General features: G+C 72.0%; 29 protein-coding genes and 2 pseudogenes (1 of these 31 running past the window's edge). 16 read left to right on the forward strand and 15 right to left on the reverse strand.

Translation table 11 applies throughout. From position 1 onward, the window contains the following. Window positions 1–975, reverse strand: a 975-nt coding sequence (gene groEL, locus VET29_RS08610; protein WP_324917183.1) for a chaperonin GroEL, incomplete at its 3' end; no start/stop codon positions are given. Between the two features lie 180 nt (window positions 976–1,155). Between groEL and VET29_RS08615 the strand changes: the two genes are divergently transcribed. Together VET29_RS08615 and VET29_RS08620 are read left to right on the forward strand one after the other, a co-directional pair. Then, on the forward strand, window positions 1,156–1,767 hold the full coding sequence (locus VET29_RS08615; protein WP_324917186.1) for a TetR/AcrR family transcriptional regulator: 612 nt from the start codon (window positions 1,156–1,158) through the stop codon (window positions 1,765–1,767). Between the two features lie 287 nt (window positions 1,768–2,054). Continuing rightward, the gene (locus VET29_RS08620) at window positions 2,055–2,930 is read left to right on the forward strand and encodes a DinB family protein (protein WP_324917189.1); all 876 of its coding nucleotides are present in this window, start codon (window positions 2,055–2,057) and stop codon (window positions 2,928–2,930) included. A 269-nt stretch (window positions 2,931–3,199) separates the two neighbouring features. On the opposite strand, the gene VET29_RS08625 is transcribed toward VET29_RS08620, so the two are convergent. Together VET29_RS08625 and VET29_RS08630 are read right to left on the reverse strand one after the other, a co-directional pair. Next, window positions 3,200–4,024: a transposase family protein gene (locus VET29_RS08625; protein ID WP_324917267.1), complete on the reverse strand. Its 825-nt coding sequence runs from the start codon at window positions 4,022–4,024 to the stop codon at window positions 3,200–3,202. Between the two features lie 690 nt (window positions 4,025–4,714). Further along, complete coding sequence (locus tag VET29_RS08630; RefSeq protein WP_324917192.1) at window positions 4,715–7,066, reverse strand: hypothetical protein; 2,352 nt, start codon at window positions 7,064–7,066, stop codon at window positions 4,715–4,717. A 165-nt stretch (window positions 7,067–7,231) separates the two neighbouring features. Here VET29_RS08630 and VET29_RS08635 point away from each other — a divergent pair, with 165 nt between their 5' ends. The 3 genes from VET29_RS08635 (at window position 7,232) to VET29_RS08645 (ending at window position 10,081) form a co-directional block, all read left to right on the forward strand. Beyond that, the gene (locus tag VET29_RS08635; protein ID WP_324917195.1) at window positions 7,232–8,434 is read left to right on the forward strand and encodes a hypothetical protein; all 1,203 of its coding nucleotides are present in this window, start codon (window positions 7,232–7,234) and stop codon (window positions 8,432–8,434) included. Between the two features lie 173 nt (window positions 8,435–8,607). Then, window positions 8,608–9,258, forward strand: a complete 651-nt coding sequence (lexA, locus tag VET29_RS08640; RefSeq protein WP_324917197.1) for a transcriptional repressor LexA — start codon at window positions 8,608–8,610, stop codon at window positions 9,256–9,258. A 61-nt stretch (window positions 9,259–9,319) separates the two neighbouring features. Beyond that, window positions 9,320–10,081, forward strand: coding sequence for an SDR family oxidoreductase (locus VET29_RS08645; protein ID WP_324917200.1), 762 nt, complete (start codon window positions 9,320–9,322; stop codon window positions 10,079–10,081). Between the two features lie 47 nt (window positions 10,082–10,128). Here the strand turns inward: VET29_RS08645 and VET29_RS08650 are convergent, their stop codons facing one another. Continuing rightward, complete coding sequence (locus VET29_RS08650; RefSeq protein WP_324917203.1) at window positions 10,129–10,338, reverse strand: DUF5988 family protein; 210 nt, start codon at window positions 10,336–10,338, stop codon at window positions 10,129–10,131. A gap of 72 nt (window positions 10,339–10,410) precedes the next feature. Then, window positions 10,411–11,355 (reverse strand): annotated as a pseudogene (locus tag VET29_RS08655) (polyketide synthase); the annotation flags it as partial. Window positions 11,356–11,970: 615 nt separating this feature from the next. Between VET29_RS08655 and VET29_RS08660 the strand changes: the two are divergent. Then, a complete protein-coding gene (locus tag VET29_RS08660) occupies window positions 11,971–15,081 on the forward strand; it encodes an AfsR/SARP family transcriptional regulator (protein ID WP_324917209.1) in 3,111 nt (1,036 codons plus the stop codon). 61 nt (window positions 15,082–15,142) lie between these two features. Here the strand turns inward: VET29_RS08660 and VET29_RS08665 are convergent, their stop codons facing one another. Continuing rightward, entirely contained in the window at window positions 15,143–15,355 is a 213-nt protein-coding gene (locus tag VET29_RS08665) for a hypothetical protein (RefSeq protein ID WP_324917212.1), read from the reverse strand. A 255-nt stretch (window positions 15,356–15,610) separates the two neighbouring features. Here VET29_RS08665 and VET29_RS08670 point away from each other — a divergent pair, with 255 nt between their 5' ends. The 3 genes from VET29_RS08670 to VET29_RS08680 are packed head-to-tail and all read left to right on the forward strand — an operon-like array spanning window position 15,611 to window position 20,079. After that, window positions 15,611–16,465, forward strand: coding sequence for a hypothetical protein (locus tag VET29_RS08670; RefSeq protein ID WP_324917216.1), 855 nt, complete (start codon window positions 15,611–15,613; stop codon window positions 16,463–16,465). 14 nt (window positions 16,466–16,479) lie between these two features. Then, complete coding sequence (locus VET29_RS08675; RefSeq protein WP_324917219.1) at window positions 16,480–17,349, forward strand: AfsR/SARP family transcriptional regulator; 870 nt, start codon at window positions 16,480–16,482, stop codon at window positions 17,347–17,349. A 33-nt stretch (window positions 17,350–17,382) separates the two neighbouring features. Further along, window positions 17,383–20,079 (forward strand): helix-turn-helix transcriptional regulator, encoded by a 2,697-nt coding sequence (locus VET29_RS08680; protein ID WP_324917222.1) that lies wholly within the window; start codon window positions 17,383–17,385, stop codon window positions 20,077–20,079. A gap of 5 nt (window positions 20,080–20,084) precedes the next feature. Here VET29_RS08680 and VET29_RS08685 read toward each other — a convergent pair whose 3' ends face one another. Both VET29_RS08685 and VET29_RS08690 read right to left on the reverse strand, forming a co-directional pair. Further along, on the reverse strand, window positions 20,085–20,831 hold the full coding sequence (locus VET29_RS08685) for a thioesterase II family protein (RefSeq protein ID WP_324917225.1): 747 nt from the start codon (window positions 20,829–20,831) through the stop codon (window positions 20,085–20,087). A gap of 93 nt (window positions 20,832–20,924) precedes the next feature. Then, the gene (locus tag VET29_RS08690) at window positions 20,925–23,579 is read right to left on the reverse strand and encodes an AMP-binding protein (RefSeq protein ID WP_324917228.1); all 2,655 of its coding nucleotides are present in this window, start codon (window positions 23,577–23,579) and stop codon (window positions 20,925–20,927) included. Between the two features lie 237 nt (window positions 23,580–23,816). Here VET29_RS08690 and dpgA point away from each other — a divergent pair, with 237 nt between their 5' ends. From dpgA to dpgD, 6 genes are read left to right on the forward strand one after another with little or no spacing between them, the layout of a single operon-like run. Next, on the forward strand, window positions 23,817–24,926 hold the full coding sequence (dpgA, locus tag VET29_RS08695; protein ID WP_324917270.1) for a 3,5-dihydroxyphenylacetyl-CoA synthase DpgA: 1,110 nt from the start codon (window positions 23,817–23,819) through the stop codon (window positions 24,924–24,926). Window positions 24,927–24,946: 20 nt separating this feature from the next. After that, window positions 24,947–25,657 (forward strand): enoyl-CoA-hydratase DpgB, encoded by a 711-nt coding sequence (gene dpgB / locus VET29_RS08700; protein WP_324917231.1) that lies wholly within the window; start codon window positions 24,947–24,949, stop codon window positions 25,655–25,657. Continuing rightward, entirely contained in the window at window positions 25,654–26,835 is a 1,182-nt protein-coding gene (gene dpgC / locus VET29_RS08705) for a (3,5-dihydroxyphenyl)acetyl-CoA 1,2-dioxygenase DpgC (RefSeq protein WP_324917234.1), read from the forward strand. The genes dpgB and dpgC overlap by 4 nt, the downstream gene beginning before the upstream one ends. Before the next feature lies 1 nt (window position 26,836). Continuing rightward, window positions 26,837–28,465, forward strand: a complete 1,629-nt coding sequence (locus VET29_RS08710) for a thiamine pyrophosphate-binding protein (RefSeq protein WP_324917237.1) — start codon at window positions 26,837–26,839, stop codon at window positions 28,463–28,465. Next, window positions 28,462–29,889: an aldehyde dehydrogenase family protein gene (locus VET29_RS08715; RefSeq protein WP_324917240.1), complete on the forward strand. Its 1,428-nt coding sequence runs from the start codon at window positions 28,462–28,464 to the stop codon at window positions 29,887–29,889. The genes VET29_RS08710 and VET29_RS08715 overlap by 4 nt, the downstream gene beginning before the upstream one ends. Further along, the gene (gene dpgD / locus VET29_RS08720) at window positions 29,883–30,671 is read left to right on the forward strand and encodes an enoyl-CoA-hydratase DpgD (protein WP_324917243.1); all 789 of its coding nucleotides are present in this window, start codon (window positions 29,883–29,885) and stop codon (window positions 30,669–30,671) included. Before VET29_RS08715 ends, dpgD begins: the two co-directional genes overlap by 7 nt. 255 nt (window positions 30,672–30,926) lie before the next feature. Here dpgD and VET29_RS08725 read toward each other — a convergent pair whose 3' ends face one another. Then, window positions 30,927–31,877 carry a zinc-binding alcohol dehydrogenase family protein gene (locus VET29_RS08725; protein WP_324917246.1) on the reverse strand — a complete coding sequence of 317 codons (951 nt, stop codon included), beginning with the start codon at window positions 31,875–31,877 and terminating at the stop codon, window positions 30,927–30,929. A 107-nt stretch (window positions 31,878–31,984) separates the two neighbouring features. Here VET29_RS08725 and VET29_RS08730 point away from each other — a divergent pair, with 107 nt between their 5' ends. Further along, entirely contained in the window at window positions 31,985–32,464 is a 480-nt protein-coding gene (locus tag VET29_RS08730; RefSeq protein WP_324917249.1) for a MarR family winged helix-turn-helix transcriptional regulator, read from the forward strand. 38 nt (window positions 32,465–32,502) lie between these two features. On the opposite strand, the gene VET29_RS08735 is transcribed toward VET29_RS08730, so the two are convergent. The 6 genes and pseudogenes from VET29_RS08735 to VET29_RS08760 form a co-directional block, all read right to left on the reverse strand. Continuing rightward, window positions 32,503–33,486 carry a quinone oxidoreductase gene (locus VET29_RS08735; protein ID WP_324917252.1) on the reverse strand — a complete coding sequence of 328 codons (984 nt, stop codon included), beginning with the start codon at window positions 33,484–33,486 and terminating at the stop codon, window positions 32,503–32,505. A 15-nt stretch (window positions 33,487–33,501) separates the two neighbouring features. Then, the gene (locus VET29_RS08740) at window positions 33,502–34,665 is read right to left on the reverse strand and encodes an FAD-dependent oxidoreductase (RefSeq protein ID WP_324917255.1); all 1,164 of its coding nucleotides are present in this window, start codon (window positions 34,663–34,665) and stop codon (window positions 33,502–33,504) included. After that, a complete protein-coding gene (locus tag VET29_RS08745) occupies window positions 34,662–39,650 on the reverse strand; it encodes a type I polyketide synthase (protein WP_324917258.1) in 4,989 nt (1,662 codons plus the stop codon). Before VET29_RS08745 ends, VET29_RS08740 begins: the two co-directional genes overlap by 4 nt. After that, window positions 39,647–44,713 (reverse strand): annotated as a pseudogene (locus VET29_RS08750) (SDR family NAD(P)-dependent oxidoreductase); the annotation flags it as partial. The pseudogene VET29_RS08750 and the gene VET29_RS08745, both read right to left, overlap by 4 nt. 15 nt (window positions 44,714–44,728) lie before the next feature. Continuing rightward, window positions 44,729–55,762, reverse strand: a complete 11,034-nt coding sequence (locus VET29_RS08755; protein WP_324917264.1) for an SDR family NAD(P)-dependent oxidoreductase — start codon at window positions 55,760–55,762, stop codon at window positions 44,729–44,731. Continuing rightward, a protein-coding gene (locus VET29_RS08760; protein ID WP_324917273.1) for a type I polyketide synthase crosses the window boundary here: on the reverse strand, window positions 55,759–57,671 show its end. 5,761 nt of this gene lie beyond the right edge of the window; only the last 1,913 of its 7,674 coding nucleotides appear in the window; the start codon falls outside the window, past its right edge; its stop codon occupies window positions 55,759–55,761. Before VET29_RS08760 ends, VET29_RS08755 begins: the two co-directional genes overlap by 4 nt.

The following is a 57,671-nucleotide window of genomic DNA, read 5'->3' on the forward strand; positions in this document are numbered from 1 at the left end:
CTTGGTCACCACGACCTTGCGGGCACGGCCCAGCAGCGAGATGTCGGCGTTGTCCAGCTTCAGACCCACGTCCTCGGACACGACGGTGCCGCCGGTCAGGATCGCGATGTCCTGCAGGATCGCCTTACGACGGTCACCGAAACCGGGCGCCTTCACGGCGACCGACTTGAACGTGCCCTTCAGCTTGTTCACGATCAGCGTGGCCAGCGCCTCGCCCTCGACGTCCTCGGCGATGACCACGAGCGGCTTGCCTGTCTCGATCACCTTCTCCAGCACCGGCAACAGCTCTTTGGCCGACGAGATCTTGGTGGTGGCGAACAGCAGGTACGGGTCCTCGAACACGGCCTCCATCCGCTCGGTGTCCGTGATGAAGTGCGGTGCGACGTAACCCTTGTCGAAACGCATGCCCTCGGTCAGCTCCAGCTCGAGGCCCATCGCGTTGGACTCCTCGACCGTGATCACCCCCTCGCGGCCGACCTTGTCCATTGCCTCGGCGATCAGCTCGCCGATCGTGGTGTCAGCGGCGGAGATGGACGCGGTCGCCGCGATCTGCTCCTTGGTCTCGACCTCACGCGACGCCTTGTGCAGCTGCTCGGTCACGGCCTCGACGGCCCGTTCGATGCCCCGTTTCAACGCGATCGGGTTCGCGCCGGCGGCGACGTTGCGCAGGCCCTCGCGCACGAGCGCCTGGGCGAGCACGGTCGCGGTGGTGGTGCCGTCACCCGCGACGTCGTCGGTCTTCTTGGCGACCTCCTTGACGAGCTCCGCCCCGATCTTCTCCCACGGGTCCTCGAGCTCGATCTCCTTGGCGATGGAGACACCATCGTTCGTGATGGTGGGCGCGCCCCACTTCTTCTCGAGCACGACGTTGCGGCCACGAGGTCCGAGCGTCACCTTCACCGCGTCCGCGAGCGTGTTCATGCCGCGTTCGAGCCCGCGACGCGCGTGCTCCTCGAACGCGATCAACTTGGCCATTGTCCTGTCCTCTCAGCGGTCCGTGGTCGAGATGGTCGGCACCGCGCCCGCGACGGCCGGATCGGAGTGATCCCCATCGGCGCCGACCACCTGGCACTTCGGGGTGCCGAGTGCCACGATACACAGAAGTTGCGGATACGCAAATTTGCGCTCCCGCACTTTTCTGATACAGTCCTCCCCATGGCGGACAACCAAGGGCTACGCGAACGCAAGAAGCTCGCCACCCGGGAGGCACTGAGCGCGGCCGCGCTCAGGCTCGCGCTGGAGCATGGCCTGGAGAACGTGCGCGTGGATGACATCGCCGAGGCGGCGGGGGTGTCACCACGCACGTACAACAACTACTTCGCCAGCAGGGAACAGGCGATCGTCGCGGCGGTCATGGCCGAGCGAGCGACCCGGGTGGCGGCGACCGTGCGCGCACGGCCACCCGAGGAGCCGTTGGCCGAGGCCGTGACCGCGGCGGTGATCGAGGCGTACACGAGTCAGCCGGCGGGTGACACGCTGACGCTGATCACGTCGTCCCCTCGATTACGCGTGGAGTTCGTCGAGGCGGTGTCGGCGGTGGGCCAGCCACTGGCGGCGGCGATCGCCGAGCGTATCGGCGGCGGCGACACGCTCGTTCCCGCGGCGCTGGCGGCGGCGGTCTCGGCGGCCGCCCGCGTGGCACTGGACCACTGGGTCCGGCCGGTGGGGTCCGGACTCGTTGTCGTCTATGGGAAGCGGCCGCTGCCCGATCTTCTGCGTGAGGCGCTGGACAGTGTGGCGCCAGCGCTGCGGGCCGCCGAGGGGTAGGAGGTGCCAGGGTGAACTGATGCCGGCCGGGGTAGGAGGTTGCCGGGTAGAAGGGTGCCGGGTAGGAGGTTCCCGGAGTAGGACAGGTTGAGCCGCAACGGGGTGGGTGGGCCGGTTGCGACACCGTTGGTTGCGACACCGTTGGTTGCGACACCGTTGGTGCCGTGACCGCTCTGGCCTCCCACGACGCCGTCGGCGTGGGAGGTGCCGTCGGCAGGCTCGCTGCCACCGGGCAAGGGGGTGTGGTGCCTCGATGCCCTGGGCTCGGCAGCGCCTACTGTCCAGGTGTGGACAGTCTCGACGCGACGCGGGTCAAACAGGACCTTCTTGACGCCGCCGACTTCGCCTTTCGGCGGCTCATGGACCGGCTCGACGGCCTCACCGATGACGAGTACCTCTGGGAACCCGCCCCCGGCTGCTGGTCCGTGCGGCCCGTCGGCGACGGCACCTTCAGGGCCGACGGGTCGCCGGTGCCGGTCGTGCCGGCGCCGTTGACCACCATCGCCTGGCGGATGTGTCATCTTGTCGACCTGCTTGCCGGTGAGCGGAACGCGACCTGGATCGGGGTCGAGCCCCTCGGGCGGCTCGACAGAGTTGGCGAGCCTGGGACGGCCGACGACGCCATCCAGCAGCTCGACCAGGCGTTCACGCTCTTCCGTACGCACGTCGCGGGCGCCGAGGCCGCTCAGTTGACCGTCGCCATGGGGGCTATTGCCGGGGCCTACGCCGCCAGTACTCGTGCCGCCTTTGTGCTTCACGAGCTCGACGAGCTGATCCATCACGGAGCGGAGGTCGCGACCATGCGGGATCTCTACCGCGCGACCCAACCTGTCGAACCCTTCCTCCAGGCATGTCTTGACGCCGACCGGGCGGCCGTCGAATCCATGCTGCCTGACGACCGGTATCCGACCCTCGTCGCCGACATGGCCGGTCGGCAGAACTGGGCGGCGGTTCGGCTGCTGGTCGACCTTGGCTTCGACGTCAACGCGGCGGGCGGTGTCACGGCGCTCCACTACGCCGCCGGCGCCGGGGAATTGGACATCGTGCGGTTGCTTGTCTTGCACGGGGCCGATAGGGGTGTGCGGGACAGCCAGTTCGATCTGCCGCCTGGTGGGTGGGCTCAGTACTTCGGTCAGCGGGAGGTCGCGGCGTACCTTCGGTAGCGGCGGTTCCCGAACGGTCAATGCGAACCGCGCACGAGCGGCCTGGGAAAGTGGGGAGTGCGCGGGTCGGGGACTCGACGGGCGGCTTCGGACCGTTCCCGACGCGACGGGTGAATCAGGTTCGGTCGAAATGGCGCGGCGCGAATACCTGCGGCACGCGCCGGTCGTGGCGGGCCGCCCCGTCAATCGTGCACGGCGGCGGTGACCCAAGGGGAAGAATTAACTGGAACAGTGAGCCTTTCCGGGTAACGGTTCGTCGCTGTGTGTGATCATGTGGTGCGGTCGTGCTCGATGTGGAGGATGACGAGCGCTGCGGCGACGATGGGGCCGATCCGCCAAGGGCAGAGGCTGATGTTGCGTAGCGCCTTGAAAGTGGTCTTCAGTAACGAGTTTCCGCGTTCGCCGATGGCTCGTTTGCCGTTGTGGATCTTGTTGTGAGACTTCTGTTCTTCGGTGAGTTCACCGCATGTGGGTTTCTTGAAAGCGATGGTGATGGTGTCGGCTTCGCCTTCGTAGCCGAGGTCGCCGAGCGTGGGGCGGTTCTCGGCGATCCAAGTGGTCAGGGCGGGCAGGATTTCGAGGTGTTCGCGGAGCGCGGTGGTGTCGTGCTCGCGGCCGGGACGTACGTCGGAGGTCCACAGCGGCCAGCCGTCGGGGGCGGTGATGACCTGGATGTTCCCGCCGTGACTGGCGTGTTTGCCCGACCACCACAGGTCCACGCCCTTTGTGGGGCCGGGGGTCCGGCACCGGTCGGTCTCGATCAGGGTGCCGTCAATGGAGATATGGCTGTGTCCGGCCATTTTCGCTGCCAGCAGCGCCGATTCGAGAGCGGGCGCCTCGGCTGCAAGAACCGCGATTCCCTCGTGAAGGTAGGCATACGCGGTGGACTTGCCGATCTCGTTGTCGACAGCCAACTGTTTCACGCGAGTGCCGTCAAGAAACCAACGCAGCAGCACGATCGCCTGCTTGAACGGCGTCAGGACACGGCTGCCCTTGCGGCTCCCGCGCCGTGCCCGTTCGGCGTGCAACAGGCTCGACACATACAGCACGGTCTGGTCCCGTACGGGCAACGTCGCGGTGTATGACACACTCATCAGGCGCGGAACCTCTATGAACTTGATCTGTGGAAGGACCAAATTCATACCGAGGTTCCGCGTCTTTACGTTGCACCGCAACAGCCTCGGCGTGTCGCCACCGCCAACACCAATCATACCCACAATCGTCACTCAGAGTCACAGGCGCTTACGCGGAAAGGCTCAGTGTCCGTGAGGCGGGATATCTGGCTCACGGACCTGCGATTGTGCTGCAGGGGGTCTTGTCACAAAGATCGGAGGGCGAATCTACGAGGAGAGGGTCACGCGGCCCTGTGTCGTGCCCGCGGCTTGGGCTTCTCGGCGGTCTCGGGGGACGCGAGTTCGTCGGCCAGGATCCGGTCGACACGACGGGATGCGTGTCGTAGCGCACGGAACATGAAGACCGCGGCGCAGGACACTAGAATTCCGGCGGCGATTCCCGCGACGAGCGCCTGCGGCCGGAGAACGAGGGTCGTGGCGGACCCCAGAAGACCAATGCAAAGCAGGGTTGTCCGGCTCGATATCGAGGGTTGAGTCATTGATACAGCCTTTTGAGATCAGCTTCCCAACAGCGGTCACTGTCAGTCACCAAGCTCGTCGTCTGGACATTGTCCATTGTTACTCAACGCGACGGGTTCTCGGACTTATCACCCGATTGAACTACACCGCCAACGTGGCGTTCGCGATATCACGTCGCCGGGCATCAGGCGGTCAGCGATGTGGGGACGCCGCCCTGTTGGCGCTGCCCTGGGGACCGTAGGCGTCGAGGAACTTGTCGCGGAACCGGTCCATGGGCCAGACCGGGGCGTCGGGGTTCGGGTTGACGCCCGGGGACCAGCCCCACGTCGACACTCGGTCCAGCACGGCGGGATCACGTGCGACGATCGAGATCGGGACGTCGCGGGTGTCCTCCTGGCTGGCGATGATCGGCTGGGGCTGGTGGTCGCCCAGGAACACCATCACCATGTTGTCGTCGCCGTAGGTCTCCATGTACGAGAACAGGCTTTTCAGGGAGTAGGCGATCGACGCCGTGTACGCGTCGCGGACCCTCGTCGGGTCGGGCCAGACGTCGCCCGGCTGGGTACCGGTCGTCGCCATCGGGCCGTAGACCGAACCGTCGCCGACGTCCTTCCAGTCGATCATCTTCGGCAGTGGGGCGTACGGGGTGTGGCTCGATACCAGGTCGATCTCGGCCATCACGGGGTCCTGTGACGGGGCGCGTTCGGTCTGTTCGAAGTGCTGCAACGTGTACTGGTCCGGCACCCTTGCATACGAGAACCGCGGGCCCTTGTAGCCGACGTTGCGTGAGTCGTAGATCTTGTCGAAGTGGTACATCCCGCCCTCCGGCCAGTCCTCGGAGTTCGCGGGCACCGCGCCGACCGTGCGCCAGCCGGCGCGGTTGAACGCGATCGAGAGCGTCATCCGGTCCATCGTGGTCAGGCTGTCGTACCGCTGCTGGTTGTCGACCCACAACCCGCTCTGCAGCGTGGCGTGCGCGAACCAGCTGCCACCGCCATAGGTCGGCGACGTCAGGAAGCCGCTCCGTGCGTCGAACCCCGCCGCGTGCAGCTGCTTCGTGGCGGAGTCCAGGATCGGGTCGATCACCGGGGCGCTCGTCGAGTCCTCGATGGCCACCCGGCCGTAGCTCTCGACGAACACGAACAGCACATCCTTGCCACGCAAGGATGTCAGCAGGTCCTCACCCGGCGTGTACCGGTAGTGGTCGACCCGGGCCTGTGCGGCGAACGCCTCGCCGTCGAACAGGCCCTGCTGCACCCGCCGGGCGTCGTCGTACACCTGGTCCGCGGCGCTGCGGGACGCGACCTCGCCGAACTGCGCCCCGGACAGCGCCGACACCAACCACAGCACGGCCAGCACGGCCAACGTGTTGGTCGCCGCCGTGCGGTGCCCGACCGCCAGGCTGGTGAGGCGCCGGACCGCCAGTGTCATCAACACCATGATCGCCAGTACCAGCAGGATCGCGCCGACCACCGCGAGGACCGCGCCGAGGCTGCCGAACGACGACGATACGAAGTCCACGGCGGGGCCGAGGAAGCTCCAGTCGAACACCGGGTGGAAGGGGCGGTCGAACACCTCGTAGAAGCCCATGTCCAGGAACTTGACGATCATCAGCAGCCCGAGCCCGGCGCCGATCACCGCGACCGCCACCCGGCGTGCCCGCGCACCCAGCACGAGGATCAGCGCCACCCCCATCAACCCCTCGACGGGGATGCGTGCGTACGCCTCGATCGTCAGCTGGCTCAACCGGTTCGGCCCGACGAGCGCCGCCAGCACGAGCAGGAACGCCAGCACCGTCGCGACGATCCGCCGCCGGCTGAACGCCGGCAGCCTGGCCGCGGGCGCGCCGTCGCGGTGCCGGCCCAGCCACTGGACGTCCTGCACGAACGACCCGGCCAGCGCCGCCAGCGACAGCGCCGTGAGCACGACCGCGACCGGCACCGGCAGCACCTCGACGCCGACGCCCGCCGCGACCACGGTGAGGACGATCCCCTGCGCCGTCCAGACAACCGTGCGAACCCGACTGGCCGGCAGCGTCCCACGCAACCACGGCAACGCCCAACCGGCGGCGACGAACACGTACCGCAGCACGCCGATCGCCAGTACCCAGACACCGAGCCGGGTGGCCACGAACGCGCTCAGCGCCAGGACGAGGAACGCGTCGACCTCCACGGCGAACCGTGTCTCGAACGCCGTGGACGGGCGGGCGAACCGCGCGCTGACCAACGACGACGCCACCGCGACGACGGCGACGCCCACGATCGCCTTGCCCGGATCCGGCTTGGGGTCGGTGGTCTCCACGACCAGCGCCGTCAACGCGCCGACCACCACCGCCCTGGCCAGGACGAACCGCCCGGCCGGCCCGAAGGAGGTCACGTCGAACCGGCGCAGCCCCTCGATGAGCACGGCCCAGCCGATCACCGCGAACGCGACCCCGGCGAGCCAGCCCGCCGGTCCGAGTCTGACGGTCACGGTCAGTAGCACCAGCACTACCACCAGCGCGTCCACGGCCGTGACCATCGCTCGTACCGGTCGTCCGGTCACGCGTCCTCCCTCGACTTCGGGTCCCGTACCCGATCTCGATACGAGCCGACGGGTGCGCCGGTTCTAATTTGTTGGGACGCGTGATGCCCTAAAGGGCCCGTTCAGAAGGCTGAATGTCCCGAATAGCCGCTTCTGGGCAGGTGCGGGACGAACCTGGAGATCGTGATGCCTCGTCTCGAGCAGTTGCGTAAGCGGGCCCGTGAGCTGCAGCGCGCGGTGCGGGCCGGCACTCCCGTGGCGGTGGCGCTGGTCGCCGAGCACGGCTGGCCGGGACTGGATGTGGAGTCGTTCACACTCGCCAACGCGCAGCACCTGCTCGCCAGGACGTACGGCTTGGCGGGCTGGGCACAGCTGGTCCGGCATGCCGAGTCACCGCCGCCCGTGGACGGCGTGCTGACCGTGGACAACCGCTACCGGGTTCGCCGTGGATGGGGCGCGGAGGACGACCTGACCCGCATCAACACCGCCGGTTGGGAACCGCTGTTCACCGCCGAGCACAACGGGGTGCGGGTCGTGGCGTTCCGGACGTCCCACGGACCGGTGTTCGCCGAGTTCACGCCCACCACCGTCACCGTGTCGCGGGTGGGTGGGGACGGGCTCACGTTCCACACCGCGCTCGGCACGCTCGCGGGGGTCGTGCCCGCTGGTACGACCAGTGTGGCGGTGGAGGGGCCCGCGGACCGGACGGCACGGGTGCCGGCGGTGGTGGCGGACGGCGTGTTCGCGGTACCCAACGCCTTCGTGATCGACGAGAACGGACTGGTGCTGCGGCTGAACGGCGCCGACAAGGGTGTGCTCGTGCCGCGGGACGCGCTCCCGGACCGGGCGGTCGGCATGGTCGACCGGCCGGCGCCGCCCGCCGAACGGGACTCCCCCGAGGGGCGGCGGCTGGGCGCGGCGCTCGCCATGGTGCCGGTCGTGGACGCGGAGCAGTGGGTGCCCGGCGTGTTCGCGGAGCTGGCCGATGGCGAGAGCATCCAGCTGGGCAGCTACCGGGGGTTGCTCCTGTGGCGGCTGGGTGGCGCCACTCCGCACGTGTTCGACTTCGGCCCGGTGTCCGGGCCGGTGCGGGACTTCGCCGTCGTCGGCAAGACCGTGGCGCTGACGAGGGTGTACCACGGCTTCGCGGACGGGAGCAGCGACCGGGTGGTGCTGGCGGGGGTGGTGGATCGCGGCCGTGCGGCGTCGGTGACGTTCCACCGGGCGGACGGCACGGCGCTGCCCGCGACGCTCGCCGGTGAGACACTGCTGGTGAGCGCACCGGACCTGACCGCGCCGCGGGAACGCGGGCGGGTGACCGACCGGGTCGTGGTGCGGGACGGGGCGGACGCGGTCGTGGAGGACCTGCCGTACCAGGAGAGGGCGTGATGGGCGATCCGGTGTGCTGGCTCGGGCGTGTCTGTCCCGAGTGCGGGTTGCTCGTCGAGGGTGAGCCGCCGACGACGTGTGAGCGCTGCGGCGCGACGGTTCCCCATCCGGAGGACGAGGACCAACCGTGTCGGTGACCTGGCCCGCCGGGCCGAGCCTCTACGATTCCGCGGGTGACCGGCTACCTTCCTGACGTGTTCGACGACGCCTCGTCCCTGCCGGAGCGCCAGCAGCGCATCCTGGCCACGATCCGGGACTGGGTGGTCCGGCACGGCTACGCGCCGAGCACGCGGGAGCTGGGTGAGGCGGTGGGCCTGCGGTCGGCGTCGTCGGTGTCGAAACACCTGGCGAACCTGGAGGAGAAGGGCTACCTGCGGCGCAGCGGCTCGGTGTCCCGGCCGATCGACGTGCGTGCGTTCCTGGGGGCCGCGCCACGCGAGCAGTCCGAGGACTCGGTGTCCGTGCCCGTGGTCGGCGACATCGCGGCGGGCGTGCCGATCGCGGCCGAGCAGCACGTCGACGACGTCCTGAACCTGCCCCGCGACCTGACCGGCCGCGGCAACGTCTTCGCCCTGCGCGTCCGCGGCGACTCGATGATCGAAGCCGCCATCTGCGACGGCGACATCGTCGTGGTCCGCCAGCAACAGGAGGCCCACTCCGGCCAGATCGTCGCGGCCATGATCGACGACGAGGCGACGGTGAAGGTGTACCGGCGGCGCGACGGGCACGTCTACCTGGAGCCACGCAACCCGGCGTACGACGTCATCGACGGGGACAACGCGGTCGTGCTGGGCGTGGTGGCCTCCGTCCTACGGAGCGTCTGATCCGTCGAGCGGGGCGCGCGGTACGGCCCTGCCACTGGGACCTGACGTAGAGTTACCCGCCATGAGGCTCGCCGTAGCCGGGGCCACCGGCAACATTGGCAGGCTCGTCACCGCCGGGCTGAAGCGGGACGGGCACGACGTCGTCGGCGTCAGCCGCGCGCTCGGCGTCGACCTGCTGACGGGTGCCGGGCTCGACGACGCGCTCACCGGTGTCGAGGCCGTCATCGACGTCACCAACGGGCCGGCGACGGCACGGGACGAGGCCGTCCGGTTCTTCGGCACCGCCACCGGAAACCTCCTCGCCGCCGGGCGGCAGGCCGGTGTGCGCCACCATGTGCTGCTGTCGATCGTCGGCATCCACGACGTGGAGGGGAACGCGCACTACGAGGGCAAGCGCGAGCAGGAACGCCTCGTCAGCGAGGGTCCGGTGCCCTGGACGATCGTGCCGGCCACCCAGTTCCACGACTTCGCCGAGATGGTCGTGGGCTGGACCGAACGGGACGGCGTCGCCACGATCGCGCCCCTGCTCGTGCAGCCGATCGCGCCGGCCGACGTGGCCGCCGTCCTCATCGAGGTCGCCACCGGGGAGCCGCAGGGCCGCTACCTCGACGTCGCCGGGCCGGAGACCCAGGACCTCGTCGACATGGCGCGCCGGACCCTCCACGCCCACGGCCGGGACGTCAGGCTCGTCCCCACCTGGAACGCCCTGTTCGGCCCCTCGATGGCCGGCAACGTCCTGCTTCCCGGCGAGAACGCCCGCATCGCCCCGACCACCTTCGACGAGTGGCTGGCCGCCGGCACGGGGTCCCCGTCAGCGCGGTGACGGTGCCGGCGGCCGCACCACGCAATTGGGAGCGCGACCATGAATCGTCACTCGGCGAACCTGGTTCGGTCGCACCAGTGGAACACCGGCAGTGTCGAGCCGTTGAGGTCACGGGACTCACCTGAGTACCGGAAGTGATCAGTGCCGTTTCCCCTTGGCACCTTGACTTTGTGTCCCAGGGTCGGCACCTCGTGGATGCGGTCCTCATCGGTCAGCAGCAGCGGGCCGCCGGTCAGCAGCACCCTGATTGTCGTCATTTCGTCCCCTTTCGAAAACTAGGCGGCGACCAGGACCGCACTGTGGGCGGTGGCCAACGGATACATGGTCTGCGCGGGTGCCTGTTCCAGGATCACGTGGGCGTTGGTGCCGCTGACGCCGAACGACGACACCGCGGCCCGGCGGGGGTGGTCGACCGCCGGCCAGTCCCGCGCCTCGGTCAGTGGCTCGACCGCGCCGGCCGGCCAGTCGCCCCGGGGCGAGGACGCGTCCACGTGCAGCGTCCTGGGCAGCACGCCGAGCCGGATCGCCTCCACCATCTTGATCACGCCGGCGATCCCGCACGCCGCCTGCGTGTGCCCGATGTTCGGCTTGATCGAGCTCAGCCACAGGGGTTCGCCGCCCGCGCGGCCCTGGCCGTAGGTCGCCAGCAGCGCCCGCACCTCGACCGGATCGCCGAGCCCCTCGGCCACGTCGATGTCCATCGTGGACAGACCGGCCGAGCCGAGTGCCTGCCGGATCACCCATTTCTGGGACGGTCCCCGGCTCGCCCCGTCCTGGTTCATCGCGGAGCTGCGGACCAGCGCCGTCACCGAGTGGCCGTTGCGGCGCGCGGCGGACAGGCGGGACAGCACCAGCACGCTGACTCCCGTGTCCGTGAGACCGCCGACCAGCGCGAGCGAGCAGTCGCCCCGGTGCAGCGCCTGGCCCGCGCGGTGGATGGCGACGAGCGACGAGGAACGCTCGACGTCCATGCCCGCCACCACGCCCGGCAGGTAGGAGTAGACGCTGCCGGCGTCGCGATCGACCGGCCGCGTCAGGCCGGAGAACATCCCGGTGCGGCCGCTCGTCAACACCGCGGGTGAGACGTTGGCCCGTGCCAGCGCCTCCATCGTCACGGCCCGCAGCAGGCGGCGCTGCCGGGGTCCCGGGGCCAGCACCTCGCCGAGAAATCCGCCGTTTCCGCCCCTACCGGACGACACGAAGTCCCACAGCTGCTCCGGCGAGGAGATGCCGCCCGGATATCGGCACGCCATGCCCACGATGGCGATCGGTTCGACCACTCCTGGCCGGTCGTGAAGGCCGCGAAGTTCGGGGTCGGCTCGTTCGACATAGCGCAGTGGTTCGACTTCGCCGTTCATTCGAGTCCTCCCGAATACAAACACGGAAATGGCGGCCGAAATGATCGATGGCCATTCCCACAACCCCGCCAGGGGAAGTTCGCCTGTTCGAACGCTACGTTTCGCAGGACGCGGACCCCAACCCCTACCGCCCCCACAAGGCCCCTCCCCGGACCCCGGCCGACGCGGCGAACAGGCCCGGCGGCATGCCGCCGAACGGACCCTCAGCCGTGGCACGATCGCACGACAGCACGCCTTACCGGCGACGGGAGGCCATCCGGCGGCCGGACGATCATGAACCGGTCCATCCGCACAAAACCCTCAGTGGATGCATACGTCCCATATCGGACCTTTGCTCCCATAGTGGCTCATATTCCCCATACCACCCGCGATCAACAATAGCTTCGGTAATGGTACCCACACTCTCCGTAGCCACAATTTCTTCATGTATTACCGATCCGTTAGAACACGACCATGTCCTGGTGAGACGGGGACCCGGGGCGCTAAACTGGGATCTCGGGCGGAACTACGGGCGCGTGCGGTGGGGGCCTCATGGTGCTAAAACTCCTTGGCCCCGTGGAGTTGATTTCCGGCAGGACGTCACTCTCCATCGGCGGGCCCAGGCAACGGGTCGTGTTGGCCATGCTGGGCCTCAACGCGAACCGGGTAACACCGGTAGACCATTTGGTGGAAGCGCTCTGGGACACCGAGCCGCCATCCACCGCACGTGGTCAGATCCAGACCTGCGTGTCCAGTTTGCGTAAGTTATTCGGGCCGGGGGGGCATCCTGGAGAGATCAGGACCCGTCCCCCCGGCTACCTGCTGGAAATCGCCGAGACCGACCTCGACACCGAGGAGTTCGGCGGGCTGACCGCCGCCGCGCGGGCGAAGGCCGACGAGGGCGACCTCGGCGAGGCCGCCTCGATGCTGCGGCAGGCGCTCGCCATCTGGCGCGGCCCCGCGCTGGCCGATGTGGACAGTGAGCTGGCCCGGCGCGCCGCGGCCCAGTTCGAGGACGCCCGCCTGGCCGCCATCGAGGAACGGATCCGGCTCGACCTCCTACTCGGCCGCCACCAGGCCCTCAGCGGCGAGCTGGCCTCGCTGGTCGAGGAGTACCCACTGCGGGAACGGCTGGCCGAGTTCCGCATGCTCGCGCTGTACCGGTCCGGCCGGCAGGCCGACGCGCTGGAGGTCGGCCGGCGCACCCGCCACACGCTGGTCGAGGAGCTGGGCGTCGAACCCGGCCACGACCTGCAGAAGCTGGAAGCGGCCATCCTCAACCGCGACCCGGCGCTGGACCTGCTGGCGACCCCGGCCGATCCGCAGCCCGTGCCCGTCCAGCAGCCACCGGAACCACCGCCGGAACCGCTGTCCTCGCCACGCCAGCTCCCGGCCAGCATCGCCGACTTCTCCGGCCGCGAGGACAACATCGAGGAGATCAAGCAGATCCTCGCCGGGGAGCAGACCGACGCCTACGCGGTGCGGATCGTCTCGATCTCCGGGAAGGGCGGGGTCGGCAAGTCGTCGCTCGCGATCCGGGTGGCGCACGAGATCGCCGGCAGCTTCCCCGACGGCGTGCTCTTCGGCAACCTGCAGAACCCCGGTGAGGGTGACCCGACCTCCGAGCTGCTCGCCCGGTTCCTGCGTGCCCTCGGCGTCGTCGGCCCCGCGATCCCGGAGGGCCTGTACGAGAGGTCCCAGCTGTACCGGAGCAAGGTGGCCGGCAAGCGGCTGCTCGTCGTGCTGGACGACATCGCCAACGAGGACCAGGCGACGCCGCTGGTCCCCGGCGACCCGAGCTGCGCGGTGATCACCACCAGCCGGATGCGGTTGAGCGGCCTGTCCGGCGCGCACTGGGTCGACGTCGACGAGTTCGACACCGACGGGGCGATGGAGCTCCTCGTCAAGATCATCGGTCCCGCGCGGGTGAGGGCGGAGGAAGAGGCGGCGGCCACGCTGGTGCGGCTCTGCGGTGGGCTGCCACTGGCACTGCGGATCGTCGGCGCCCGGCTCGCCTCCCGGCCGCACTGGCAGATCGCGTCGCTGGTCCGCAGGCTGCTCGACGAGGCGAAGGGCCTCGACGAGTACACCTACCGCGGCCTCGGCCTGCGGTTGAACATCGACCAGACCTACCGCGGCCTGGATCCCGAGGCACAGCGGCTCTTCCGGCTGTTCACCGTCGTCCGCGCGGCCGACTTCCCGGAGTGGACCGCCGCCGCGCTGCTCGACATGGACCCGCTCGACTCGGGCGAGGTGCTCGAAAGCCTAGTCGACGTCCGGCTGCTGGACACCATCGAGTACCCGGGCGAGCGGATCCGCTACCGGTTCCACAGTCTCATCCGTATCTATGCCAACGAGCAGTTGATGGAGGTCGAGTCGGAGGCCGAGCGGACGGCCGCGCTCACCAGGATGCTCGGCGGCTGGCTCGCCCTCGCCGAGGACACCCACCGCAAGGAGTACGGCGGGGACTACACCATCCTGCACGGCGACGCCCCGCGGTGGCGGCCACCCGGCGGCGGGTACGGGGGCGAACGCAACCCCATGGACTGGTGGGCCGCGGAGCGCGGCTCGCTCGTCGCCGCGGTCCGGCAGGCGGCGAGCGCCGGCATGGACGAGCTGTGCTGGGACCTCTCCCTCACGCTCGTCACGTTCTTCGAGGCCCGCGGCTACTTCGACGACTGGCGGGACAGCGCGCAGCTCGGGCTCGCGGTGTGCGAGAGCACCGGCAACCGCACCGGGATCGCGGCGATGCTGTACTCCCTCGGCACGATGCACATGTACCAGAAGCGGTTGCCCGAGGCCGAGCAGCAGTTCCAGATGGCGACCAAGATGTTCGAGGTCGACGGGAACACCCACGGGCTCGCCCTGGTGCAGCGCAACCTGGCACTCGTCGACGGCCTGGCCGGCCGGTCGCGGGCCATGCTGGCGAAGTACCAGGAGGCGCTGGAGCTGATGCGGGCCGTCGGGGACCGCATGGGCGAGGCGCACATCCTGCGCAGTGTCGCCATCTACTGGGCTCAGGAGGGCGACCTCGACACCGCGCGGACCATGCTCGAGGAGTCGCTGGCCATCTGCCAGGAGGTCGAGTGCCTGCGCGGCGAGGCACAGGTGCTGCACCGGATGGCCTACCTGCACCTGAAGACCGGCGAGGTCGAGCTCGCCAGCCTGGAGTTCAACCAGGTGCTGCTCATCGTCCGCGAGATCGGCGACCGGATCGGGCACGTCTACGGGCTCTACGGGCTCGGCGTGGTCCGGTGGCGGGAGGGCCAGCTGGACGGCGCGGAGTCGGCGTTCGAGCGGGCGCTCTCCTCGGCAAGGCAGATCCGGGAGCGGCTGATCGAGGCGCAGGCGCTGTGCGCGCTCGGTGGCATCAGCCTCGCCCGCGGTGACGCGACCGCCGGAATGGCACAGCTGAAAGAGGCGAGCCATCTCTTCGAGGAGCTGGGTTCATCTCTTCTTCACGCGAAAACACTCATTCTGCTTTCTCGTGTTCATTCAGAGAACGGTGACGAAACGGGCGCGGTGCAGATGCTCGAACACGCGCGCCGGCTCCTGTCCGGGCTCGACTCGGCGGAGGCGACCAGGCTGCTCACCCAGCTCGACGGCGTGGTCCCCCGGCTGCCCAACGGCGAGATAGCCACACTGTCCCTCGTGTACGACTGACCAAAAAAGAAACGGCGCCCGCCGAGTGGCGGGCGCCATGTTTCCTTTGTATGGCGGGAAATCACCAGTGCATGTCGTCCGGGGCGCCGGCGACGCACAGCTGCAGCGGGATCGACCAGTGCATGTCGGACGGGCAGGTGCCGTCGGCCACGACCGGCCAGTGCATGTCGTCCGCCGTCGCAGCCGCCGTCGCGGCCGCCCCACCCAGGACCGCCGCCGCGGCCGTCGCGATCATCGAGATCCGGACGATGTGAGTCTTGATGGTGTTGGTCATTCTGTCCACCCCTTCGGCGTGTTGCTGTTGTGGTGAACAGTTGAGCTGGACTATCTCTCGATTATCTCTTGAGCGACTCTCAAGCGATCAGTAGAACACTCTTTCGCCATTTCTCTCAAAACGCTCTCGAACCTTTGAGAGAACTGCTCTCGGGCGACCAATAGCGCACCAGGAGAGATCCGAGAGAACGGCTCAACAGAATCTCAGGCAGTCGTGTAGCAGAAGCGAGCGAAGTCGATCTCACGGAGGAGTCCAATGCTCCACCTCGGTGCCGACGAGCTGTCCAGTGCGTTGGAGGGCATCCAACCGCTCGACATGCTCGCCGAGGAACCAGCGGTCCGGGCCGCGCTGGGCACGCACACGTCGGAGGACGCCGACGGGCGGTTGTCCCCGTGGCCCGGTGGCGCCGCGGGCGACCCGGAACTGGTGCTGCTGGAGGACTATCGCTCGGGGGTCTTCTGTGTGCTCCCCGCGGCCGGCCTGCGCGGGTGCCGCGCGGCGGTGCTGACCAGGGTGGCCGTGCGGGAGCTGCTCAACCCGGGCGCTTCGCGTGCCGTCGTGCTGGGCTGCGGCTCGGCGGCGGACCTGCAGCTCGTCACGATCGCGCGGCACCTGCCGAGCATCCGCAACGTGACGGTGTGCCCGGCGGCCGGCCGGCACGGCTGCCCGATCGAACAGCGGGCGCTCGACGAGATCGACCTCGCCGGCGTGCGCCTGACCGTGACCGAGGACGCCGCGACGGCCGTGGCCGACGCGGACCTCGTCGTGGTCGCGTGCAGCGGGGCGACCTGGCCGGCCGACGCCCGCCCGCACACCGGCGCGGTCATCGTGAACGCGACCAACCGGGACCTGCCCGAGACGCTGGTGACCGCGACGGACGAGCTGTTCGTCGACGACGCCGGCCTGGCCGGCACCGACCGCGACGTCGCCGCGCGCGGTTTCACGGCCGACCTCAACCAGGTCGTGGCCAAGGACCACCCCGGCCGCACGAGCCCCGACGACGTCGTGCTGGTCGAACTGCTCAGCGCGGACCGGCTGGACGTGGTCCTCGCTCGCCTGCTCTACAAGTCCGCCATCGAACGGGGCCTGGGAAACCAGCGACTCGAATGAGAAAGAGAGCAACCATGAAGATCGAAGTGAGAGTCCTCGGGCCCCTGGAAGTCTCCGTCGACGGTGTCAGCGCGGTGCCGACCGCCAACAAGCCGAGCAAGGTTCTGGCGATGCTCGCGCTGAACGTCGGCCACGTCGTCACCGCGCCGACGCTGATCGAGGAGATATGGGACCAGCACCCGCCACGAACATGCTTATCCACCTTGCAGACCTACGTGCTGAAGGTGCGGAAGAAGCTCAACGACGCGGTGGTCGAGGCAGGCGCGGACCCGTCGAGCGAGATCGTGCTGACCCGGCGCAACGGGTACCTGCTGGACGCGGACCCCGGCGACGTCGACGTCACGCAGTACACGCAGCTGTCCAAGGCCGGCCGCCGCGCGGCGAACGCCGGTGACCACGTCAACGCGTCACGGCTGCTCGGCTCCGCGCTGACCCGCTGGCACGGCTCGGCGCTGGCCGACGTCGTGATGGGCCCGCACCTGTCCATCGAGGCGGCCCAGCTGGAGGAGAGCCGGCTCGGCGACCTGGAGCTGCGCATCGACGCGGACCTGCACCTCGACCGGCACCACGAGCTGCTCGGCGAGCTGGCCATGCTGTGCGCGCGGTACCCGATGCTGGAGAGCTTCCACGCGCAGTACATGCTCGCGCTGTACCGGTCCGGCCGCCAGTGGCGCGCCCTGCAGGCCTACCGCGAGTTCCGGAGCACGATTGCCGACCAGCTCGGCATCGAGCCGTCGCCGCGGCTCCAGCGGCTGCACCACGCCATCCTGCGCAGTGAGTCCGAAGTGGACGACCCGAACTTCGTCAGCAGCAGGTGGACGCCGGGCCGGGTCCACGCCGAGCATGCCCCGTCGGGCACGGACATCGCGGCTGCCCGGCGCTGACCCGGTCCACCCACGCATCGCCAGGGGACCGCCATGCCTCTCATCGAACGGAAATCCCAACTCGCCACACTGTCCTCGGCGCTCGGCCAGGCCAAGGCGGGCCGGCCGACGCTCGCCGTGGTGCGCGGGCCGGTCGCCTGCGGCCGGACCGCGCTGCTGCGGACGTTCCTCGACAACCTCGCCGAACCCACCGTCGTGTTGCGGGCCAACGCGAGGACGGCCGAGCGCGGGGTGGCGCTCGGCGTGCTCGGCCAACTGCTGCACACCACGGCGCTGGCCCCCGACCGCAGGGACGCGCTGCTGGCCGACCTCGCCGGGAGCGCCGGTCCGGCCGTCGACCCGGCGGTCGAGCTGCGCATCGCCGGCGCGGTGCTGGACCTGGCCGCCGACACCCCGGTGCTGATCGTCATCGACGACGCCAACCACACCGACGCGGCGTCCCTGCGTTACCTGCTGCACCTGAGCCGCCGGCTCGTCGGTGCCAGGGTGCTGATCGTGCTCGGCGAGTCCGGCCAGCCATGGCCGGCCATCGCCGCCGACTACACCACGTTCACCCGGCAGCTGAACTGCCACGTGGTCCACGTGGGCCCGCTGTCCGAGGCGGGCGTGGCCGAGCTGACCCCCGCCGCGGCGAGCTGGTTCGCCGCGACCGGCGGCAACCCCCTCCTGGTCAACGCACTGGCCTCGACGGCACCGACCGACGACAACCGCACGGCGCTCCGCGCGGCCATGACCGAGCTCCTGCACACCTGTGACGAGGACGTCAAGGCCGTCGCGCACGCGGTGGCCGTCCTCGGCAAGGAGTCGACCGTGCCACGGCTCGCCGACGTACTGGGTCTCCACCAGTCCGAGGTGGACACCCAGGTCCGGGCGCTGACCGCGGCCGGCCTGCTTGTCCGGGAACAGTTCCGCGAGCCCGCGCTGCGCGACGCCACGCTCGCCGACGTGCCGGACCCGACCGCGAGCCGGCTGCACGAGGCCGCGGCACGGCGACTGCACGCCGACGGCACGGCGCCCGAGGTGATCGGCGAGCACCTCTTCGCCGCCAGCCGGCCGGAAGGCAGGCTGGCGAACACCGCACCGTGGATGATCCAGGTGCTCGAGGCCGCCGCCGAACAGGCCTGGCTCGCCGGCGACCGGTCCACCGCGGTCACGATGCTCGAGCTGGCGCACGCCTGGTGCGCGGAACCGGCCGGCAAGGCGGCCCTGCTCGCCGCGCTGACCGGCGCCGCCTGGTTACAGAGCCCGGCGATGGCCGGCCGGCACCTGCCCGCGTTACGGGACGCGGCGCTGACCGACCAGCTGCCGGTCATGTTCCGGAGCACGCTGGTCAGCCAGCTGCTGTGGCACGGCCGGCAGGACGACGCCGTGGAGCTGATCAACCACTGGGAGCGCGAGCCCGGCGAGGACGGCGACGACCAGGCCGCGCGGCTGGTGCGGCTGAAGGTGTCCGCGACCCATCCCCCGCTGCTGGCCCGGCTCGCTCCTGGCGGACCGCCGGCGCCGGCGGTGTCCGTCGGCGCGGTCCCGGTCGACACCCGATTACAGGCCGCGACCGTCCTGTCAGCGGTGCTGGCCAGGGGCGCGTCGCCGGCGACCGTCACGCAGGCCGAGCAGGTGCTGCAACGGGTCCGGCTGCGTGAGCACGAGCCGTCCGCGCTCGAGTCGGCGCTCGACGCGCTGCTCGCCTTGCTGTACGGGGAAAGGCTGGACCTCGCCGAGCCCGCGTGCGACCGGTTGCTCGCCGAGCCGGACGAGCGGGTGGCGCCCACCTGGCGGGCGCAGCTGCTGTCCGTGCGGGCCGAGCTGTCGCTGCGCAGGGGCGCGCTCAAGCAGGCGGCCGAGCAGGCACGGGCGGCGTTCGACCTGCTGCCGGCGGCCGGCTGGGGCACCGCGGTCGGCTTCCCGATGTCCACCCTGATCATCGCGAACACCAGGATGGGCCGGCACGAGGAGGCGGCCGCGGCGCTGCGGACGCGGGTGCCGGACGCGCTGATGAGGTCCCGCTACGGGCTGCACTACCTGCACGCGCGTGGCATCCACCAGCTGGCCACCGACCAGGTGTTCGCCGCGCTCGCGGACTTCATGTCCTGCGGTGAGCTGATGCGGTCGTGGGGCGTCGACCTGCCGACGCTGGTGCCGTGGCGGGCGAGTGCCGCCTCGGCGTGGCTGCGGCTGGGCAACGGCGACGCGGCACGCAAGCTGGTCAGCGAGCAGCTGGCCCGCCACGGCGGCGACCGGGGTCGCGCGCTCGGCATCGTGCTGCGCCAGCTGGCCGCGGTCAGCGAACCGCCGCAGCGGGTCTCGATCCTGACCGAGGCGATGGAGATCCTGGACGCGGCGGGCGACCGCTACGAGCTCGCCGCGACCCTGGCCGACCTCGGCAAGGCGCAGCAGGTGCTCGGCGCGTTCAGCCGGGCACGGATGGCCGCCCGCCGGGCCTGGCACGCGGCACTCGACTGCGACGCCATTCCCCTGTCCAACACCGTCCGGCCCGCACTGGCCGGCGAGGACGTGGACGACGCCGACCTGACCGGCGTCGCCGCACTGAGCGAGGCGGAACGGCGCGTCGCCGCGCTGGCCGCCCAGGGTTACACCAACCGGGAGATCTCGTCGAAGCTGTTCATCACCATCAGCACCGTCGAACAGCACCTGACCAGGTCCTACCGCAAGCTCGGGGTGCGCCAGCGCACCGAGCTGCCCGCGAGCCTGTACGCGGAGGTGGTATGACCGGATCAGGCGACAGCCCGGCCGCTCGCCGCGTCGGCCGCGGCCCGCACCGTCGCGGCGACCGCCTGCCGGTTCCCGTTGTCCTGCAGGTAGAAGTGACCACCGGGGAACACCTTCAGCTCGAAGTCGCTCGTGGTGTGCGCCGACCAGGCGGCGGCGTCGGCGATGCTGGTCTTGGGGTCGTCGTCACCGGTCAGCGCGATGATCGGGCAGGAGACCGTGACGTCCGGCGCGCAGTGGTAGGTCTCGACGGCACGGTAGTCGGCACGGATCGCCGGCAGGATCATCGACAGCAGCTCGACGTCCTCCAGCAGCACCCCCGACGTGCCGTTGAGCTTGCCCAGCTCGGCGACCACACCCGCGTCCGGCAGCCGGTGCACGCCGTGGTCGACGTTGCGTGCCGGCGCGGTGCGCGCGGAGACGAGCACCGCGGCCGGTGGACGGCCGGCCGCGGTCAGGCGTCTGGCCAGCTCGAAGCCGACCGTCGCGCCCATGCTGTGTCCGAAGAGGACGAGTGGCCGGTCGTCCCGTTCCTCGCTCAACGCGACGAAGATCGCGTCGGCGAGCAGGGGGATGCTGTCGATGCAGGGCTCGGCGCGGCGGTCCTGCCGGCCGGGGTACTGCACCGCGCGCACGTCGACCCAGGGCGAGAGCGCGTCGGACATCGGGTAGAAGTAGCTCGCGGAACCACCCGCGTGCGGCAGGCACAACACGACCGCCGCACTCTCGTCGGCCGCGTGAAAGCTCCGCACCCAAGCTTCCCGACTGCTGTTCACAGGCATACGGAAAAGGTACGTCCGCGTTTTCGAGTTTCGCCCCCTCTTCACCCCGGGACGCCACCCCTGTTAGCCCCTGTGTTCCGGGGCCCGCATCGCGATCAGCCGAGGCGTGCCGGCACGCAGCGCCGCGTCGAACATGGCCATGGTTTCCTGAACAGAGATACCGGTGTCCAGTCCGACGGTCAGCGCCAACGCCTGCTGGCCGGTCAGGTGCCGCGTACCGGCGACGGCCCCCAGGCAGGCGTCCACCGCCGCCTCCGCGTGACCGGGCACCTGCCCGGCCGCGGACACCATGACGAACACCGGAAGGTCCAGCCCGGCGGTCAGTTCGTGCAGGTACACGGCCGGGGTGATCCTGCGGTGCAGCGCCACGGCCGGTTCCTCGGCGACCGCGGCGGAGAGCAGGCCGCCCGAGTCCAGCCCGGCGGCGTGCACGACCGCGGTCAGCGGGGCGTCCTTCGGGATCCCGGCGAGCAGCCCCGCCAGCGCGGCGCGGTCGGCATGATCGACCGCAACTGTGCGCACGGTTACCTCCGGCCGGGTCAGACTGTCCACTGTGTACCGCTCGGGACGGCTGCCGGCCGGCACGGTCAGCACCAGGCTGCGTGCGCCGTGCGCGGTCACCAGATGCTTGGCGAACTCGCGGCCCAGGCCAGAGGCCCCGCCGGTGACCAGCACGGTTCCCGGCTGGCGCAGGCGGATACCGCCGTTCTGCCCGGTGCCCACCCGCGCCAGCTCCGGCACGAGCGGCACCCCACCCCGCACCGCGAGCCGTGGCCGCCCGATCCCGCCGAGCTCGGCGATGGCCCGATGCTCCAGCGGAACATCACTGTCGATCACCAACAGACTGTCGGTGTCCCGCTGCGCGGCGGTGGCGAGGCCCCACAGCACGGGCCCGCCGAGACCGGTGACGCGCTCGCCCGGGTACGCCGCGACCGCGGCGGTGGTCACCACGACCAGGCGGGTGCCGGCCGGCCACGGGTAGGCGAGCCAGGTGCCGACCTGCTCCGCGATGGTCAGCGCGCCGGCCGTCCCCAGGTCGACCGGTGCGCGCAGCACCACCAGGTCCGGCGCGCCGCCCTGCGCCACGGCCTCCTCGAACTCGACCACCCGCAGGCCGGCGGGCCCGGCACCGCGATCCAGCAACGGGGTCCAGTCCAGCCGGTAGAGCATCTCGTAGTGGGTGCCGCCGACCGCGCGCAGCTTGGCCGGCAACGTGTGCAACCGGTGCCTGGCGACCTTCCCCGACCGCGACCGGGGCACGGCGTCGATCTCGAACACCTCGGCCGGCACCTTGGCCCTCGGCAACGCCCTGGAGCACGCGGCGAGCACCCGGTCCTGGTCGAACCCGGCCGGCCCGGGTGCCACGAACGCGACGGGGACCTCGCCGAGCACCTCGTGCGGCCGGCCGACGACGGCCGCGTCGGCCACGCCGGGCACCGCACGCAGCACGGCCTCGATCTCCTCCGGGTGGGTGCGCTCGCCGCCGGTCGTGATCAGCTCGGCGAGCCGGCCGTTGATCCGCAGGTGCCCGTTGACGTCGAGCGTGGCCAGGTCCCCGGTGCGGTACCAGCCGTCCCGCACCGCGGCGTCCGAGTCACGTGGGCGGTCGTGGTAGCCGAGCATCAGGTTCGGGCCCCGCACCAGCACCTCACCCTCGGCGCCGGGCGCGGTGTCGTCGCCGGTCGACGGGTCGACCACACGCACGGCGAGACCGGGCACCGGCAGCCCTGCCGACCCGCCGGGGGTGCCGCCGTCGGTCCAGCTCACCGTGATCGGGCCGGAGGTCTCGGTGGCGCCGTAGCTGTTCAGCAGCGGCACGCCGAACGTCTCGGCGAACTCGGCGGACAGCGCGGGCGCGGCGATCGCCCCGGTGGACAGGCAGACGCGCAGCCGGGACATGGCCGCCCGCACCGGCCGGTCGGCGCGGCGCAGCAGGTCGGCGTAGAACGCGGGGGCGCCGACGAGGAACGTGTGCCGCCCCGTGCGCAACGCGTCGAGCACGACGTCGGCGGTGATCCCGTCGGCGAGCGTGGCCGCGGCGCCGGTGGCGACCGTGCCGACCACGCCGAGCACCTGCGCGAGGCTGTGGTGCAGCGGCAGCGGGCAGAGCAGGTGGTCGTCGGCGGACAGGCCGAGGATCGGCGCGTAGCAGGCGGCGACCGACCACAGGCAGTTGCGCTGGCTGGTCAGCACGCCCTTGGGCGGCCCCGTGGTCCCGGACGTGTACATCAGCCAGGCGGGCTCGCTCAACCCCAGATCGTCGCGCGGCGCCGGCGCTTCCGTGGTAAGAAGCCGCCGGACCGACCGCCGCTCCGGTGCGTCGTCCCCGACGACGAGCACGGCCCAGCGGCCGGCAAGCCCCTCGACCACCGGCAGTCCGGCCGTGTCGGTGATGACCAGCCCGGCCCCGGAGTCCTCGAGCAGGAACCCCAGCTCCTCGGCCGGGGCACGGGGATCCACCGGCACGCAGATCCCGCCGGCCCGGGTGATCGCGAGACAGCATTCGACCATGTCCACGCCGCCCGGCAGGTGTACCGCCGCCCGTCCGCCGGGGCGCAGCCCGTGCTCGGCGAGATGCCCGGCCAGACGGGCCGTGGTGTTCGCCAGCTGGGCGTGTGTCACCGCGCGGCCGGCGTCGGCGAACGCGACCCGATCACCCACTCGCGCGGCATTGACCTTCATCAGCTCCGGCAGCGGCCGGATCAGCTCGGTGCGCACGGCGTCTCCTTTCCCGCGCTCACCACCGTCGCAGCCCACCTGTGGCGCCAGACACCCCAACCGACCCCCTTGCTCCCCCTAAGAAATGCGCGACCACCATTTCCCCGCGCGCTGTACCCACCCACTGTGCAATCCGCCCGGCTACCTTCACAACAGCCAGTCCAATCACTTCCAAGCCCACCAGAGAAAGGGGATGAAGTGACCGGACAACTGTCCACGATCGCCGTCTCGCCTCGTGTGGAGCCGGCGTACTCACCTGGGTTGACCGGACCGGGGCCGGCCTCGAAGATCCTCGGTATCGCGACCGCGACGCCACCGAACTCATATGCGCAGTCGGAACTGGTCGACATTTTCGGCGTGACCGACGAGCGTATCCGTTCGGTATTCATGAACAGCGCGATCGAGCGCCGGTTCCTGACACTGCCGGAACGCCTCCCGGACGGCACGATGCCCCAGGAGACCCAGGGCCAGTTGCTGCGCAAGCACCGCGGCACGGCGATCGACATGGGCTCGCGGGCGATCGCGGCGGTGCTCGACCGGACCGGGTACACGATGGACGACATCGGCTACCTGACCTGCGTCACCACCACGGGGTTCCTCACGCCCGGCCTGTCCGCGCGGATCATCGCCGAGATGGGGCTCTCGGTGCACACGAGCCGGCTGGACGTGGTCGGGATGGGTTGCAACGCCGGCCTGAACGGGCTGAACGCGGTCGCGGGCTGGGCCCGCGCGCACCCCGGCCGGATCGCGATCATGCTGTGCGTCGAGGCCTGCTCGGCCGCGTACGTGTTCGACGGGACGATGCGCACGTCGGTGGTGAACAGCCTCTTCGGCGACGGCGCCGCGGCGGTCGCGATGCGTGCCGAGCCCTACGACGGCCCGGGGGCCGGCGAGAACGGCGGCAGTGGGCCGGAGGTGCTGAAGTTCTCCAGCTGTCTCATCCCGGACGCAATCGACGCGATGCGCTACGACTGGGACGACGAGGCCGGCAAGTTCAGTTTCTACCTCGACCGGGACGTGCCCTACGTCGTCGGCGCCCACGCCGAGCTGATCATCAACCGGCTCCTGACCGGGACCGGGGTGCGGCGCAGCGACATCGCGCACTGGATCGTGCACTCCGGCGGCAAGAAGGTCATCGACTCCGTGGCCGTCAACCTCGGCCTGACCAGGCACGACGTCCGGCACACGATCAGTGTCCTGCGGGACTACGGGAACCTCTCGTCCGGCTCGTTCCTGTTCTCCCTGTCCCGGCTGCTCGACGAGGGCGTCGTCGTGCCGGGTGACCTCGGCGTGCTCATGACCATGGGCCCGGGTTCGACCATCGAAACGGCTCTGGTCCGCTACTGAAAATCTCCAGGGAGAACACCATGACCGTCAGCGACGTCGTCATCAACCGATCCTCCAACAAGGACGCGCGCCTGCCCGTCGACACGTCGCGCGGGCTGTCCAGCACGCTCATCGCCGGCATCGAGGCACTCTGCGAACACGCGGAGGACGCCATGGACATCGGCAACGAGATCACCGTCGTGGTCGAGCTCGCCGACGCCTCGGGCGGAGCCGGGCACTGGCCGGGCGACGACGTGAGCGTGGCGGTGGTCAACAAGTGGGAGCGGGTGTTACGCCGGCTGGAACGGGTGCCCGCCACGGTTATCGCCACCGCGCACGGCCCCTGCTCCGGACCCGCGCTGGAGCTGCTGCTCGTCGCCGACCACCGGATCGCCGCCGCCGACCTGCGGCTGAACCCGCCGACCTACCACGGCCAGCCCTGGCCGGGCATGGCCGTGCACCGCCTCGCCAACCAGCTCGGCGTCGCGAAGGCCCGCAGGCTGGTGCTGTTCGGCACCGCGCTCGACGCGGCCAACGCGGCCAGGATGGGCATCGTCGACGAGGTCGTCGACGGCACCAACGAGCTGCCCGAGGCGGTCGGTTACGCCGCGACGCTGCTGTCCGGCCTGTCCGGCGCCGAGCTCGCGATCCGCCGCCGGCTGCTCCTGGACGCGACCACCACGAGCTTCGAGGAGTCGCTCGGCGCCCACCTGGCCGCCTGCGACCGCGCCTTACGGCAGGCCCGCGCATGATCTTCGACTCATCCGTCTCGGACGAGACGAGGAACAGGCGGACCGCGTTCATGCGGGACAACGCCCGCACGGTCTACGAGGAGCTGACCCTCGGGTACACCAGGCGGTTGCGTCACGACGAGCTGGTGGCCACCGCGGCCGAGCAGTACCCCGGCCTCGTCCCGTCCGCCGACGAGATGGCGGCCGAGGACGCCCTGCCACAGCGGGAAAAGCTCGGTCGCGAGATCGACCAGGGCATCTTCCTGCACCACGTGCTGTCCGACGAGGTGGCCGGCACGCACCTGCTCGAGTCGATGCTGGCGCCGACGCCACGCGCGCTGCGGCTGCTCCCCCGGTTCGAGGACACCGGGTACGCCGACCTCGGCGCGGTGCGGATGCGCCGGGAGGGCGACGTCGCGCACCTGACCGTCCACAACGAACACTGTCTCAACGCGGAGACCAACGAGCACGTCGAGGACATGGAGACCGCGGTCGACATCGCGCTCCTGGACCCGGCGGTCCGCGTCTGCGTGCTGCGTGGCGCGGTGATGACGCACCCGAAGTACGCCGGGCGCCGGGTGTTCAGCGCGGGCATCAACCTGCGGGAGCTGCACGCCGGGCGGATCTCCTACCTCCGCTTCCTGATGCGCCGCGAGATCGGTTACCTGAGCAAGATCTACCGCGGCGTGCTGATCGAGGGCGAGTGGCGCACGAAGGTCCTGGAGAAGCCGTGGGTGGCGGCGGTCGACACGTTCGCCATCGGCGGTGGCATGCAGCTGTTGCTGCTGTTCGACTACGTCATCGCGGAGCACGGCGCGTTCGTCAGCCTGCCGGCCGCGCAGGAGGGCATCGTGCCCGGCGCGGGGAACCTCCGCCTGGCCCGCCTGGTCGGCGGCCGGGTGACCAGGCAGGTCATCCTGTCCGGTCGCCGGCTGTACGCGGGGGAACCCGGCTCGGAGGGCATGTTCGACGAGGTGGTCGAACCGTCCACGATGGACAGGGCGGTGGCCGACGCGGCCTCGCGGCTGGCGGCGCCCGCCGTGGCACCCAACCGGCACATGCTGCACACGTCCGAGGAGTCCATGTCGCACTTCCGGGAGTACATGGCCGAGTTCGCGCTGCAGCAGGCGCTGCGCCTGTACGGCGCGGACGTGCTGGACAAGGTGGACAACGGCTGGCGTGCCAAGGACGTGGCCTGACATGCGTCCCATCGACGCCATGCTCGCGATCCTGCGCGACGAAGGTGTGACGACGATCTTCGGCAACCCGGGCACCAGCGAGCTGCCGTTCACCGACGCGCTGTCCGAGGTGGACGACCTCGAGTACGTCCTCGGCGTGCACGAGGGTCCGCTCGTGGCGATGGCCGCCGGGTACGCCCGCGCGACCCGCCGCCCCGCGTTCGTCAGCCTGCACATCGCGGCCGGGCTGGCGAACGGGCTCGTCGGCCTGCTGAACGCGAGCCGGTCACGCACGCCGCTCGTGGTCACCGCCGGCCAGCAGGACCGGCGGCACCTGGCGAGCGACCCGATGCTCTCGGGCGACCTGGTCGGGCTCGCCAGGGCGGCGGTGAAGCAGACGTTCGACGTGCAACACGCGTACGACCTGCCGATCATGCTGCGCCGCGCGTTCGCCGCGGCCGCGGCGCCACCGGCGGGTCCGGTGTTCCTGTCCATCCCGATGGACCTGCTCACCGAGGACACCGACGTCGCCGTGCCGCGAAGGTCCACCGTGGCCGGGCTGCCGCCCGCGGCCGGGCTGCCGGAGGCGGCGGACATCCTGTGTGCTGCGCACCGGCCGGCGATCGTGGCCGGCGACGGCGTCGGCCGGGACGGCGCGGTGGCCGACCTGGTGGCGGTGGCCGAGGCGATCGGCGCGACCGTCTACCACCAGCCGATGCACGACGAGGTGGACTTCCCGGCCGGCCATCCGCTGCACGCCGGGATCCTGCCGCCGACCAACGCCGGCATCCGGGAGCGGCTGGCCGGCCACGACGTGGTGTTCATCGTCGGCACGCATGCCTTCATGGCACACCACTACACGCCGGGGCCGGCCATCCCGCCGACCGCCGAGGTCGTGCAGCTGGACACCGATCCCGCCGAGCTGGGGCGGAACTTCCCGGTACGGCTGGGGTTGCAGGGCGCGCTGGGTCCGAGCCTGCGTGAGCTGGCACATCTGATCGGCGACTTCTCGCCCGCCAGTACCAGGGTCGCGTTGGCACGCAGGGAAAGTCTGGCACGCGCGGTCGAGGTGGACCGGCGGGTCCGAGCCGCCGCGGGCGCCGCGCCGCTGGACCCCTACGGTGCCGTCGGCGCGATCGCCGCCGGGTTGCCGGCCGACGCCGTGGTCATCGAGGAGGCCATCACGACCGGGGTGCTGCTGCGTGAGGTGCTTCGGCTCGACCGGCCCGGTTCGCTCGTCCACACGGTCGGCGGTGGGCTCGGCAACGGCATCGGCATGGCCGTCGGCCACCGGATGGGGGCGCCGGAACACCCGACGATCGCCGTGCTGGGCGACGGGTGCGCGATGTTCGGCCTGCAGGGACTGTGGACGGCCGCGCGGTACCGGGTGCCGGTGACGTTCCTGGTGATGAACAACGGGGAGTACCGGACGCTGAAGCAGACCCTGGACTCGTGGGGCAGTACCGGGCGCTATGTGGGCCTGGACATCGGCCACCTGGACTTCACGCATGCCGCCGAGTTCTTCGGCATCGACACGGTGCGGGTGACCGACACCGACCACCTGCGCGAGGTGGTGGCGAAGTCCGCCATCGCCGACGGCCCGCTGTTGGTCGACGTTCCGATCACCGGGCACGAGGGGAGGACCGCATGACTCTCGTCAACCTCGACACCGTTCCGGCCACCGCCGGCGGCAGGCTCCGGGTGACCAACCCGGCCACCGGTGAGCATCTCGCGACCGTCGGGCTCGCCGACGCCGACGACATGAAGCAGGCGATCGCGGCGGCCACGGCCGCCGCCCCGGCCTGGGCGGCGACGCCGGCGCACGGCCGTGCGGAGATCATGCGCAATGCCGCGCAGGTGCTGACCGTGCACCGCGAGGAGGTCGTCGGCTGGCTGGTCCGCGAGGGCGGTGCGGTGCGCGGGAAGGCCGAGTACGAGGTCGGCGCGAGCATCGACGAGCTGTGGACGGCCGCGGCGGTCGCGACCCAGCCGCCCGGGCACGTGCTGGCGGCCGGGCCGGGCGAGCGGAGCCTGGCGACGCGGGTGCCGCACGGGGTGGTCGGCGTGATCAGCCCGTGGAACGTGCCGCTGCTGCTGGCGATGCGGGCACTGGCGCCGGCGGTGGCACTGGGCAACGCGGTGGTGCTGAAGCCGGACGTGCACACGCCGGTGTGCGGTGGGCACGTGATCGCCCGCGTGTTCGCGGAGGCCGGTCTGCCGGCGGGTGTGCTGCACGTGCTGCCCGGGGACGCCACCCCGGGCGAGACGCTGGTGAGTCACCCGGACGTCGCGATGATCGCGTTCACGGGCTCGAGCGCGGTGGGGCGGCGGATCGGCGAGACGGCCGGCCGCCTGCTCAAGCGTGTCTCGTTGGAGCTGGGCGGAAACAACCCGTTCCTGGTTCTGGACGACGCGGACGTGGACGCGGCCGCGGCGGCCGGCGCGTGGGGGTCGTTCTTCCACTCCGGGCAGATCTGCATGCAGGCGGGCCGCCACATCGTGCATCGTGCGGTGGCGGAGGAGTACCTGATCAAGCTCACCGCGAAGGCACACGCGTTGCGGGTCGGCGACCCGTCGACGGATGTCGACCTCGGTCCGCTGATCAACGCGGCCCAACTGTCCAGAGTGGACTCGATCGTCGCGGCCACGGTGGGCGCCGGCGCGAAGCTGCTGGCGGGCGGCAGGGCGGCCGGCCCGTGCTACCTGCCGACGGTGCTGTCGGGCGTGACCCCGGGCATGCCGGCGTTCGGCGAGGAGATTTTCGGCCCGGTCGCCCCGGTCACCGTGGTGGACAGTGACGACGAGGCGGTGGCGCTGGCGAACGACACCGAGTACGGCCTGTGCGCGGCCATCCACACCGCCGACCTGTCCCGAGGCGAGGCGATCGCGGACCGGCTGCGCGTGGGCATGGTGCACGTCAACGACCAGACGATCAACGACGCGGCACATGTGCCACACGGCGGCATGGGCGCGTCCGGCAACGGCGCCCGGCACGGCGCGGAGCAGAGCTGGGACGAGTTCACCCGCTGGCAGTGGCGCACGACCAACAGGTCCCCGGTCCGGTACCCATGGTGATCAAGTACGAGAAGTCCGGCCACGTCGCCAGGATCACGCTCAACCGTCCGGAAGTGCTGAACGCCATGAACCTGGCGATGCACGAGGAGCTCCGGTCGGCGTGGGACGACATCGAGGCCGACGACGACATCTGGGTGGCGCTGCTGACCGGGGCCGGCGACCGGGCGTTCTCGGTGGGCCAGGACCTGAAGGAACTCGTCCGCCGGATCGAGGCGGGCACGTCGGCGTCCACGTTCGGCAGCCGGGACAAGCCAGGCTGGCCAAGGCTGACGGAGCGTTTCGGTTTCGCCAAGCCGGTGGTGGCGGCCGTCAACGGTCTGGCACTGGGCGGGGGTTTCGAACTGGCACTGGCGGCGGACATCATCGTCGCGGTCGACACGGCCGAGTTCGCCCTCCCGGAGGCGAGACTGGGCCTGATCGCCGGCGCGGGCGGGGTTTTCCGCCTGACGCAACAGCTTCCGTACCGTACCGCGTTGGGCTACCTGATGACCGGCAGGCGTCTGACGGCGGCCCGGGCCCTGTCCTTGGGTCTGGTCAACGACGTGGTCCCGGCCGCGGAGCTGGAGTCGTGTGTGGAGGGGTGGCTCGAGGATCTGTTGCGTGCCGCTCCCCTGTCCGTCCGCGCGGTGAAGGAGGCGGCCGGCCGGGCACTGACCATGCCCGTGGAACAGGCCTTCGCCACCCGGTTCGTCTGGGAGGAGAAGAGAACGGCCAGCGCGGACGCCGAAGAGGGCCCGCGGTCGTTCGTGGAGAAGCGTACCCCCCGTTGGCGTGGTTGCTGACGAGCCACGGAAGCCGCGATCGAGCGGCGGCCTGGTGATACGACAATCCCGGGCAAACCACAGCTCGGTATGCACGAACGCGGGACTCGCCATGCCTCAACGCGGGACTCGCTATGCGCGAATGCGGGACTCGCGAAGTTCGAAACAACCCCGCGAGTCCCGCGTTCGAACGTACCGAGTCCCGTGTTGGTGCGGACTGTGAGAAAAGCCGACCGGCTTGGGGCCGGTCGGCTTTTGTGTGTGCGTGGGTGGGGGTTAGGGGATGATTACTACGCGTTTTCCGTTTTTGTCGCCGGTTTCCCAGGCTGTGGCGATTTCTGAGAGGTGGGTGGGGGCGGTGTCGACTTTGAGGGTGCCGGCGGCTGCGTACTCCATCGCCTTGGCGAAGGTGTCGAGGAAGAGTTGGAAGGGGGGCATGCCGGTGCCGACGATGGTCAGGCCGGCCGACCGTAGTGCTGCTGCCGGGAGGGTGATGGTCGGGCCGGCGCCCTCGCCGATCTGGACGATCTTGGTGGCGAACGAGTCGGCGTCGAAGTCCGGGCGGGTGAGCGCCGCCAGCAGGGCCTCGGTCGGCTTGCCCCACACGAAATCCAGCACCGTGTGGAAACCCGGCTCCTGGCTGAACGCCTTCACCAGCTGGTCATGCGGCTGGTCCAGCTGAATCGTCGCGTCCGCCCCCAGTGACGGCAGCGTGGACAGGATCTCCTCGTTGCGGCCCGCGGCCACGACGCGGCCCGCCCCCAGCAGCTTGGCGATCTGAATGGCCAGCTTCCCCGCGGTACCGGTGGCACCCAGCACGAGGACGGTCTGGCCGGGCTCCACCTTCGCCTGGTGCACCATCGGCAGCCAGGAGGACAGGGCGGGGTTCGGGATGGCGGCGGCGGTCACGTCGTCGACGGCGTCGGGGATCGGCCAGCAGCGGGCCTGGTGCGCGACGGCCTTCTGCGCGAACGTGCCGAACGGGGCGCGCGGGCCGCCGAAGAACACGCGCTTCCCGTCCTCCAGCACGCCAACGCCGTCCAGGCCCACGACGAACGGGACCTGCTTCTGGCTCGCGTAGTGCGCGCCCGAGGCGGTGGCCTTCGTCGACGGGTTCAGTGCCGCGGCCTTGACCGTGATCAGCACCTCACCCTCGCCCGGCACCGGCTCGTCGAACTGGCCGAACTCGGGTGCCCTGCCCAGTTCACGAACCACTGCTGCGTCCATTGCGGACCCTCCATCTCTCCCGTGCATGATGCACGGAAATCGTAGCACGGTACCCGTGCATCATGCACGGGGTTTCTTCGGCGGACTTTCCGTCTATGATGCACGGAATGAGTGACCTGCAGGCGGCGCTGACCGAGGCCATGGAGCTGATGAACAAGCCCCGGTTCCACTCGACCCTCATCGAGCGGGCCGGCGTCGACCTGGACCGTGCGCTGTTCCCCCTGCTGACGCGGATCGGCGCCGTGGCACGGATCGGCGTCGTCGAGCTGGCCGCGCAGGCGAACCTGAACCACTCCACCATCAGCAGGCAACTCGCGAAGCTGGAGGAACGCGGCCTGATCACCCGCGCCAGGAGCCCGTCCGACCAGCGGGTCATGGAGGCGTCCGTGACCAGGGCCGGCCGCAGGATGCTCGCCGTGCTCGGCGAGACCCGTGGCCGGGGCCTCGCCGAGATCACGGCCGACTGGAGCGAACGGGACATAGCCACCCTGACCCGGCTCCTGACCAAGTTGACCACCTCCATCCGCGCTTACACAGAAGCTAACGCCTGGGCGCGCTCAGGCGTCAGAGGTGATCGGGCGCAATAGGGGCTGGTAGGGGCGGACACCGGGTTGGATACCGGACATCAGGGCACTAGTAGGACCCGCCCCGCCGATTCCCTTGACTCCACTGCCTTGTGGGCCGCCGCCGCGTCCGCGAGCGGGTAACGGCCGTCGATCCGGACGACGATCTCACCGGTGCGCATCTGCTCGAACAGCTCGGCCAGGAACTCCTTCGGCGGCCACTCGTCGAAGTAGTGCGGCAGGCAGAACCGGGTGACGAACAGCGAGCCCTTGTCGTTGAGCCGCATCAGGTCGAACGGCGGGACGAACCCGCTCGCCTGCCCGTAGACGATCAGGTACCCGCGTGGCGCCAGACTGTCCAGGTTGGTGTCGAAGGTGTCCCTGCCGGCGCCGTCGTAGACGACCGCGACGCCCTTTCCGGTGATCCGCTTGACATCGGCGACCACGTCACCGGTGGACAGGACGACCTCGTCGGCGCCCGCCTCCTTCGCCACGGCCACCTTGTGCTCGCTGGACACCACGCCGATCACCCGCGCACCACGCCGCTTCGCGTACTGCGTGATCAGCGAGCCGACGCCGCCGGCGGCCGCCTGCACCATGACCCAGTCGCCCGGCTCCAGCGGGTGCGCCTCGTGGGTGATCTTGTAGGCCAGCAGGCCCTGGATGAGCACCCCGGCCGCCTCGCCGAGGTCGACGCCCTCGGGCACCGGCACCACGACCGCCGCCGGCGCGACCACGTGCGTCGCGTAGGCGCCGTCGGCCATGGCCCACGCCACCCGGTCGCCGACCTGGAAGTCGGTCACGCCGGGGCCGACCTCCTCGACGTGACCGGCGCCCTGGTAGCCGGGTGAGAGCGGGAGCAGCGCGTCCTGCTCGTAGTACTCCTGCTCGGACAGCTGCCCGCGCCGGTTCATGATGTCGAAGAAGGTGACCGCGGCCGCCTCGGTGCGCAGCAGCACCTCGCCCTCTTCGAGCGGCGGCAGGGTCAGGTCCTCGAGTCGCAGGACCTCCGGGCCGCCGAAGGCATGCTGCCTGATGATCTTCATGTCGTACGAGCTCCTTCAGCGGTTGAGGTAGTTGCTGAACGCCTTGATCTGGAAGGCCTGGAAACCGGTCAGGGACACGCCGTCCCTGCTGCGGAACAGGCCGGGCATCGACTGCCCCTGCTTGCCGGTCAGCGCGGCGTAGGCGAAGAGCATCCGGACGCGGCGCCGGCGCTTGCGCTCGTAGGCACGCAGCAGGGACGCGGGGTCACCGGGCCGGCTCAGCTCGTTGCGCAGCATCCAGGCGTCCTCCAACGCCTGGTTGGCGCCCATGCCGGTGCGGGGCGGGACGGCGTGCACGGCGTCACCCGCCAGGGTCACCCGGCCCCGGCCCCACCAGCGCGGCACCTTGTGCAGGATGTGTGGGAACACGCTGACGTCGGCGTCGGTGATGGAGTCGAGCAGCTCCGGCAGCGGCGAGGCGTAACCGGCGAACCGGGACTTGAGGTTGGCCACCGGCGAGTCCGTCCGCTCGGTGCCGGGCGCGGGCGGCGGGGCGACGTCGCCGTTGGCCCACGGGGTCTCGAACGCCCAGTACAGCATGCTCTCGCCCAGCGGGTGCATGACGCACAGCCCGTTCTTGCCGGCCAGCGTCTGCACGCGGTGGCTGTTGGTGAGCGGGACGTCCAGCCGGGTGGTGCCGTGCCAGGTGGCCCAGCCGGTGTAGCTGGCCACGCTCTCGCCGAACAGGTGGGTGCGCAGCACCGACCGGTGCCCGTCCGCGCCGATGAGGACGTCGGCCTCCAGCACGGTGCCGTCGGCCAGCTTGACCTGGATCGGGTCGTTCGAGCCGACGGGCTCGGCGAACTTCGAGGCGAGCGCGTTGAACCGCAGCGTGCCGGGTGGCAGCTCGGCGGCGATGTGCTCGACCAGCACGCTGCGCCGGATGACGATGTTGGGGCTGTCGAACTTCTCCGCGATGCGGTCCAGCTCCACCCGCACCAGCGGGTCACCGAACTCGGACTGGATGTCCACCCGGTCCAGCAGGTGGCCGGGCAGCTTCTGGTGCGGGATGCCGAGGTCGCCGAGGATGCCCGTGGCGTTGGGCCACAGGATCACCCCGTAGCCGCCCTTGCGCAGCTCGCCCGCCTGCTCCAGGACGGTCACCTCGTGCCCGTCCTTGCTGAGGGCGTACGCGGAGGCGACCCCTGCGAGGCCGGCCCCGATGATGATGATTTTCACCGGTTTTCTCCTTGTGTCGAGCCGGCCGGGGTCAGCCGGGGTAACTCGGTGTCTATGCCGGTCTCTGCCAGCCAGTCGGCGAGGGTCGCCGCGCAGGCGGTGGAGTGTTCCTCCAGGATGCTGAAGTGGTTGCCCGGCGACGTGCGTGCATCGTGTGGCAGTGCCCAGAATGCTTGCCATTCAAGGGTTTCCGCGATGCTGTCGGCCCACGCGTCGCCCGCCTTGATCAGCAGGGTCGGCGTGGTGATCGGCGCGGGGTCCCAGCCACCGAAGATCCGGTGGTAGGCACCCATGGCGGCCAGCCGGGCGTCGTTGGCCATCGCGAACTTGCTCTCCCGCGACAGCATCGCCTCGGCCATGGACGGTTCGAGCGACGGCAGCTGGTCGTAGTCCGGCGCGTACGTGTCGATCAGCGTCAACGCGGCCGGGGCGCTGCCCAGCTCCTCGAGGCGCTGGGTCACGACGTGTGCGACCCAGCCGCCCGCCGACCGGCCGATGAGGACGTACGGGCGGTCGCCGACGGCCTGGCGGATCGAGTACGCGTGCCAGTCGGCCAGTGCCGCCAGCGAGGACGGCACCTTCTGGCCGGCCAGGAAACCCGGCTCCGGGAACACGAGCACGTCCCGCCGATCGCGGAAGAACGTCGCGAACCGCGCGTACTCGTGCGGGCCGGACACCGGGCTGAACGAGGGCAGGCAGATCAGCAGCGGGCCGCCGGCGCCGGCGGCGAGCCGGTCGGGCTCGACCGGCTCGGGCTCGGTGAAGGAAGGCTGGAGCTTCGAGGCGACCTTCAGCAGGTCCAGTCCGTCCTGCGACTGTGCGCGCAGGCAGGCCTGCCAGTACAGGGTCGCGAGCGGGCCGTCGAACTCCTCCCGCCGCGTCGTCGGGGCCGTGCCGCCGATCTGGGTGTGCAGGTAGTCCGCCAGCGCCTCCGGCGACGGGTGGTCGAAGATCATGTTGGTCGGCAGCTTCAGGCCGGTGGCCGCGGTCAGCCTGTTGCGGAGCTCCAGCGCGGTGAGCGAGTCGAAGCCCAGCTCCAGGAACTTGCGGTTGGTCTCGACCGCGTCCGTGCCGGCGTGTCCCAGGATGGCGGCGGCCCTGCTGACGACCAGGTCGAGCAGGATCTCCTTGGCCTCGTGGGTGGACAGTCCGGCCAGCCGGTCCACGATGTTCTGCTCGGTCTGCTCGACCGCCACCGGCTTGACCAGCGACCGCAGCAGCGGCTGGATCTCACCACCCGCCTGGGGCGCCAGGTCCAGCTTCGCGGTGACCAGCGCGGCCGGGCCCGCGACCCGCGCCGCGTCCATCAGCGCCATGCCCTCCACTGTGGACAGTGCGGCGACGCCGCCGCGGCTCATGCGTTCCCGGTCGGCCTCGGCCAGGTGCGCGGTCATGCCGGAGCGCTCTGCCCACAGGCCCCACGCCATCGCGACGCCGGGGAGGCCGACGGCCCTGCGGTGTGCGGCAAGCGCGTCGAGGAACGCGTTGGCCACGCCGTAGGCGCCCTGGCCGGCGCTGCCGAACGTGGCGGCGGCGGAGGAGAACAGGACGAACTCGCTGATCGGGTGACCGGCGGTCAGCTCGTGCAGGTTGACCGCCGCGTCGACCTTCGGCGCGAGCACGGTGTCCAGCGACTCCCCGGTGATCGAGGTGAGCAGTCCGTCGGAGATCACGCCGGCGGTGTGGAAGACGGCGGTCAGCTCGACGCCCGACAGCAATGCCGCGAGCGCGGTCCGGTCGGCGGCGTCGCAGGCCTCGAGGCGGACCGTGGCGCCTGCAGCGGTCAACTCGGCGACCAGCTCGGCGGCACCGGCCGCGGCCGGGCCGGAACGGCTGATCAGCAGCAGGTCCCGGACGCCCGACGCGACCAGGTGACGGGCCAGTGCCGCGCCGAGGGTGCCGGTCGCGCCGGTGACCAGGACGGTCCCGGCCGGGGTGGCCGGCGCGGTGGTGGCGAGCGCCCTCGTCAGCCGGGGCACGAGGATCTCGCCGTCCCGGACGGCGATGATCGGCTCGGCGACGGTGAGTGCCTGGCCTAGCTCGTCGTCCGTGACGGTCTCGGGGGCGTCGACGAGGGCGAACCGGCCGGGGTGCTCGGCGGCCGCGGCCCTGACGAGGCCGGCGACCGGCGCGAGGCGCAGGTCCGGGGACGTGGGGTCGAGGGCGCCGGCGGTACGCAGGACCAGCCGGCCGTCCTCGTCGGCGGCGAGCCAGTCCCGCAGGCGGGCCAGCACCGTGGTGGCGACCTCGCGGACGGCGGTGGGCAGGTCGCCTGCCCGCGGGTGATCCACGTCGACCACCGTGTTCTGGGAGGCCTGGCCACCCGTGGCCGGCGTCCACTCCAGGGCGAAGAGGTTCGGCGTGTGTTCCGGCGCCGGGCCCGCCAGCCAGAACCGCTGGTGCTGGAAGGGGTAGGTGGGCAGCTCGACCTGGCTCGCGCCGGCGGCGAGGTGGTCGACGTCCACGTGGACGCCACGCACGTGCAGGGCGGTCACCGACCGCAGGAAGTCGACGAGGTCACCCTGGTCGCGGCGGAGCGTGCCGGCCGCCACCGTCTTCGCCTCGCCGGTGTCGGCGGTGTCCTGGATGGCCATCGTGAGCACCGGGTGCGGGCTGGCCTCGACGAAGGCGGCGAAGCCCTCGTCGACCAGCGCGCGGACGCCGGCCTCGAAGTGCACCGTCGAGCGCAGGTTGCGGTACCAGTACTCGGCGTCCGCCGGCACGTCCAGCCAGCGGGAGTCCACCGTGGAGTAGAACGGGATCTCGGGCTCCTGGGGAGTGATCCCGCTCAACGCCGCCAGGATGTCGGCGTGGATGCGTTCCACGTGCGCGCAGTGGGACGCGTAGTCGACCGGGATCTGCTTGGCCCGCACGCCTTCCTCGGTGAGCGCGGCCACCAGGTCGGTGATGCCGGTGACGTCGCCGGAGACGACCGTCGCCGCCGGGCCGTTGACCGCGGCGACCGACACGCCGTCGGGCAGCCTGCCGGCCACCTCGCCGGCCGGCAACGCGATCGACGCCATGCCGCCGATGCCGGTGATCGCCCTGATCGCCCTGCTGCGCAACGCGACCACCGTCGCCGCGTCCGCCAGGGACAACGCACCAGAGACGGCCGCCGCGGCGATCTCACCCTGCGAGTGGCCGATGACCGCGGCCGGGCGCAGGCCGTAGGACTCCCACAGCGCGGCGAGCGACACGTACACCGCCCACAACGCGGGCTGCACCACGTCGACGCGCTTCAGTGCCTCGGCGTCGCCGAGCACGTCCAGCAGGGACCAGTCCACGACCGCCGACAACGCCGCCGCGCACTCGTCGAGCCGGGCCGCGAACACCGCCGACTCCCGCGCCAGCGCCAGTCCCATGCCGGCCCACTGCGCGCCCTGGCCGGGGAAGACCAGGACCGGGCGGCCGGTGACGTCGGCGTAGCCGGTGATCGGATCGTTCAGCGCGGCGAGGAAACCCTGCACGTCGGTGGCGACCGCGCCGGCCCGGTGCGGGAAGGTGGCACGGCCACGCAGCGAGCGGGCGACGTTCGCCGTGCCGAGCAGCGGGTTGGTCCGGACGTGGTTGCGCAGGCGGGTGACGGCGTCCAGTGCCGCCTGCTCGGTGCGGCCGGAGACCAGCCACACCGCCGTGCCGTCCACGCGGTTCTCGTCGAGCGCCTCGCCGCCCTCGATGATCACGTGCGCGTTCGTGCCGGAGATGCCGAACGAGGAGATGCCGGCCCGGCGGGGCCGCTCGCCCGCCGGCCAGGTCCTGCCGTCGGTGAGCAGCTCGATCGCGCCTGCGGTCCAGTCGACGTGCGACGACGGCTCGTTCACGTGCAGCGTCGCCGGCAGCTTCTCGTGCCGCAGAGCCATGATCATCTTGATGACGGCGGCCACGCCGGCGGCGGACTGGGTGTGTCCGATGTTGGACTTCACCGAGCCCAGCAGCAGCGGCGTCGCGCGGTCCTGGCCGTAGGTGGCCAGCAGTGCCTGCGCCTCGATCGGGTCGCCGAGCTTCGTGCCGGTGCCGTGCGCCTCGACCACGTCGACATCCGAAGTGCACAGACCGGCGTCGGCCAGCGCGGCGGTGATCACCCGCTCCTGCGACGGGCCGTTCGGCGCCGTCAGGCCGTTCGACGCGCCATCCTGGTTCACCGCGGAGCCCCTGACGACCGCCAGGATCCGGTGGCCGTTGCGCCGGGCGTCGGACAGCCGCTCGACCAGCAGCATGCCGGCGCCCTCGGAGAAGCCGGTGCCGTCCGCCGCGTCGGCGAACGCCTTGCACCGGCCGTCCGGCGCGAGGCCGCCCTGGCGGCTGAACTCGACGAACAGGGCCGGGGTCGCGAGCACCGCCACTCCTCCGGCCAGCGCCAGGTCGCAGTCGCCGGCCCGCAGCGAGCGCACCGCGAGGTGCAGTGCCACGAGCGACGACGAGCACGCGGTGTCCACGGTGATCGCCGGGCCCTCCAGGCCGAGGGTGTAGGCGATCCGGCCGGACGCGACGCTGCCCGCGCCGCCGTTGCCGAGGAACGGCACGACCTCCTCGGGAACCTCGCCGCCCCGGGTGGTGTAGTCGTGGTACATCAGGCCCGCGAACACGCCGGTCTTGCTGCGCCGCAGGGAATGCGGGTCGATGCCGGCCTGCTCGACGGCCTCCCACGACGTCTCCAGCAGCAGGCGCTGCTGCGGGTCCATGGCCAGCGCCTCACGCGGCGAGATCCCGAAGAAGCCGGGGTCGAAGTCGGCCGCGTCGGCGAGGAACCCGCCCGTGCCGGCGCCGACCCAGCCGCGGTCGGCCGGGAAGTTGCCGATCGCGTCGCCGCCGTCGGCGAGCAGCGCCCAGAACTCGTCGGGGGTGGTGATCCCGCCGGGCAGCCGGCAGGACATGCCGACGATCGCCACCGGCTCGGTGTGCCGGTCGACCTCCGCCCGCAGCCGCTCGTTGTCCTTCATCGAGGCGCGTAACGCGCTGACGATGCGTTCGGTTTGGTCGCTCATAGCGCACCCTCCAGGCCGAGAGCCAGGTTGACGAGGTCGTCCACGCCCAGGTCGTCGATCGCGGACGTGGTCGCCTCGGCCTCGACCGGCTGCTCCGGCACCAGGTCGACGGCGAGGCGTTCGGCCAGGTCGGCCGGGGTCGGGTAGTCGAACACCAGGGTGGCCGGCAGCCGCAGGCCGGTAACGGCGTGCAGGCGGTTGCGCAGCTCGACCGCGGTGACCGAGTCGAAGCCGAGCTCCCGGAACGCCCGGCCGGCCTCGACGGCGTCGGCCGTGGTGTGCCCCAGCACGCCGGCGACCTGTGTGCGGACCAGGTCCAGCAGCAGGTTCTTCTTGTCCGCCACGGTGGACAGCCTGCCCAGCCGGTCGGCCAGTCCCTGTGTGTCCTGCTGGGTGGTCACGGCCTTGCGGGCCGCGCGGACGATGCCCCGCAGCAGCGGCGGGATCGTGCCGCCGGCACGGACCGCGGCCAGGTCGAGCCGGGCCGGCACGACGTGGGCGCCGGTGGTGGCCAGTGCCGCGTCGAACAGGGCCAGACCGTCCTCTTCGGACAGTGCGACCACGCCGGCCGTGCGCAGCCGGTCCAGCTCGACGTCGGTGAGGTGCCCGGTCATCCCGCTCGGCGCGGCCCACAGGCCCCAGCCGAACGACCGGGTGTTCGGCCGGGTCGCGGCGAGTGCGTCGAGGTAGGCGTTGGCCGCGGCGTAGTTGCCCTGGCCGGGACTGGGGAACGTGGCGGCGGCCGAGGAGAAGAGGACCAGCTCGACGCCGGCGTCGAGCAGCGCGACCAGGTTGGCCGCGGCGTCCACCTTGGGGCGCAGCACGTTCGCAACCTGCTCGGCGGTCATCGTGTCGATCAGCGCGTCGTCGAGCACGCCGGCCGCGTGGACGACGGTGCGGACCGGGTGCTCGGCGAGCACCGCGGACAGCGCGTCCCGGTCGGCCGCGTCACAGGCCACGATGGACACTCGCGCGCCCAGCTCGGTCAGCTCCGCGACCAGGTCGGGTGCCTGGCCGGTGCGGCTGGTCAGCACCAGGTCGGTGACGCCGTGCTCGGTGACAAGGTGGCGGGCCAGTGCGCTGCCGATGGTGCCGGTGCCGCCGGTGATGAGCACGGGGCCGGTGACCGGTCGCCGCGGGTCCGGCACGCGCCGGGACAGCCGGGGCACGAACAGCTTGTCGCCGCGGATCGCCACCTCGGGCTCACCCGTCGCCAGCGCGGCCGGGATGAGGGCGTCGTTGTCGCTGTCGACGAGGACGAACCGGTCGCCCTGTTCGGCCTGGGCGGACCGCACCATGCCCCACACGGGAGAGGCGTCCACCGCGCTCGCGTCCGGGCCGGCCGCGCCGCGGGTGACGAACACCAGCCGGCCGGCCTGGCGCCAGTCGCGGGTGGCCGCCAGCGCGGCCATCGCCGACTCGTACGGCGTGCCGGCCGGGACCTCGAAGATCTCCGTGTCGGCCGCCTCGGCCGTGGTGTCGACGGGGACCGGCGTCCAGTCGACCGCGAACAGCGAGTCGCGGGTGTGGCCGGCCCGCAGGGCCTCCTCGCTGATGGGCCGGACCACCAGGCCGTCGACCGTGGCCACCGGGGCGCCGGTCATGTCGGCGACCGCGATGGCGACCGAGTCCGGGCCGAGGCGGGTCAGGCTGACCCGGACCGCGGTCGCGCCGGCGGCGTGCACGGTGGTGCCGGTGAAGGCGAACGGCAGGCCCGCGGTGTCCAGCAGGCCGAGGCCGAGCGGGTGCAGGCAGGCGTCCAGCAGCGCCGGGTGCAGGCAGTAGTCGGCCGCGTCGGTGCGCAGCGTGGCCGGCTCGGCCGGCAACGCCACCTCGGCGTAGATGGTCTCGCCGGCGCGCCATGCCCTGCGCAGGCCCCGGAAGGCCGGCCCGTACTCGAACCCGCCGTCGGCCAGGGCCGAGTAGAGGTCGGTGAGGTCCGCCTCGGTCGAGCCGGGCGGCGGCCACGCGCCGCCGAGGTCGACCGGGGTGCCGGCGACGCTCGACAGGAGGCCGCTGGCGTGCCTGGTCCACGGCTCGTCGAACGCGGCACCGTTCGGTCGCGAGTGGACGGTCACCCCGCGGCGGCCGCGGTCGTCCGGCGCGCCGACGGCGACCTGGATGGCCACGTCGCCGCGGTGGGGCAGGACCAGCGGCGCCTCGATGGTCAGATCCTCGACCACCGGGGTGCCGACCTCCTCGCCGGCCCGCAGCGCCAGCTCGACGAACCCCGTGCCGGGCAACAGCACCGTGCCGGACACCGCGTGGCCGGCCAGCCACAGCTGGGCGCCCCGGGTGAGCGAACCGGTCAGCACCAGGCCGTCGGCGTCGGCGAGCGGAACGGCGGCGGCCAGCAGCGGGTGACCGGTGGCGCCGATGCCCGCGGCCGTGACGTCCCCGGCGCCCGACGGGAGGTCAAGCCAGTACCGGTCGCGCTGGAAGGCGTAGGTCGGCAGGTCGACCACCTGGCCACGCAGGCCGAAGTCGACGTCGACGCCACGCACGGACAGCTCGGCGGCGTTGCGCAGGAACCGGCGCAGGCCACCGTCACCCCGGCGCAGCGAGCCGACCAGCACGGCCGGCGTCGACGCGGTGTCGACCAGGTCGGCGACGGCCGGGGCGAGCACCGGGTGCGGGCTGGACTCGACGAACACCCGGAACCCGTTGTCCAGCAACGCACGGACACCGGCCTCGAAGTGCACGGTCGAGCGCAGGTTGCGGTACCAGTACTCGGCGTCCGCCGGCACGTCGAGCCAGCGGGAGTCCACCGTGGAGTAGAAGGGAATGCTCGGGGTCCGCGGTGTGATCCCGGCCAACGCGGCCAGGATGTCGGCGTGGATGCGCTCCACGTGCGCCGAGTGGGACGCGTAGTCCACCGGGACCCGCTTGGTCCGGACGCCACGGGCGTCCAGGCCGGCGAGCAGCTCGTCGAGCGCGCCGGCGTCGCCGGCCACGACCACGGAGTGCGGCCCGTTGATCGCGGCCACGGACACGCCGGCCGGCAGCAGCGGGGTCACCTCGTCGACCGGCAGGCCGATCGACCCCATGCCCCCGATCCCGGTGATCGCCCTGATCGTCCTGCTGCGCAACGCGACGACCGTCGCGGCGTCCTCGAGGGACAGTGCGCCGGCGACGGCGGCCGCGGCGATCTCGCCCTGCGAGTGACCGATCACCGCGTCCGGACGGATCCCGTAGGACGCCCACAGCGCCGCCAGGGACACATAGACCGCCCACAGGGTCGGCTGGACCACGTCCACGCGTGCCAGCAGGGCCTCGTCGGTGATCGCGTCGTACAGCGACCAGTCCACGTGGGGCGCCAGAGCCTCGGCGCACTCGGCGAACCGGGCCGCGAACACCGGCGCGGTGTCGACCAGCTCGACTGCCATGCCGAGCCACTGCGCGCCCTGGCCGGGGAACACGAACGCCGTGCCGCCGATCACGTCCGCGGTCCCGGTGAGGGGCAGCTCGGCGAGACCGGCCAGCGCCTCGTCGACGTCGCCGGCGACCACGGCCGCCCGGTGGTCGAACGCGGTTCTGCTGTGCCGCAGGGAGAACGCGACGTCGCCGAGGTCGGTCGCGCCGGTCAGGGCAGCGGCGAGGGCACCGGCCTGGCCGTGCAGGCCCGTGGCCGTCTTCGCCGACAGCAGCAGCGGGACCGGGCCGGTCATCGGCTCGACCGCGGCGGGCGCCTGCTCGGGCGCCTCCTCGATGATCAGGTGGGCGTTGGTGCCCGAGACGCCGAACGAGGACACGCCCGCCCGGCGCGGCCGCTCGCCGCGTTCCCACGGGCTCGGCTCGGTCAGCAGCTCGACCGTGCCGGCCGACCAGTCCACATGGGACGTCGGCCTGTCCACGTGCAGCGTCTTCGGCAGCAGGCTGTGTTGCAGCGCCAGCACGACCTTCATCACGCTGGCCACGCCCGCCGCGCACTGGGTGTGCCCGATGTTGGACTTCAGCGAGCCCAGCCGCAGCGGCGTCTCCCGGTCCCGGCCGTAGGTCGCGATCAGCGCCTGCGCCTCGATCGGGTCGCCGAGCGTGGTGCCCGTGCCGTGCGCCTCGACGTAGTCGACGTCCGCGCCGGACAGGCCGGAGACGGCCAGCGCGGCGCGGATCACCCGCTGCTGGGACGGGCCGTTGGGTGCGGTCATGCCGTTGGACGCGCCGTCCTGGTTGGTCGCGCCGCCGCGGACCACGGCGAGCACCCGGTGGCCGTTGCGCCGCGCGTCCGACAGCCGCTCCACCAGCACCATGCCGACGCCCTCGCTCCAGCCGGTGCCGTCCGCCGCGTCGGCGAACGCCTTGCACCGGCCGTCGGTGGACAGGCCCTTCTGCTGGCTGAACAACACGAACATGCCGGGCGTCGACATGACCGTCACGCCGCCGGCCAGCGCCATGTCGCACTCGCCGGAACGCAGCGAGGCCACCGCCATCTGCAGTGACACCAGCGACGAGGAGCACGCCGTGTCCACCGAGACCGCGGGCCCTTCCAGGCCGAAGGTGTAGGCGACGCGGCCGGACGTGACGCTGGCCGTGGTGCCGGTGCCCAGGTACAGGTCGACGCCCTGCGGCAGGTCGGTGACCGTCGCCCCGTACAGCTGGGAGGTCGTGCCGACGAACACGCCGGTGCTGGTGCCACGCAGCGAGACGGGGTCGATGCCGGCGTTCTCGATGGCCTCCCACGAGGTCTCCATGAGCAGGCGCTGCTGCGGGTCCATGGCGATGGCCTCGTTCGGCGAGATCCCGAAGAACGCCGGGTCGAACAGCGGCGCGTCGGTCAGGAACCCGCCGTTGGCCGTGTAGCTGGTGCCGGCGGCGCCGTCCGGGTCGTAGACGGACTCGAGGTCCCAGCCGCGGTCGCTCGGGAAGTCGCCGACGGCGTCTACCTCGTCGACCAGCAGCCGCCACAGGCCCTCGGGGGTGGTGACGCCGCCGGGGAAGCGGCACCCCATGCCGACGATCGCGACGGGCTCGTTCTGCTTCTCCTGGTACTCGCGCAGGCTCCGGCGGGCCGTCTGGGCGTCGGCCAGTGCCTTCTTGAGGTACTCGCGGAGTTGTGCTTCGTTCGCCATTGCCTTCCCTCAGTTCAGTGCGTCGACCATGGCGAACAGTTCGTCGTCCGTCGCGTCGGTCAGGTCGGTCTCGTCGGTTGCCTGGGACGGGATCGCCACTGCGGCGGCCTTCTCCAGTGCCTCGGCCAGCTCACGCAGCCTGGGTGTCGCGGCCACCTGGCCCATGCTCAGCCGGCGCAGCAGCGTCGCGGCCAGGTCGTCCAGGTCCGCGCCGCCACCTTCCTTGCGTGGCAACGTCTCGGCCAGGAAGCCGGCCAGCGCGGCCGGGGTCGGGTAGTCGAACACGAGGGTGGCCGGCAGGGACAGCCCGGTCACGGTGTGCAGCCGGCCACGCAGCTCGACCGCGGTGAGCGAGTCGAACCCGAGGTCCTTGAACGGTTTCGCGGCGCCGATCGTGGCCGCCGAGCCGTGGCCGAGCACGGCCGCGACCTCGGTCCGCACCAGGTCCAGGATCGCCGCGTCCCGCTCGGTCTCGGGCAGTCCGGCGAGGCGGTCGGCGAGGTTGTCCTGTGCCGGCCTGGCGGTCGTGCGGACCAGGCCACGCAGCAGGTGCGGGGTGTCGTCGCGGAACGCGGCCAGGTCGAGCCGCATCGGCGCGAGCCGCGGCCGGTCGCCACGCCAGGAGGCGTCGAACAGGGCGAGCGCGAGGTCGGCCGGGATCGGCCGCAGGCCGCCCTTGCCCCGGCTCGCCATGCCGTCCTCGGTTTCCCAGGCGCCCCAGGCGAGTGCGACCGTGTTCGGCCGGGTCGCGGCGAGTGCGTCGAGGAACGCGTTGGCCGCGGCGTAGTTCGCCTGGCCCGGTGCGCCGAACGTGGCGGCGGCCGAGGAGAACAGCACCAGCGGGGTGCCGGGCGCGGTCAGCTCCGCCAGGTTGAGCGCACCGTCCACCTTGGGCCGGAGCACCGCGGCCAGCCGGTCCTCGGTGAGGCCGGTGACGATCCCGTCGTCGAGGACACCGGCCGCGTGCACCACCGCGGACACCTCGTGCGTGGCCAGCAGCGCGGCCAGCGCGTCGCGGTCCGCCGTGTCACACGCGGCGATGGTCGCCGTGGCACCGAGTCCGGACAGTTCGGCGGCCAGCTCCGGCGCGTGCCCGGTGCGGCTGGTGAGCACCAGGTCCGTGACGCCGTGCGCGGTGACCAGGTGCCTGGCGACCAGCCGGCCGAGTGCGCCGGTGCCGCCGGTGACGAGCACCGTGCCGGTGGGCGAGTCCCCGGTCTCGACGGACGCGCGGACCAGGCGGGGCGCCAGCGGGACGCCGTCGCGGATGGCCACGCGGGGCTCGCCGGTGGCCAGTGCCGTGCCGAGGTCGCCGGTGCCGTCGGTGTCGACCAGGACGAAGCGGCCGGGGTGCTCGGCCGACGCCGACGCGACCAGGCCCCAGACGGCGGCGTTGGTCAGGTCGGTGACGTCCGGACCGGCGGCGCCGGTCGTGCGGAACGCCAGCGTGATGCCGGCGTACTCCGGCTCGTCCAGCCAGGCGCGGATTATCCGGCGGACCCGGTTGGTCACCGCGTGCACGCTTGCCGCGTCCGCCCGGCCGGCCGCCAGCGACAGGACGACGAACCTCGTGTCCGCCGGGGCGCGGTCCAGCTCCTGGTAGTCCACATAGGACACCGTGGTGTCCGCGTCGACCGGGGTCCAGTCCACCTCGTACAGCGCGTCGGCGGTCGCCGCGCCCGCCTCCCGGAGGGTCGCGGCGGACACCGGGCGCATGATCAGCGAGTCGACCGTGGCGACCGGGTTGCCCGTGCCGTCCGCGATGGTGAACGACACGCCGTTCGAGTCCGCCGTGGACAGCCTGGCCCGCAGTGCCGCCGCGCCGGTGGCGTAGCGGGACACGCCGGTCCAGGAGAACGGCAACCGGCCCCGGCCGGCTGCCTCGCCGTCCGACCACTCGACGCCGCCGGCCGCCATCGCCTGCAGGACCGCGTCCAGCAGGCCGGGGTGGATGCCGAAGTCGGCGGCCGGGGCGTCCTCGGGCAGGGCCACCTCGGCGTAGACGTCCGTGCCGTCCCGCCAGACCCGTCGCAGGCCGGCGAACATCGGGCCGTAGTCGAAGCCGGTGGCCGTGGCGGTCTCGTAGAAGCCGGCGATGTCCAGCTCCTCGGCGGCCGGCGGCCAGCTGAGCAGGCCGGCCGGGGCCGTCTCGTCGGCGGGGGCGAGGATGCCGGTCGCGTGCTGGGTCCAGTCGCCGTTCTGCCGCGAGTGGACGGTCAGGGTCCGCTCCCCCGCCGCGTTCGGCGCGCCGGCGAGCAGCTGGACGGTGACCTCGCCGGTGCGCGGCAGGATCAGCGGGGTGAGCTGGGTCAGCTCCGCGAGCCGTGGGCAGCCGGCCACGGTGCCGGCGTGGAGAGCCAGCTCGACGTACGCGGTGCCCGGCACCACTGCCAGGCCCGCCACGTCGTGCTCGGCGATCCAGGCATGCGTCGCGGTCGAGAGCGTGCCGGTGAACAGCAGCTCCCCCGAGTCGGCCAGCTCGGCGACCGCCCCCAGCATCGGGTGCCCGGCCGCGGCCAGGCCGGCGCCGGCCACGTCGGCCCCGCCGGTGTCGGTCAGCCAGTACCGGTCCCGCGCGAACGGGTAGGTCGGGACCGCGACGCGGTTCCCGCCACCGAAGAACGCCGGCCAGTCGACGGCGGCACCGCTCGCCCACAGCGTGGCCAGCGCGGTGACCGCGGTACGGGCCTGCGGCCGGTCGCGGCGCTGGGCGGCCACGGCGGTGACGGGTGCGTCCGGCAGGCAGTCGCGGACCATGGCCGCCAGCACGCCGTCCGGCCCGATCTCCACGAACCGGGTGACGCCCTTCGCCCGCATGGCCGCCACGGTGTCGGTGAACCGGACGGTGGCGCTGACGTGGTTCACCCAGTAGTCCACAGTGGACATCTCGGCCGGCAGCTCGATGGCCGGCTCGTGGAAGGCGATCGTCTCGACGACCGCACGGAACTCGTCGAGCATGGGGGCCATCAGCGGTGAGTGGAACGCGTGTGAGACCTTCAGCCGCTTGGTGCGCTCGAAGTTCGCCGCGATGGCCAGGACCTCGGCCTCGTCGCCGGAGATCACGACCGAGCCCGGGCCGTTGAGCGCGGCGATCGACACCTGGCCGGTCAGGAGCGGGCGGACCTCGTCCTCGGTGGCGACCAGGGAGACCATCGCGCCGCCGGGCGGCAGCGCGGCCATCAGCGCGGCCCGCGCGGAGACGAGCTTTCCGGCGTCGGCCAGGGAGAACACGCCGGCGTGGTGCGCGGCGGCGATCTCGCCGATCGAGTGGCCGCCGATCATGTCCGGGCGAACGCCCCACGACTCGAACAACCGCAGCAGCGCCACCTCGATCGCGAACAGCGCGGGCTGGGTCCAGCCCGTGTTGTCGAGGTCGCCGGCGCCATCGACGCCGAGGATCACCTCGCGCAGGCCCTCGGGCAGCACGGCCAGGGCCTCGTCGAAGGCCGCCGCGAACGCCGGGTAGGTCGCGTACAGCTCGGCGCCCATGCCGACCTGCTGCGCGCCCTGGCCGGTGCACACGAAGCCGGTCCTGCCCGGGGCGGCGACGCCGCGCACGGTCAGGCCCAGTTCCTCGCCGGGCGCCGCGACGATGACGCCGCGGTGCTCGAACACCGCGCGGGCGGTGGCCAGCGTGTAGCCGGCGTCGGTGCGGTTTCCCCGGTAGGTCGCGAGGTTGGCGGCCTGGCGGTCGACGGCCTCCGGTGTCCTGGCGGACAGCGGCAGGGCGACCACCGGCAGCTCCGCCGACTCGGCCACCGGCGCCGGGTCGACGCCCTCGATGATGACGTGGGCGTTGGTGCCGGAGATCCCGAACGACGAGATCCCGAACCGGCGTGGCCGCCCGGCGGCCGGCCAGGCGACCGGCTCGGTGACCAGGTCGATCGCGCCGGTCGTCCAGTCCACGTGCGGGGTCGGCTCGGTGACGTGCAGCGTCTTCGGCACGACGCCCTCGCGCATGGCGGCGACCATCTTGATGATGCCGCCGACGCCGGCCGCGGCCTGCGCGTGCCCGATGTTGGACTTCAGCGAGCCGAGCAGCAGCGGGGTCTCGCGGTCCTGGCCGTACGTGGCCAGCAACGCGTTCGCCTCGATCGGGTCGCCGAGCTTCGTGCCGGTACCGTGCGCCTCGACCACGTCGACATCCGAAGTGGACAGACCGGCATTGGCCAGCGCGGCGCGGATCACCCGCTCCTGCGACGGGCCGTTCGGCGCGGTCAGGCCGTTGGACGCGCCGTCGGAGTTGATCGCCGAGCCACGCAGCACGGCGAGGACCGGGTGCCCGTTCCGCTCGGCGACCGACCGGCGCGTGACCAGCAGCAGGCCGACGCCCTCGGCGAAGCCGGTGCCGTCGGCGGACGCGTCGAACGCCTTGCACCGGCCGTCGCCGGCGAGCCCGCCCTGCCGGCCGAACTCGCTCCACAGCTCCGGGGTGGACATCACGGCGACGCCACCGGCGAGCGCGAGGTCGCACTCGCCGGCCCGCAGCGCGGCGGCGGCCAGGTGCAGTGCGACCAGCGACGACGAGCACGCGGTGTCCACGGTCAGCGCGGGGCCTTCGAACCCGAACGTGTAGGACACCCGGCCGGCGATCACCGACGCCGCGCTGCCGTTGCCGACGTAGCCGGCCAGCTCCTCGGGCACGGTACGCAGCCGGGCGCCGTAGTCCTGGCCGCTCGTGCCGGCGAACATGCCGACCCTGGTGCCACGCAACGAGACCGGGTCGATGCCGGCCCGTTCCACGGTCTCCCAGGCCACCTCCAGCAGCAGGCGTTGCTGCGGGTCCATGGCCAGCGCCTCGCGCGGCGAGATCCCGAAGAACGCCGGGTCGAACTGGGCGGCGTCGTACAGGAAGCCGCCCGTGCCGGTGCCGGGCCAGCCGCGGTCGGCCGGGAACGGACCCAGCGCGTCGACGCCGTCGGCGACGAGCCGCCACAGGTCCTCCGGGGTGCGGACCCCGCCCGGGTAACGGCAGGCCGCGCTGATGAGCACGATGTCGTCACCGCCAACGGCCGCCGGGGCCGCCACGACCGGGGCCGGGGCCGCGGCGCCGAGCAGGCGGCCACGCAGGTGCGCGGCCAGCACGGTGGGCGTGGGATGGTCGAACACCAGCGTGGCCGGGAGCCGCAGGCCGGTCGCGGTGTTGAGGCGGTTGCGCAGCTCGACCGCGGTCAGCGAGTCGAAACCGACGTCCTTGAACGCGCGGTCGGGCTCGACGGCGTCGCCGCTCGAGTGGCCGAGCACGCCGGCCGCGGTCGTGCGGACCAGGTCGAGCAGGGCCGCGTCCGCGTCGGCCTCGGCGAGCGACGCCAGCCGGGTGCGCAGGGAACCGTCGTCGGTCGCGGCGGATGCCGTGCGGCGCCTGGGTTTGCGTGCCAGGTCGCGGAGCAGTGCCGGCACGGTGCCGGTCAGGCCGGCGGTGTCCAGCTTGATCGGGACCAGCAGCGGCTCGTCGACCGTGGTCGCCAGGTCGTACAGGGCCAGGCCGAGCTCGGTGGGCAGCGGGGTCATGCCGCCACGGCCGTGCCGCGCGACGTCGCCGGTGTCCAGGTGGCCGGTCATCGCGCTGGCCTGTGCCCACAGGCCCCAGGCCAGTGAGGTGCCCGGGAGCCCCAGCGAGTGGCGGTGTGCGGCGAGTGCGTCCAGGAACGTGTTGGCCGCCGCGTAGCTGCCCTGCCCGGCGCCGCCGAACACGCCGGCCGCGGACGAGAACAGCACGAACGCGGACAGGTCGTGGCCGGCGGTCAGCTCGTGGAGGTTGATCGCACTGTCCACCTTGGACCGCAGCACGGTGGCCAGCCGGTCCGGCGTGAGGCCCGTGACGAGGCCGTCGTCCAGCAGGCCGGCCGCGTGCACCACGGCGGTCAGGTCGTCCTTGGCGACGAGCTTGGCCAGCGCCTTCCGGTTGGTGGTGTCGCAGGCCGCGATCCGGACGGTGGCACCGAGCTCGGTCAGCTCGGCACGCAGCTCCTTGGCACCGGCGGCCTTCGGCCCGGTGCGGCTGACCAGCAGCAGGTTCCTGGCGCCGTGGTTGACGACCAGGTGGCGGGCCAGCGCGGCGCCGAGCACCCCGGTACCGCCCGTGATCAGCACGGTGCGGTCCGGGTCGAGCGCCGGCGGCACGGTCAGCACGACCTTGCCGACGTGCTTGGCCTGGCTGACCAACCGGAACGCCTCCGGTGCCCGGCGCACGTCGTACTCGGTGCGCGGCAACGGGGTGAGCACGCCGTCCTCGAAGAGGACGCGGAGCGCGGCGAGCATCTCGCCGATGCGGTCCGGGCCCGCCTCGGACAGGTCGAACGCGCGGTAGGTCACGCCGGGGTGGTCGGCGGCGACCGTGGCCGCGTCGCGGATGTCCGTCTTGCCCATCTCGATGAACCGGCCGCCGCGCGGCAGCAGGCGCAGCGAGGCGTCCACCAACTCGCCGGCCAGCGAGTCGAGCACCACGTCGACGCCGTCCGCGAACGCCTGCTCGAAGCCGGCGTCGCGGGAGGAGGCGAGCTGGCTGTCGGCGAAACCGTTGGCACGCAACACGTCCCACTTGCCGGGGCTGGCGGTGCCGAGGACGGTGGCGCCGAGGTGGCGGGCCAGCGCGGTGGCGGCCATGCCGACGCCGCCGGCCGCCGCGTGGACGAGGATCGACTCGCCCTCCCGGAGGTTGGCCAGGTCGACCAGTGCGTAGTAGGCGGTGAGGTAGACGATCGGGGCGGAGCCGGCCTCGGCGAACGACCAGCTGTCCGGGATCCTGGTGAGCAGCCGCGCGTCGGTGACCGCGAGCGGGCCGAAGGAGCCGGCGAACATGCCCATCACGCGGTCGCCGGGGGCGAGCGTGGTGACGTCGGCCGCGACCTCGGTGACGACACCGGCGCCCTCGTTGCCGAGCAGTCCCGCCTCGCCCGGGTACATGCCGAGCGCGTTGAGCACGTCCCGGAAGTTCAGGCCGGACGCCCGCATGGCGACCCGGACGTGGCCCGGGGCAAGGGGTTCGGCCACCTCGGGGCACGCGGCGAGCGTGAGGTTCGCCAGGCTGCCCTTGTTCGTCGAGTCCAGCCGCCACGGGCCGGCCGGCGGGATGAGCGTGGCGCTGGTGGTCGCCTTCGCCAGGCGTGGCACGGCCAGTCCTTCGCCGCGGACCGCCACTTCCTGCTCACCGGTGGCGATGGCCGCGGCGAGCCCCGGGTCGCCGGGGCCCGAGCCACTGACCAGTGCGAGGCGGCCCGGGTTCTCGGCGGCCGCGGCGCGGACCAGGCCGGTCACCGCGGCGTGGGTCAGGTCGTTCGTGGTGAAGACCAGGCGGGCGTCGGCGAACCGGTCGTCGGCGAGCCACGCCTGGATCAGGGCCAGCGCGGCGGCGGTCACCTCGTGCACCGCGGCGGCGGACAGGTCCTGTCGTGGCAGGGAGACCACCGCGTGCGCCGGGACCTCGGCCAACGAGGCCAGGTCGACCTCGCCCACCTCCCCCAGGTGGCCGAAGGCCGCGGTGTCCGATGTGGACAGCGGGGTCCAGTTCACCCGGAACAGGGAGTCGTGGCCGGTCGGGGCCGACACGGTCCCGATGGGGCGCAGGGTGAACTCGTCGGCGGACAGGACCGGGGCGCCGGTCGCGTCGGTGACCAGCAGGGACACCGAGTCCGCGCCGGTCGGGGTGAGGCGGGCCCGCAGGGCGGTCGCGCCGGTGGCGTGCAGGGTGACGCCGGACCAGGCGAACGGGAGGACACCGGGGCCGGACGCGGCCTTCGTCAGGCCGATCGCGTGCAGGGCGGCGTCGAGCAGGGCCGGGTGCACGCCGAAGCCGTCGACCTTCGCGTCCAGGGCGACCTCGGCGTAGACCTCGTCGCCCTTGCGGTAGGCCGTGCGCAGGCCCTGGAAGGCCGGGCCGTAGGACAGGCCGCCACCGGCCAGCGTCGCGTAGTAGTCCGTCAGGTCAACGGGTTCGGCGCCACGCGGCGGCCATTCGGTGAGCCCGGCCGGCTCCTGGGTGGGCGCGGTGTCGAGGGTGGCGGCGGCGTGCTGGGTCCACCGGGTGCCGTCGACGGAAGACGAGACGGTGACGGGCCTCGCGCCCGCGTCGTCGGGGGCGCCGACGTGCACCTGCAACGCGGTCCCGCCGTCGAGGACGAGTGGGGCGAGCAGGGTCAGCTCGGCCACGTGGTCGAGGCCGACGTGGTCGCCGGCCGCGGTCACCATGTCCAGGAACGCGGTGCCGGGCAACAGGATCGCGCCACCGACCTCGTGGTCGGCGACCCACGGGCAGGTGCGGGTGGAGAGGCGGCCGGTGAGCACCAGCTCGTCGGTGTCGGCGAGTGCGATGGCCGCCGGGAGGAGCGGGTGGGTGCCCGCGGCGAGACCGAGACCCGTCGCGTCGCTGGGGGTGTCGGTGATCGTCAGCCAGTAGTGGTCGCGCTGGAAGGGGTAGGTCGGCAGTGGGACGAGGCGGCCGTCGGCCGGCCACGCCACCTCGCCGCCGCGGGTCCACAGCTCGCCGAGGGAGGTGCCGAAGCGGGTCAGGTCACCGTCGTCGCGGCGGAGCGTGCCGAGCGCGACGCCGGTCCGGCCGGCCACGTCGAGGGTGTCGGTGATGGCCGGGGCGACCACCGGGTGCGGGCTGGACTCGACGAAGAAGCCGAAGCCGTCGGCGGCCAGCGCCTGGATGCCGGCGGCGAACCGGACGGTCGAGCGCAGGTTGCGGTACCAGTACTCGGCGTCGGTCGGGACGTCCAGCCAGCGGGAGTCCACCGTGGAGTAGAAGGGGATGCTCGGGGTCCGGGGGGTGATCCCGGTCAGCGCGGCCAGGATGTCGGCGTGGATGTCCTCCACGTGCGCGGAGTGCGAGGCGTAGTCGACCTTGACGCGGCGGGCCTGGATCCCGTCGGCCTCGCAGGTCGCGGCCAGCTCGTCGAGCGCGGTGGCGTCGCCGGAGACGATGGTGGCCTCGGGGCCGTTGATGGCCGCGATCGAGACACCCTCGGGCAGCACGACCTTGTCAGCGGGGAGCGCGACGGACATCATCCCGCCGGCACCGGCGATGGCGATGATGGCCTTGCTGCGCAAGGCGACGACCGTGGCGGCGTCGGTCAGGGACAGCGCCCCGGAGACAGCGGCGGCGGCGATCTCGCCCTGGGAGTGGCCGATGACCGCGTCGGGGCGGACGCCACCGGCCTGCCACAGCGCGGCAAGCGACACGTTCACCGCCCACAGCGCCGGCTGCACCACGTCGACCCTGGCGAGCGCGTCCTGGTCGGCGAGGACGTCCATGAGCGACCAGTCGACGTGCGGTGCCAGGGCGGCCGCGCACTCGGCGAGCCGGGCGGCGAAGGCCGGGGAGGACTCGGCCAGCGCGAGGCCCATGCCGGCCCACTGCGCACCCTGACCGGGGAAGACGAACGCGATCTTGCCGGACACGTCGGCGATGCCGGCGGTGACGTTCGGCCCGTCGCCGGCCACGTCGGACAGTGCGGCGGCGAGTGCCTCGGCGTCCGCGCCGACCGCGACCGCACGACGGCGCAACGCGGCCCGGTGCTGGGACATGGTGGTCGCCAGGTCGGCCGGGTGGGCCGGGGTTTCCGCCAGCTCACCGGCGAGCGCACGCAACGCGTTCTGGTCATGGGCGGAGACCGGGACGACGAACGGGCCCGTCGCCGTGGGCGCCTCGGGCTCCTCGGTCGCCGGGGCCTGCTCGATGATCACGTGGGAGTTGGTGCCGCTCACCCCGAACGACGAGATGCCCGCGCGGCGCGGACGGTCGACCGACGGCCACGGCGTCAACGACGTCGCCAGTTCGACCGCTCCGGCCGTCCAGTCCACCTCGCGGGTCGGCTCGTCGACGTGCAGCGTCGGCGGCACCTGGCCGTGTCGCATGGCCAGCACCATCTTCATCACCCCGGCCACACCCGCCGCGGCCGCGGTGTGCCCGATGTTCGACTTGATCGAGCCCAGCAGCAGCGGGGTCGCGCGGCGCTGCCCGTACGTCGCCAGCAGGGCCTGCGCCTCGATCGGGTCACCAAGCGTCGTGCCGGTGCCGTGTGCCTCCACCACGTCCACGTCCGATGTGGACAGTTGGGCGGACGCCAGTGCCGCCGTGATCACCCTTTGCTGTGACGGGCCGTTCGGCGCGGTCAACCCGCTCGACGCGCCGTCCTGGTTCACCGCGGAGCCGCGGATCACCGCCAGCACCGGATGGCCGTTGCGTTGCGCGTCGGACAGCCTCTCCAGCAGCAGCATGCCGGCGCCCTCGCCCCAGCCGGTGCCGTCCGCGGCGTTGGCGAACGCCTTGCACCGGCCGTCGCCGGCCAGGCCGCGCTGCTTCGAGAACTCCACGAACGACATGGGCGTGGACAGCACGGTCACGCCGCCGGCCAGCGCGAGCGAGCACTCGCCGCCGCGTAGCGCGGAGACCGCCAGGTGCATGGCGACCAGGGACGCCGAGCACGCCGTGTCCACGGTGACCGCCGGGCCCTCCAGCCCGAAGGTGTAGGAGATCCGGCCGGAGACCACGCTCGCGCCGATGCCGGTCGCCAGGTAGCCCGCCGACTCCTCGGGCGCCTGGCTCGCGAGTGCCGCGTAGTCCTGGCCGTTGGTGCCGGCGAACACGCCGGTCCGGCTGCCCCGCAACGAGAGCGGGTCGATGCCGGCCCGCTCCATGGCCTCCCAGCAGATCTCCAGCAGCAGCCGCTGCTGCGGGTCCATGGCGACGGCCTCCCGCGGCGAGATGCCGAAGAACGCCGGGTCGAACCGGCCGACGCCGTCGAGGAACGCGCCACTGTCCACATAGGAGGTGCCGGTCTCGCCGTCGCCGACGAGCGCGTCGAGGTCCCAACCCCGGTCGGCGGGGAACGGTCCGACCGTGTCCACGCCGTCGGCGAGTAATCGCCACAGCTTCTCCGGGGTGTCGGCGCCGCCGGGGAACCGGCAGCTCATCGCCACGATCGCGATCGGCTCGGTCCGCGTCTCCTCCAGCTCGCGCACCCGTGCCCGGCTGCGCCGCAGGTCGGCGGTGACCTTCTTCAGGTAGTCGAGAACCTTGGTGTCCTGGTCGTTGCTCACAGGCCGAACTCCTCGTCGATCAGGTCGAACATCGCGTCGACGCTGTCAGCTTCGATATCCGCGTCCGCCTCGGCGCCCGCCGGCCGGCACTTGGCCAGCACGGCCTCGAGACGCGCGGTCAGCGCACGGCGGGCCGCCTCGTCCAGCTCGGCCACCGCGTCCTCCACCCGGTCCAGCTCGGCGAGCACGCCGGGCCCCTGCCGCGGGGCCAGCTCCTCGTCGAGGTAACCGGCGATGGCCAGCGGGGTCGGGTAGTCGTAGAGCAGGGTGGCCGGCAGCCGCAGGCCCGTCGCCGCGCCGAGCCGGTTGCGCAGCTCGACCGCGGTCATCGAGTCGAAACCCTGTTCCAGCAGGCCGCGAGTGTTGTCCACGGCGCCCGCGCTCGCGTGCCCGAGGACGGCCGCGGTGTGCGTGCGGACCAGCTCCAGCAGCAGGCGGGCCCGGTCCGCCGCGTCCTTGCCGTCCAGTGTGGACAGGAAGTCCGCGACGGGAGCGGCCTCGACCGTGTGCAGCTCGGCGAGCAGCGGACTCGGCCGGGTCGCGGTGAAGTCGGGGGCGAACCGCGCCCAGTCGACGTCGGCGACCGCGGTGACCGCGGGGCCGGCATGGTCCAGCGCGTGCCCGAGCACGGCCAGTGCCAGCTCCGGACGCAGCGGGGTCAGGCCGCCCCGGCGGGCCCGGTCGGCCGCGCCCCCGGCGGCCATGCCGCCTTCCGCCCACGGGCCCCAGCCGAGCGAGACGGCCGGAAGTCCCTGTGCGGCACGGGCTTCCGCCAGCGCGTCCAGGTAGGCGTTGGCCGCCGCGTAGTTCGCCTGGCCGGGATTGCCGAGCGTGCCGGTGAGGCTCGAGAACATGACGAACGCGTCCAGGTCGCCGGCCAGCTCGTGCAGGTTGGCCGCGGCGATCGCCTTGGCACGCAACACGGTGGCCAGCCGGTCCGGGCTGAGCGTGGCCAGCATGCCGTCGTCGAGCACACCCGCCGCGTGGAACACCGAGGTGGGGCGGTACTCGTCGAGCAGTGCGGCCAGCGCGTCCCGGTCCGCGATGTCGCAGGCGGCGACGGTGACCCCCAGTTCGGCGACCAGCTCGGCAGCACCCGGTGCGGCCGGGCCGGAACGGCTGGTGAGCACGATGTGCTCGGCACCGCGGCCGGCCAGCCAGCGCGCGACGTGCTTGCCGAGCGCGCCGGTGCCGCCGGTGACCAGGACCGTGCCGCGTGGGGTCCACGGCCGCGCCTCGCCGGACTCGGCCGGCAGCAGCCGGGCGGCGAACACGCCGGCCGGCGTGATGGCCACCTGGTCCTCGTCGCCGGCCAGCACGGCAGCCAACACCGATCCGTCCACTGTGGACGGCAGGTCGACCATGCCACCCCACCGGTCGGGGTGCTCCAGCGCGGCGACCCGGCCGATGCCCCACAGCTGCGCGGCCAGCGGGTCGGCGACCCGGTCGCCGACGGTCACCGCGCCGCTGGTGAGCAGCCAGATCGGCGCGGCGACGTCGGCGGTGGCCTGGATGAGCGCGACCGTCAGCGCCGCCGGCAGGATCGGGTCGGTGCCGGCGTGGCCGAGCAGCGACAGAATGCCGGCCGGCGCCGGGCACTCCGCGAGTGCCGTGGCCAGCGTGCCCGGCAGGGTCGCCGCGTCGGTCACCTCGACCAGGACGGTGTCCAGGCCGAGGTCCGGGACGTCGACGCCCGCGGGCACGACCAGCAGGTAGCGGCCGGTCGCGGCGCCGGTCGGGGTGATCGGCACCCAGTCGGTCGTATACCGGACGCGGTCGACGGCGGCGGCGTCGCGGCGGGAGCGGCGCCAGGTGCCGAGCGCGGGCAGGACGTTGCCCAGTGCCTCGGCGTCCACCCGCAGCCGGTCGGCCAGCTCGGTGAGGTCGGCGTTCTCCACGGCCGCCCAGA

The organism is Actinophytocola sp. (genome assembly GCF_035634895.1).
GTDB lineage: Bacteria > Actinomycetota > Actinomycetes > Mycobacteriales > Pseudonocardiaceae > Actinophytocola.

Bases quoted from the DNA above. Each gene is read 5' to 3' on its own strand.
- VET29_RS08615 (WP_324917186.1), top strand. From the start codon at position 1,156: ATGGCGGACAACCAAGGGCTACGCGAACGCAAGAAGCTCGCCACCCGG.
- VET29_RS08625 (WP_324917267.1), bottom strand. From the start codon at position 4,024: ATGAGTGTGTCATACACCGCGACGTTGCCCGTACGGGACCAGACCGTG.
- VET29_RS08635 (WP_324917195.1), top strand. From the start codon at position 7,232: ATGCCTCGTCTCGAGCAGTTGCGTAAGCGGGCCCGTGAGCTGCAGCGC.
- VET29_RS08645 (WP_324917200.1), top strand. From the start codon at position 9,320: ATGAGGCTCGCCGTAGCCGGGGCCACCGGCAACATTGGCAGGCTCGTC.
- VET29_RS08650 (WP_324917203.1), bottom strand. From the start codon at position 10,338: ATGACGACAATCAGGGTGCTGCTGACCGGCGGCCCGCTGCTGCTGACC.
- VET29_RS08660 (WP_324917209.1), top strand. From the start codon at position 11,971: ATGGTGCTAAAACTCCTTGGCCCCGTGGAGTTGATTTCCGGCAGGACG.
- VET29_RS08665 (WP_324917212.1), bottom strand. From the start codon at position 15,355: ATGACCAACACCATCAAGACTCACATCGTCCGGATCTCGATGATCGCG.
- VET29_RS08670 (WP_324917216.1), top strand. From the start codon at position 15,611: ATGCTCCACCTCGGTGCCGACGAGCTGTCCAGTGCGTTGGAGGGCATC.
- VET29_RS08675 (WP_324917219.1), top strand. From the start codon at position 16,480: ATGAAGATCGAAGTGAGAGTCCTCGGGCCCCTGGAAGTCTCCGTCGAC.
- VET29_RS08680 (WP_324917222.1), top strand. From the start codon at position 17,383: ATGCCTCTCATCGAACGGAAATCCCAACTCGCCACACTGTCCTCGGCG.
- dpgB (WP_324917231.1), top strand. From the start codon at position 24,947: ATGACCGTCAGCGACGTCGTCATCAACCGATCCTCCAACAAGGACGCG.
- dpgC (WP_324917234.1), top strand. From the start codon at position 25,654: ATGATCTTCGACTCATCCGTCTCGGACGAGACGAGGAACAGGCGGACC.
- VET29_RS08710 (WP_324917237.1), top strand. From the start codon at position 26,837: ATGCGTCCCATCGACGCCATGCTCGCGATCCTGCGCGACGAAGGTGTG.
- VET29_RS08715 (WP_324917240.1), top strand. From the start codon at position 28,462: ATGACTCTCGTCAACCTCGACACCGTTCCGGCCACCGCCGGCGGCAGG.
- dpgD (WP_324917243.1), top strand. From the start codon at position 29,883: ATGGTGATCAAGTACGAGAAGTCCGGCCACGTCGCCAGGATCACGCTC.
- VET29_RS08725 (WP_324917246.1), bottom strand. From the start codon at position 31,877: ATGGACGCAGCAGTGGTTCGTGAACTGGGCAGGGCACCCGAGTTCGGC.
- VET29_RS08730 (WP_324917249.1), top strand. From the start codon at position 31,985: ATGAGTGACCTGCAGGCGGCGCTGACCGAGGCCATGGAGCTGATGAAC.
- VET29_RS08735 (WP_324917252.1), bottom strand. From the start codon at position 33,486: ATGAAGATCATCAGGCAGCATGCCTTCGGCGGCCCGGAGGTCCTGCGA.
- VET29_RS08745 (WP_324917258.1), bottom strand. From the start codon at position 39,650: ATGAGCGACCAAACCGAACGCATCGTCAGCGCGTTACGCGCCTCGATG.